The organism is Deinococcus arboris (genome assembly GCF_009755355.1).
GTDB lineage: Bacteria > Deinococcota > Deinococci > Deinococcales > Deinococcaceae > Deinococcus > Deinococcus betulae.
Genome location: NZ_WQLB01000032.1, coordinates 1 through 55,069, shown reverse-complemented (window position 1 = coordinate 55,069; position 55,069 = coordinate 1). Strand labels below are relative to the sequence as shown.

At 66.6% G+C, this 55,069-nt stretch carries 53 protein-coding genes; 25 read left to right on the top strand and 28 right to left on the bottom strand.

Translation table 11 applies throughout. The features are described from left to right. Positions 1–292 precede the first annotated feature (292 nt). Entirely contained in the window at positions 293–2,146 is a 1,854-nt protein-coding gene (gene uvrC / locus GO986_RS18375) for an excinuclease ABC subunit UvrC (RefSeq protein ID WP_369409461.1), read from the bottom strand. Between the two features lie 73 nt (positions 2,147–2,219). Here uvrC and GO986_RS18370 point away from each other — a divergent pair, with 73 nt between their 5' ends. Continuing rightward, complete coding sequence (locus GO986_RS18370; RefSeq protein WP_157460756.1) at positions 2,220–2,798, top strand: histidine phosphatase family protein; 579 nt, start codon at positions 2,220–2,222, stop codon at positions 2,796–2,798. Between the two features lie 117 nt (positions 2,799–2,915). Here the strand turns inward: GO986_RS18370 and GO986_RS18365 are convergent, their stop codons facing one another. The 6 genes from GO986_RS18365 to GO986_RS18340 are packed head-to-tail and all read right to left on the bottom strand — an operon-like array spanning position 2,916 to position 8,531. Beyond that, complete coding sequence (locus GO986_RS18365) at positions 2,916–4,127, bottom strand: Gfo/Idh/MocA family protein (protein ID WP_157460755.1); 1,212 nt, start codon at positions 4,125–4,127, stop codon at positions 2,916–2,918. A gap of 28 nt (positions 4,128–4,155) precedes the next feature. Continuing rightward, positions 4,156–5,184 carry a dipeptide epimerase gene (locus tag GO986_RS18360; RefSeq protein WP_369409460.1) on the bottom strand — a complete coding sequence of 343 codons (1,029 nt, stop codon included), beginning with the start codon at positions 5,182–5,184 and terminating at the stop codon, positions 4,156–4,158. Next, positions 5,172–6,050, bottom strand: a complete 879-nt coding sequence (locus GO986_RS18355; protein ID WP_369409459.1) for a C40 family peptidase — start codon at positions 6,048–6,050, stop codon at positions 5,172–5,174. Before GO986_RS18355 ends, GO986_RS18360 begins: the two co-directional genes overlap by 13 nt. 35 nt (positions 6,051–6,085) lie before the next feature. Further along, a complete protein-coding gene (locus GO986_RS18350; RefSeq protein WP_232337884.1) occupies positions 6,086–7,039 on the bottom strand; it encodes a dipeptidase in 954 nt (317 codons plus the stop codon). Positions 7,040–7,058: 19 nt separating this feature from the next. Next, positions 7,059–7,748, bottom strand: coding sequence for an HAD family hydrolase (locus GO986_RS18345; RefSeq protein ID WP_157460753.1), 690 nt, complete (start codon positions 7,746–7,748; stop codon positions 7,059–7,061). Positions 7,749–7,802: 54 nt separating this feature from the next. Then, positions 7,803–8,531 carry a GNAT family N-acetyltransferase gene (locus GO986_RS18340; protein ID WP_157460752.1) on the bottom strand — a complete coding sequence of 243 codons (729 nt, stop codon included), beginning with the start codon at positions 8,529–8,531 and terminating at the stop codon, positions 7,803–7,805. Between the two features lie 220 nt (positions 8,532–8,751). Here GO986_RS18340 and GO986_RS18335 point away from each other — a divergent pair, with 220 nt between their 5' ends. Next, positions 8,752–9,897, top strand: coding sequence for an aminotransferase class V-fold PLP-dependent enzyme (locus GO986_RS18335; protein WP_157460751.1), 1,146 nt, complete (start codon positions 8,752–8,754; stop codon positions 9,895–9,897). A 210-nt stretch (positions 9,898–10,107) separates the two neighbouring features. Next, complete coding sequence (locus GO986_RS18330) at positions 10,108–10,896, top strand: SDR family NAD(P)-dependent oxidoreductase (protein WP_157460750.1); 789 nt, start codon at positions 10,108–10,110, stop codon at positions 10,894–10,896. 67 nt (positions 10,897–10,963) lie between these two features. On the opposite strand, the gene GO986_RS18325 is transcribed toward GO986_RS18330, so the two are convergent. Continuing rightward, entirely contained in the window at positions 10,964–11,668 is a 705-nt protein-coding gene (locus GO986_RS18325; protein ID WP_157460749.1) for a metallophosphoesterase family protein, read from the bottom strand. Positions 11,669–11,743: 75 nt separating this feature from the next. On the opposite strand from GO986_RS18325, the gene lnt reads away from it, so the two are divergent. Both lnt and GO986_RS18315 read left to right on the top strand, forming a co-directional pair. Continuing rightward, positions 11,744–13,225 carry an apolipoprotein N-acyltransferase gene (lnt, locus tag GO986_RS18320; RefSeq protein ID WP_369409458.1) on the top strand — a complete coding sequence of 494 codons (1,482 nt, stop codon included), beginning with the start codon at positions 11,744–11,746 and terminating at the stop codon, positions 13,223–13,225. 226 nt (positions 13,226–13,451) lie between these two features. Next, the gene (locus GO986_RS18315; protein ID WP_157460747.1) at positions 13,452–14,417 is read left to right on the top strand and encodes a tyrosine-type recombinase/integrase; all 966 of its coding nucleotides are present in this window, start codon (positions 13,452–13,454) and stop codon (positions 14,415–14,417) included. Between the two features lie 114 nt (positions 14,418–14,531). On the opposite strand, the gene GO986_RS18310 is transcribed toward GO986_RS18315, so the two are convergent. Next, complete coding sequence (locus tag GO986_RS18310) at positions 14,532–15,476, bottom strand: diacylglycerol/lipid kinase family protein (protein WP_157460746.1); 945 nt, start codon at positions 15,474–15,476, stop codon at positions 14,532–14,534. 35 nt (positions 15,477–15,511) lie between these two features. On the opposite strand from GO986_RS18310, the gene GO986_RS18305 reads away from it, so the two are divergent. The 4 genes from GO986_RS18305 to aspS all read left to right on the top strand — a co-directional run bounded on the left by GO986_RS18305 (position 15,512) and on the right by aspS (position 19,945). After that, positions 15,512–15,877 (top strand): IPT/TIG domain-containing protein, encoded by a 366-nt coding sequence (locus tag GO986_RS18305; RefSeq protein WP_157460745.1) that lies wholly within the window; start codon positions 15,512–15,514, stop codon positions 15,875–15,877. Positions 15,878–15,953: 76 nt separating this feature from the next. After that, positions 15,954–16,823, top strand: a complete 870-nt coding sequence (locus tag GO986_RS18300) for a metallophosphoesterase (RefSeq protein WP_157460744.1) — start codon at positions 15,954–15,956, stop codon at positions 16,821–16,823. Positions 16,824–16,868: 45 nt separating this feature from the next. Further along, on the top strand, positions 16,869–18,221 hold the full coding sequence (gene hisS, locus GO986_RS18295; RefSeq protein ID WP_157460743.1) for a histidine--tRNA ligase: 1,353 nt from the start codon (positions 16,869–16,871) through the stop codon (positions 18,219–18,221). Beyond that, positions 18,218–19,945 carry an aspartate--tRNA ligase gene (gene aspS, locus GO986_RS18290; protein WP_157460742.1) on the top strand — a complete coding sequence of 576 codons (1,728 nt, stop codon included), beginning with the start codon at positions 18,218–18,220 and terminating at the stop codon, positions 19,943–19,945. The genes hisS and aspS overlap by 4 nt, the downstream gene beginning before the upstream one ends. 120 nt (positions 19,946–20,065) lie before the next feature. Here the strand turns inward: aspS and GO986_RS18285 are convergent, their stop codons facing one another. The 8 genes from GO986_RS18285 to fsa form a co-directional block, all read right to left on the bottom strand. After that, entirely contained in the window at positions 20,066–20,812 is a 747-nt protein-coding gene (locus GO986_RS18285) for an alpha/beta fold hydrolase (RefSeq protein WP_157460741.1), read from the bottom strand. Beyond that, positions 20,809–21,552 carry an alpha/beta fold hydrolase gene (locus tag GO986_RS18280; RefSeq protein WP_157460740.1) on the bottom strand — a complete coding sequence of 248 codons (744 nt, stop codon included), beginning with the start codon at positions 21,550–21,552 and terminating at the stop codon, positions 20,809–20,811. The genes GO986_RS18285 and GO986_RS18280 overlap by 4 nt, the downstream gene beginning before the upstream one ends. A gap of 130 nt (positions 21,553–21,682) precedes the next feature. Further along, the gene (gene pdxT / locus GO986_RS18275; RefSeq protein WP_369409457.1) at positions 21,683–22,288 is read right to left on the bottom strand and encodes a pyridoxal 5'-phosphate synthase glutaminase subunit PdxT; all 606 of its coding nucleotides are present in this window, start codon (positions 22,286–22,288) and stop codon (positions 21,683–21,685) included. 2 nt (positions 22,289–22,290) lie between these two features. Further along, a complete protein-coding gene (gene pdxS / locus GO986_RS18270; RefSeq protein WP_157460738.1) occupies positions 22,291–23,181 on the bottom strand; it encodes a pyridoxal 5'-phosphate synthase lyase subunit PdxS in 891 nt (296 codons plus the stop codon). A 61-nt stretch (positions 23,182–23,242) separates the two neighbouring features. Continuing rightward, positions 23,243–23,656 (bottom strand): response regulator, encoded by a 414-nt coding sequence (locus tag GO986_RS18265; protein WP_157460737.1) that lies wholly within the window; start codon positions 23,654–23,656, stop codon positions 23,243–23,245. Further along, positions 23,653–24,978 (bottom strand): peptidoglycan DD-metalloendopeptidase family protein, encoded by a 1,326-nt coding sequence (locus tag GO986_RS18260; RefSeq protein WP_369409456.1) that lies wholly within the window; start codon positions 24,976–24,978, stop codon positions 23,653–23,655. Before GO986_RS18260 ends, GO986_RS18265 begins: the two co-directional genes overlap by 4 nt. A 51-nt stretch (positions 24,979–25,029) precedes the next feature. Beyond that, the gene (rho, locus tag GO986_RS18255; protein WP_369409455.1) at positions 25,030–26,307 is read right to left on the bottom strand and encodes a transcription termination factor Rho; all 1,278 of its coding nucleotides are present in this window, start codon (positions 26,305–26,307) and stop codon (positions 25,030–25,032) included. After that, positions 26,304–27,044: a fructose-6-phosphate aldolase gene (fsa, locus tag GO986_RS18250; RefSeq protein ID WP_157460735.1), complete on the bottom strand. Its 741-nt coding sequence runs from the start codon at positions 27,042–27,044 to the stop codon at positions 26,304–26,306. Before fsa ends, rho begins: the two co-directional genes overlap by 4 nt. Before the next feature lie 572 nt (positions 27,045–27,616). Here fsa and ileS point away from each other — a divergent pair. Next, positions 27,617–31,012: an isoleucine--tRNA ligase gene (gene ileS, locus GO986_RS18245; protein WP_157460734.1), complete on the top strand. Its 3,396-nt coding sequence runs from the start codon at positions 27,617–27,619 to the stop codon at positions 31,010–31,012. A 175-nt stretch (positions 31,013–31,187) separates the two neighbouring features. Here the strand turns inward: ileS and GO986_RS18240 are convergent, their stop codons facing one another. Continuing rightward, positions 31,188–32,030 (bottom strand): DegV family protein, encoded by an 843-nt coding sequence (locus GO986_RS18240; protein WP_157460733.1) that lies wholly within the window; start codon positions 32,028–32,030, stop codon positions 31,188–31,190. A gap of 250 nt (positions 32,031–32,280) precedes the next feature. Between GO986_RS18240 and bshA the strand changes: the two genes are divergently transcribed. Beyond that, the gene (bshA, locus tag GO986_RS18235) at positions 32,281–33,408 is read left to right on the top strand and encodes an N-acetyl-alpha-D-glucosaminyl L-malate synthase BshA (protein WP_157460732.1); all 1,128 of its coding nucleotides are present in this window, start codon (positions 32,281–32,283) and stop codon (positions 33,406–33,408) included. Between the two features lie 180 nt (positions 33,409–33,588). Here the strand turns inward: bshA and GO986_RS18230 are convergent, their stop codons facing one another. Beyond that, on the bottom strand, positions 33,589–34,155 hold the full coding sequence (locus GO986_RS18230; RefSeq protein ID WP_157460731.1) for a hypothetical protein: 567 nt from the start codon (positions 34,153–34,155) through the stop codon (positions 33,589–33,591). 323 nt (positions 34,156–34,478) lie between these two features. Then, positions 34,479–34,829 carry a MerR family transcriptional regulator gene (locus tag GO986_RS18225; protein ID WP_157460730.1) on the bottom strand — a complete coding sequence of 117 codons (351 nt, stop codon included), beginning with the start codon at positions 34,827–34,829 and terminating at the stop codon, positions 34,479–34,481. 107 nt (positions 34,830–34,936) lie between these two features. Between GO986_RS18225 and GO986_RS18220 the strand changes: the two genes are divergently transcribed. Then, entirely contained in the window at positions 34,937–36,007 is a 1,071-nt protein-coding gene (locus GO986_RS18220; RefSeq protein WP_157460729.1) for an alkene reductase, read from the top strand. A 19-nt stretch (positions 36,008–36,026) separates the two neighbouring features. Here the strand turns inward: GO986_RS18220 and GO986_RS18215 are convergent, their stop codons facing one another. The 3 genes from GO986_RS18215 to sucC form a co-directional block, all read right to left on the bottom strand. Next, on the bottom strand, positions 36,027–36,485 hold the full coding sequence (locus tag GO986_RS18215; protein WP_157460728.1) for a hypothetical protein: 459 nt from the start codon (positions 36,483–36,485) through the stop codon (positions 36,027–36,029). A 440-nt stretch (positions 36,486–36,925) separates the two neighbouring features. Further along, entirely contained in the window at positions 36,926–37,831 is a 906-nt protein-coding gene (gene sucD, locus GO986_RS18210) for a succinate--CoA ligase subunit alpha (RefSeq protein WP_157460727.1), read from the bottom strand. Beyond that, positions 37,831–38,979, bottom strand: coding sequence for an ADP-forming succinate--CoA ligase subunit beta (gene sucC / locus GO986_RS18205; RefSeq protein ID WP_369409454.1), 1,149 nt, complete (start codon positions 38,977–38,979; stop codon positions 37,831–37,833). The genes sucD and sucC overlap by 1 nt, the downstream gene beginning before the upstream one ends. Positions 38,980–39,138: 159 nt before the next feature. Between sucC and GO986_RS18200 the strand changes: the two genes are divergently transcribed. The 4 genes from GO986_RS18200 to GO986_RS18185 all read left to right on the top strand — a co-directional run bounded on the left by GO986_RS18200 (position 39,139) and on the right by GO986_RS18185 (position 42,700). After that, a complete protein-coding gene (locus GO986_RS18200; protein WP_157460726.1) occupies positions 39,139–40,197 on the top strand; it encodes a M24 family metallopeptidase in 1,059 nt (352 codons plus the stop codon). Then, positions 40,194–40,727, top strand: coding sequence for a septal ring lytic transglycosylase RlpA family protein (locus tag GO986_RS23285; protein WP_304523465.1), 534 nt, complete (start codon positions 40,194–40,196; stop codon positions 40,725–40,727). The genes GO986_RS18200 and GO986_RS23285 overlap by 4 nt, the downstream gene beginning before the upstream one ends. Positions 40,728–40,913: 186 nt before the next feature. Beyond that, positions 40,914–41,381 (top strand): type III secretion system chaperone family protein, encoded by a 468-nt coding sequence (locus GO986_RS18190; RefSeq protein ID WP_157460725.1) that lies wholly within the window; start codon positions 40,914–40,916, stop codon positions 41,379–41,381. Between the two features lie 182 nt (positions 41,382–41,563). Beyond that, complete coding sequence (locus GO986_RS18185; protein WP_157460724.1) at positions 41,564–42,700, top strand: acyl-CoA dehydrogenase family protein; 1,137 nt, start codon at positions 41,564–41,566, stop codon at positions 42,698–42,700. A gap of 161 nt (positions 42,701–42,861) precedes the next feature. Here GO986_RS18185 and GO986_RS18180 read toward each other — a convergent pair whose 3' ends face one another. Continuing rightward, on the bottom strand, positions 42,862–43,374 hold the full coding sequence (locus GO986_RS18180; protein ID WP_157460723.1) for a hypothetical protein: 513 nt from the start codon (positions 43,372–43,374) through the stop codon (positions 42,862–42,864). A 100-nt stretch (positions 43,375–43,474) separates the two neighbouring features. Between GO986_RS18180 and GO986_RS18175 the strand changes: the two genes are divergently transcribed. The 3 genes from GO986_RS18175 to argC all read left to right on the top strand — a co-directional run bounded on the left by GO986_RS18175 (position 43,475) and on the right by argC (position 47,391). After that, positions 43,475–43,822, top strand: a complete 348-nt coding sequence (locus GO986_RS18175) for a hypothetical protein (RefSeq protein WP_157460722.1) — start codon at positions 43,475–43,477, stop codon at positions 43,820–43,822. A 99-nt stretch (positions 43,823–43,921) separates the two neighbouring features. Next, on the top strand, positions 43,922–46,219 hold the full coding sequence (secD, locus tag GO986_RS18170; RefSeq protein ID WP_369409453.1) for a protein translocase subunit SecD: 2,298 nt from the start codon (positions 43,922–43,924) through the stop codon (positions 46,217–46,219). A 122-nt stretch (positions 46,220–46,341) separates the two neighbouring features. Further along, complete coding sequence (gene argC, locus GO986_RS18165; protein ID WP_157460721.1) at positions 46,342–47,391, top strand: N-acetyl-gamma-glutamyl-phosphate reductase; 1,050 nt, start codon at positions 46,342–46,344, stop codon at positions 47,389–47,391. 53 nt (positions 47,392–47,444) lie between these two features. Here the strand turns inward: argC and GO986_RS18160 are convergent, their stop codons facing one another. Further along, the gene (locus tag GO986_RS18160; RefSeq protein ID WP_198170806.1) at positions 47,445–48,287 is read right to left on the bottom strand and encodes an MBL fold metallo-hydrolase; all 843 of its coding nucleotides are present in this window, start codon (positions 48,285–48,287) and stop codon (positions 47,445–47,447) included. 120 nt (positions 48,288–48,407) lie between these two features. After that, a complete protein-coding gene (locus tag GO986_RS18155; RefSeq protein WP_157460720.1) occupies positions 48,408–48,833 on the bottom strand; it encodes a maleylpyruvate isomerase N-terminal domain-containing protein in 426 nt (141 codons plus the stop codon). Positions 48,834–49,016: 183 nt separating this feature from the next. Between GO986_RS18155 and GO986_RS18150 the strand changes: the two genes are divergently transcribed. Beyond that, positions 49,017–49,490: a response regulator gene (locus tag GO986_RS18150; protein WP_157460719.1), complete on the top strand. Its 474-nt coding sequence runs from the start codon at positions 49,017–49,019 to the stop codon at positions 49,488–49,490. 18 nt (positions 49,491–49,508) lie between these two features. On the opposite strand, the gene GO986_RS18145 is transcribed toward GO986_RS18150, so the two are convergent. Continuing rightward, complete coding sequence (locus GO986_RS18145; protein WP_232337881.1) at positions 49,509–50,696, bottom strand: hypothetical protein; 1,188 nt, start codon at positions 50,694–50,696, stop codon at positions 49,509–49,511. Further along, positions 50,648–51,460 (bottom strand): TrmH family RNA methyltransferase, encoded by an 813-nt coding sequence (locus GO986_RS18140; RefSeq protein WP_157460718.1) that lies wholly within the window; start codon positions 51,458–51,460, stop codon positions 50,648–50,650. Before GO986_RS18140 ends, GO986_RS18145 begins: the two co-directional genes overlap by 49 nt. Positions 51,461–51,597: 137 nt before the next feature. Between GO986_RS18140 and GO986_RS18135 the strand changes: the two genes are divergently transcribed. The 5 genes from GO986_RS18135 to GO986_RS18115 all read left to right on the top strand — a co-directional run bounded on the left by GO986_RS18135 (position 51,598) and on the right by GO986_RS18115 (position 55,037). After that, the gene (locus tag GO986_RS18135; RefSeq protein WP_157460717.1) at positions 51,598–51,915 is read left to right on the top strand and encodes a hypothetical protein; all 318 of its coding nucleotides are present in this window, start codon (positions 51,598–51,600) and stop codon (positions 51,913–51,915) included. Positions 51,916–51,949: 34 nt separating this feature from the next. Then, positions 51,950–52,330, top strand: a complete 381-nt coding sequence (locus GO986_RS18130; protein WP_157460716.1) for a YchJ family protein — start codon at positions 51,950–51,952, stop codon at positions 52,328–52,330. A gap of 39 nt (positions 52,331–52,369) precedes the next feature. After that, positions 52,370–53,296: a prohibitin family protein gene (locus tag GO986_RS18125; protein WP_157460715.1), complete on the top strand. Its 927-nt coding sequence runs from the start codon at positions 52,370–52,372 to the stop codon at positions 53,294–53,296. A 4-nt stretch (positions 53,297–53,300) separates the two neighbouring features. Continuing rightward, the gene (locus GO986_RS18120) at positions 53,301–53,831 is read left to right on the top strand and encodes a hypothetical protein (protein WP_157460714.1); all 531 of its coding nucleotides are present in this window, start codon (positions 53,301–53,303) and stop codon (positions 53,829–53,831) included. A gap of 321 nt (positions 53,832–54,152) precedes the next feature. Next, entirely contained in the window at positions 54,153–55,037 is an 885-nt protein-coding gene (locus GO986_RS18115) for an NAD(P)-dependent oxidoreductase (RefSeq protein ID WP_157460713.1), read from the top strand. The last annotated feature ends 32 nt before the right edge of the window (positions 55,038–55,069 follow it).

Sequence of the window (55,069 nt, the reverse complement as noted above, 5' to 3'; positions counted from 1 at the left end):
ATGCTAGTGGAATGTGGATCAGTCAACGGACCGCCTGTGCCTCACCGGTGCATAGATGGGAAAAAGGCATCGGTAAGCGCCGACCTCTCAGCGCAGACAGTCGTTTTGAGGCTTTACCTTGCCCGTTCACTTGCCGCCAGCAGTGCCAGGAAAAGCTCAGGATGGGGTGCGGGCGCCTCTGCTGGCTCTGGGCGTCTACGGTGGGCATTCAGGCCGTAAAGCCTCTGAAAGCCCCGGTCAGCCGACCCCGAGGTCTGCGACACCACCCGCAGCGCTGCGCGGTCACCCCGCCTCAGCGGGTGATGGGCGCCTGGTTGGCTTCCCGCTCGGCCAGGAAGGTCTTGACACTCTGCGCGGCCCGCGTGGTCATACCCGGCACCGCCGCAATCTGCTCAATGGGCGCACTGGCCAGGTCTTCGAGGCTGGTGAAGTGTTCCAGCAAGGCGTCGCGGCGCTTTTGCCCGATGCCCGGCAGGTCGTCAAAGACGCTGCGCAGCATGTCCTGGCCCCGCAACTTGCGGTGGTAGGTCACGGCGTAGTTGTGGACCTCGTCGCGCACGCTAATCAGAACGCGCAGCGCCGGGTGGGTGTGCGGCAGCAGTAGTTCGCGGTCCACGCCGATTTCGGTGCCGGTCTCCAGCCACCACTGCGCCCCAAACCGGCTGGGCAGAATCAGGCGTTCCTCGCGCTTGGCCAGCCCCACCACCGGCACCTGCACATTGGCTTCTTTCAGCGCGTCCAGGGCGGCATTCACCTGTCCACGTCCGCCGTCAATGAGCAGCAGGTCCGGCAGCGGCAGCTTGTCCGACAGACTGCCGGTGAAGCGCCGCGTAATCGTCTGGCGCATGCTGGTGTAATCGTCGGGGTGATCCAGGCCCTTGACCTTGAAGCGGCGGTGGTCGCCCCGGCGCGCCCGGCCACCCTCAAAAACCACCATGCCTGACACGATGTTGGTGCCGAACAGGTTGGAGTTGTCGTAGCCCTCGATGCGCCAGGGCCGGTCCGGCAGCGCCAGCACCTCGCGCAGCGCGTCCAGCCCCGGATGGTCGCCCCGGCGTTCCAGCAGCGCCAGTTCGGATTCCAGGCCCGTGTGCGCGTTGCGCTGCGCCATCTCGACGAGGTCCACCTTATCGCCGCGCTTGGGGGTCCGCATCTCGATTTTGCGCCCGGCCTTTTCCGACAGAAACTCGCTCCAGACCGGGGCGTCCTCAAAGTCGGCGGGCAGCAGAATCAGGCCCGGTACATGGGTCGCCTGGGTGTAGTAGTCCTGCACGAAAGCTTCGACAATCTCGCCCAGCGGCGCGTCCTCGGTGCCGGCCAGAAACCGCTTGTCACGCCCCACCACGCGCCCGCCGCGCATGCGGAAGAGCTGTACCATCGCGTACTCGCCGGCCTGCGCCGCGCCCAGAAAATCCAGGTCGGTCTCGTCGCTCACAAAGGCGTGCTGCTCGGTGCCAAACAGCTTCTCGACGGCCTGCACCCGGTCACGCACGCGTGCGGCCTGCTCGAAATCCTGGCCCTGCGCGGCCAGTTTCATGTCGTTTTTCAGGCGGGCGATTACGGGCGCCGCGCGGCCTTCCAGCAGGGACTTCACGTCCTCCACTGCCCGCGTGTAAGCGGCGGGCTCGGCGCGGTCCACGCACGGCCCCAGGCAGCGCCCCATGTGAAAGTTGAGGCACGGGCGGGCCTTCTTTTGCAGCGGTAAGCCACTGTTCTTGCGCAGCGGAAACATGGTGTCAATCAAGTTCTTAACCCGCCGCACCGCCGAAGAATCCGGGTACGGCCCGTAGTAGCTGCCCCCGTCTTTCAGCACCCGGCGCGTGACGACCAGCATGGGAAAAGTCTCGTTGGTGAGCTTCAGGAACGGATAGTGCTTGTCGTCTTTCAGTGTGACGTTGTAATGCGGCCGGTGCTGCTTGATGAGGTTGGCTTCCAGCACCAGCGCCTCGACCTCATTGCGGGCGGTAATGAACTCCAGGGTGTCGGCCAGCGCGGTAAATTTGCCGCTTTTGCCGCCTGCTTTAAAGTGCTGCCCCACCCTTGACCGGATGTTCTTGGCCTTGCCGATATAAATCGGCGTGCCCCCTTTGCGGAAGATGTACACGCCGGGCGTGATGGGCAGCACAGGCAGGTCGTCAAGATGCACGGTCCCAGGATAGGGGAGGGGCGGCGCGGACTCCGTGAGCAAGGGCGCGCTCTGGGCCTCTACACTGCCCCCGATGAACTTGTGGCTCATACGGCACGGCCAGACGGCGGGCAACGTGGCAGGCATTCTGCGCGGCGCGGCCAGTGCAGGCGATGAACTCAGTGATGTGGGGCACGCCCAGGCCGCCGCGCTGGCCCCGTTGCTGGCGGCCCGGTCCCCCCGGCCCCAGGCGGTCTATGCCAGCACCTACCGCCGCGCCCAGCAAACAGCCGAACCGCTGGCCCGCGCCCTGGGCACTCCGGTTCAGGTGCTGCCTGGGATTCAGGAGGTGGACTGTGGTGACTGGGCCGGTCAGCCGTATTCGGCTCTGAAGACACACGCGGCGGCCCTGCGCCTGCCTTCTGGCGGCCTGGGTTTTGAGGGTGGCGAGACCTTCAGGCAGATTGCGGATCGCTTTGTCTGGGCCGTAAATGGCCTCCCGCCTGGCCAGGACGCGGCGCTGGTGTCGCACGGCGGCATTCTGCGGATTGGCCTGGCTGCATTGTTGGAGCAGGACATTGAAGCGGTCTGGCAGTGTGGCGAATGGGTCCTGGGGAATGCTGAAGTTGTGCAACTGAAGCGCGAAAAGAATGTCTGGAAAGTCAGAAATTAGAAAATGAAACCGAAAAATCACGATCTAGGCTGATCGTGAATCTATTCACTAGCTTGTTTAACTATAACTATCACACACTTCTCTCCAAATAAGTTCTAGCCATAAGAGACATCCTCCTCACCCACCAGCCAACTCCACCACCGTCCCGAGCTGCCGCGCCCGCTCAGCCGCAAACGCCAGACGGTGAGAATCCAGCGACTGCGCCAGCGGCGTTGGGGGAGAGGCCTCACCGCGCAAACACGCCAGCCAGGCCCGTACCAGGCCGTCGTCGCCGCCGCCGTGGGTGCCGGCGGTGTCCACCACCCAGCGCCGACTGGTGCCGGTGCGGAAGTCGTGCACCTCCAGTTCGCCCCAGTCCATGTGGCCGCGCAGTTCGCCGTGCGTGCCCAGCAGTTTGAGGGTGCGGGTGTTGTTGTGGGTAAACGCGCTGACCGTCAGCTGCGCGGTCACGCCGTTCCCGAACACCACCGTGACCGCCTGATGGTCCGGCTGGTTGTTGTGCCCCAGATACACGCACTGGCCGTAAGGCCCGCTGCGCAGGGCGTCCTCCAGCGTCTGGCCCCCAGCTGTCAGCACCGTGACGGGCCAGCGGGTCGGGTCGCGGTCCCGGTAAATGGCGCGGGCATCGGACGGACACCCCAGCACCGGGCACTCCACACAGCGCGCCGCCGCACCGGCCGGCGCCTGCTCTGGCCGGAAATGGTGCAGGGCGCCCTCGCTGCTGACCCGGTGCGGCGCCGCCCCGGCAAAGGCCCGCAGCAGGTCGAGGTCGTGACTGCTCTTGGCCAGCAGAAACGGCGCGGCGGGCGGCGAAAGACGCCAGTTGCCCCGCACGTAGGAATGCGCGTAGTGCCAGTGGGCCACGTTCTCGGCGTGGACAATCCCCACCAGTTGCCCCAGCTGGCCTGAGGCCAGGACCGCCTGCACCGCCTGAAAAAACGGCGTGGCACGCAGCACATGGCAGACGGTGACGCGCCCGGTCGAGGCCGCTTCGGCCTCAAGCAGCCGGTCGAGGTCCGCCTCGTGCAGACACACCGGCTTTTCCAGCAGCACGTCGTAGCCCAGGGCCAGTGCCTGAAGGCAGGGCGCCACATGGGCGTCATCCGGCGTGGCCACCACCACCGCGTCGGCCACCCGGCCCAGCGCAAAAAAGGCGTCCCAGTGGGCAAACTGCTGTTCCGGTGGAACACCGTGCCGCGCGGCCACCTCGGCACGCCGGGCCGGGCGCGGCTCGACCAGATGGGTGATGCTCGCCCCCTGCGCCGCCAGCAGCGCGCCGTACACATCGGCCCCCCGGTTGCCGCAGCCGATGAGGGCGACGCGCGTCATGCGGGCGCCCCCACCCGCGCCCTCAGGCTCACCGCCGCTCCACGCCCCAGCCCTGGCCCTGGGGCCGGGCCAGCTGGCCCGCCTGCCAGTCCAGACCCACGAACGGGTCGTCGGCCAGCAGCAGGGCGCCGTCCAGGTCGGCCCAGTCGCAGGCACCGGCCAGCGCCGCCGCCGCCGCAATCCCCAGGCTGCTTTCGATCATGCAGCCCATCATGACGCTCAGCCCACCCTCGCGCGCCAGCCGCAGCGCCCGCAGCGCCTGAAGGGGGCCCCCCAGCTTGGCCAGCTTGAGGTTGACCCCATCAAAGGCGCGGGCCAGCGCCAGCACGTCGCCCACATGGTGCAGGCTCTCGTCGGCCACGATGGGCACCCCCGACACCGCCCGCAGGGCTGCGTGGCCGTCCAGGTCGCCGGCGGCCAGCGGCTGCTCGACCAACTCGGCGCGCGCGGCGGCCAGCACGTCCAGCATCCGCCGCGCCTGGGCCCGGGTCCAGGCGGCGTTGGCATCCACCCGCAGGGCCACCGCCGGCGCTTCTTCCCGCAGGGCCTCCACAATGGCCTCGTCGTGGTCGGTGCCCAGCTTGACCTTGAGGACCCCGTGCCCGCGCGCGGCCGCCTCACGGGCCTGGCGTCGCATGTCGTCCAGCGCAGCGATGCTGACCGTATAGCTGCTTTCGGGCAGGGGCGACGGGCTCAGGCCCAGCAGTTGCCAGGCGGGCAGGCCCACCGACCGCGCGCACCAGTCCACCGCCGCCATTTCCAGGGCACACCGGGCGCTGGGATGCCCCTGCGGCATCAGGGCTTTGAGGCGGATGTGGAGGCCGTCCCAGTCCCAGGGGTCGGTCAGTGCCTCTGCCAGAAGGGGCAGGGTCGCCTCGACCGTGTCCCGCGTCTCGCCGTAAAAGGCATTCGGGGCCGCCTCGCCCTGGCCAGTGACGCCCCCCTGCGTGAACGTGACAAAGGTGCGCGGGTACACGCTGTGGGTCCAGCGGGCAATCCCGAACGGCTGCGCGGTGTGCAGCTCGTGGGTCTCCCAGCTCAGGCTCACGCCGGCCACCGCCCGAAACCCTGCAGACTCTCCTGCAGCCGCGCGCCGTACTCGCCCTCGCCCAGCGTCTCCACCGTTACGCGCATATGGGTGGCGTTGGCATGCACCAGGCGCTGCCCGTCCAGCATGACGCCCACATGCCCCGGAAAAAAGGCCAGGTCGCCGCGCTGCGCCGCGTCCACCGGGGTCAGCGCCGCCCGCTGCTGATCGGCGTCGCGCGGGAGGGGCCGCCCAAAGGCGCCGTAGACCAGCTGCGTCAGCCCTGAGCAGTCCAGGCCCCAGGCGCTGCGCCCCCCCCAGACATACGGGGTGTCCAGCAGCCGCAGGGCCAGCGCGGCGGGATCGGCGTCGGGCAAGGGTGCAAAGGCCACCTCCTGCACCCAGGCGGCCTCGCCGCCCGGCAGCAGGACCGGCACCCAGCGGCGGCGGTCTTCCTCGACCACCTCGCCGGGGCCGCGCCCCACCTGCGCGCCGTAGGCCAACTCGGCCACCGGCCGGCGGCGCATGCTGGGACCCGCGTAGGCGTGTGCCCGCAGCGCAGTGACGGTCCAGTCCTCCGGGCCGGCGGGGTGGTGACGCAGCGTCTCGGCCGGCGTCCAGCCCAGGTAGCCGTCATGGAGGGTGCGCACCCGCGCCCAGCCCTCGCGGTTTTCCCACAGGAGGCTCAGGGCTTCACCGGGCAGCGCCTCGGTCACCTGCTCGGCGTCGGCCTCGGGGGCCGCCCGCAGGCTGACGCGGGCCGCCTGCGCCCACATGGGCCGGCTGCCCAGATACCGCCAGCCCTCGCCGGGCAACTGGCCCCGCAGGCTGGCTTCTGCCACGCGGTTGTCGAGGTCGAAGGCATGCAGCCGTGGGTCGAGGACGAGGTCACTCACGCGCCCCAGCCTAGCCCACGCGGGGGCCGCCGCCCTTACAGGCGCGTGGTCAGCCAGTGCGCCCAGTGGCCGCCCGCCACCCCCGCCCGGACCTCGGGCGGCAGGGCACGGAGCAGCTGCGGCACATCGCGGTAGCGTTCCAGGCCTGCCGGCGTCTTCTCAGCGCCAAAGCCGCCGTCCAGATCGGTGCCCAGGCCCACATGCGCCCAGCCCACCAGACGGGCGTAATGCTGGGCGTGGGCGGCCAGGTCGCCCGGCGGCACCCGGTCCAGGCTGCCCAACGGCAGTGGCCGCAAGAAACGGTTGAGGCACACCAGCCCAATCACGCCGCCGCTCTGGGCCACCGCGCGGGCCATGTCGTCACTCAGCTGCCGGTTGCCCGGCACCAGCGCGCGGGCATTGGCGTGGGTGGCCACCAGCGCCGGCCCCAGTTCAGCAGCCTCCCAGAACGAAGCGTCGTCCAGGTGCGACACGTCCAGGGTCAGGCCCAGCGCGGCCATGCCCTGCACCAGTTCACGCCCGGCCGGGGTCAGGGGTCCGGGGGCGTCGGTGCCGCCGGCAAAGCGGGTGCGCCCCCAGGCCGGCCCAATCAGGCGCACGCCAGCCTGGTGCCAGAACGGCAGGTCGTCGGCGTCCCGCACGGGGTCCGCCCCCTCCATTAGCAGGACCACACCCAGCGGGGCAGCGGCGTCGGCCAGGTGGGCGGCCACCGCCGCCCGACTGGTGAGCAGCCGCAGGTGCCCGGCGTCCTGCCAGCGGCGGTACTGGTCGAGCTGGCTCAGGGCCTGGGCCCGCGCGCCGGCGTGGTCGGTGTAGCCGTGTGGACTGTCCGGCGTGCGCGGCAAGGCAAACAGGGTGCCCAGACACACGCGCACCCCGGCCGCCCGCAGTTCGGGGAACGACACCGTGGCCCGCTGCCCCAGCACCGGGTCGCGGGCCCGCAGGGCGTCCAGTTCCAGGGTCAGGTCACGGCCATCCGCCGCATTCATGGCGAGGTCCAGGTGCCCGTCAATCAGCACCGGCCACCGCCTCAGGCACCAGCGCCAGCACCGCGCGCAAGTCATGCAGGGCGCCTGGGGCCTGACCCGTCAGGTCAATCTGGGCCCCCTGCATCCCCAGGGCGCGCGCGGCCTCAACATTGTCCAGTTTGTCGTCCACGAACAGCACCTGCTCGGGGGGCAGCCCCAGGGCGCCGGCGGCGTGCAGGTAGACCCCGGCGTCCGGCTTATGCACGCCGACCACGCAGCTGGCCACCGCCACGTCCACCAGGTCGGCCAGGCCCACCGCCTGCAGGGTGCGGTCAATGCTGGGCAGCGTGTTACTCAGGACCCCCACCTTGAGGCCGCGCGCGCGCAGCTCGGTCAGCACCTCGCGGGCGTGGGGCACCGGCTTCATGTAGGCCTCGTAGGGGTAGGCCGTCATGAGCTGGGCGGCAGCCTCGGCCGGCAGACCCAGGCGGCCAGTCAGTTCGGTGCCGTACTCGGCCCAGAAAGCGGCCTCGTCCTCATCGGTACGCAGGTGCCACCACGTCAGGGCGCGCGCCGCCCACTGGTCCCGCAGCGCGCTCAGCGCCGCGCCCGTCTCCAGGCCGAACGTCTGGGCCAGCCACGCGGCCGCCTCGCGGTAGACCCCGGGGTCGGTGTAGGCGATGGTGTCGTCCCGGTCAAACAACACCGCGCGCAGGCTGGGAAGAGTCATGCCCGCCATGCTATACGCCGCGTGGGCCAGGCAGGGGCCAAAGAGGAGGCGACGCTAGGTGGCACCCTCCCAGGCCAGCACCTCCAGCCCAGCCACGGTTTCAAAGCCCAGGGCCGTGTACAGCGGCCGCCCCATCTCGGACGACAGCAGGACGCACCGCCTGATCCCCTGCGAGGCCGCCGCCCCAATGAGGGCCTGCACGACGGCGCGCCCCAGCCCCTGACGGCGAAACTCAGGCCGCGTGACCACGTTGTCGAGCACGACATCCTCTCCCCAGATCACTGCGCGGCCATACGCCGCCGGGCGACCCTCCACCTGAAGCCAGACATAGATCCGCGTCGGGTCCTGCAGATGGCCCACAGGCGCAAAGTCCCGGCCCAGGGCCTGATTGACCTCCAGGGCCTCGGCTTCGGTCCTGACCTGCTTGACGGGATAAGCGGGCGGCGTCCCAAAGGCCTGGGCCGTGACGGGCACCTGCATCAGGAATTCGTGCGTGGGGGCGCCGAAGCCCTGTTCCCGCAGTGCGGAGGTCTGGTCTGTGGTCCACCCAAACCCGCTCACCCAGAGTGGCGGGGCCAAACCCACCAGCTGGTCAAGAACCAGTGCAGGTGCGGCGCCATACACGAAGGCTTCGTGCTGCCGCAGCCCCGGCGCGCCGCCCGACGAGAGCAGCGCCCAGCCGGCGGCGACCGTCAGGCGGCTGCGCTCATTGCCCAGCAGGTGGAGATAGGCCGGGAGGAAAGTGTCTTCCAGTAAAAGAGCAATTCGGGGGTCAGGGGTCATGGTTCCTTGGCGCGGGGGTGAGCGAGGTCAGGTGGATGAGCACCAGCATACGGCGCCCTCCCCACGCGGCGAAGTATTGGGTGAGTCCTCCTGCCCGCCTTCCCGCAATTCAGAAGCCTATTTGGTCATGTCGCGCAATTTTAAACTCTCTAGTTTGCCCTAAACCTCTCCGCTCGCAATCCTGTTGCCAAACTTTCCCAGAATCCGTTAGCCTGAAGCCATGTCCGACCCGCAGCCCGACCACACCCTGCTGACGCCCGGCCCCACCCCCATCCATCCGGCGGCCCTGCGCGCCCTGACGCGCCCCATGCTGGGCCACATGGACCCCGAGGTGTTCGCGCTGAACAGCGAGATTCAGGCCGGGCTGCGGACGATGTACGGCGCGGCCGAAGGCACCTTTACCGCGCTGCTGGCCGGCACCGGCAGCCTGGGCATGGAAGCGGGGTTTGCCAATCTGGTCGAACCGGGCGACGAGGTGCTGGTGTGTACCAACGGGTCCTTTGGGGCGCGCATGGCCGAGATGGCCGGCCGCTACGGCGCGCAGGTGCGTCTGGTCACGGCGCCGCTGGGCCAGCCGATTGACCCGGCCGACGTGGCCGCGCAACTGGACGGCGTGAAGATGGTCGCGGTGGTTCACGGCGAGACGAGTACCGGCGTGCTGAACCCGGTGCCGCAGATTGCAGAACTGATGCGGGGCAGCGGCGCCCTGCTGACGGTGGACGCGGTGACCACCGCCGGCATGGAACCGTTTGACATGGCGGGGTGGGGTGTGGACTACGCCTATACCGGCGCGCAGAAATGCCTCTCGGCGCCGCCCGGTCTGGCGCCGGTGGCCATCAGTGAACGGGCCTTTGCCCGCTTTCACGCCCGCCGCACGCCCACGCCGCTGTGGTACTGCGACTTTGAAGGCCTGCGCGACTACTGGGACCGCCACAGCTATCACCACACCGTGCCGGTCAACCTGCACTACGCCCTGCATGCCGCCCTACATGCGGCCCTGGACGAAGGCCTGCTGACCCGTCAGGCCCGCGCCGCCCAGATTGGCCAGGCGGTGCAGGCCGCCCTGGCACCGCTGGGCTTTACGCCATTTGTCGTCAATCCAGCGCACCGCTTGCCCACCGTGCTGGCCCTGCGGCTGCCGACCGGCTTTGATGACGCGGGGGTCCGGGCCGCGCTGCGCACGCGGCACATCAGCGTGACCGGCGGCCTGGGCCCCACTGCCGGCCAGATCTGGCGTCTGGGCCTGATGGGCGAGACCGCCCGCCCAGCGCCCTACCTGACCTTGCTGGGCGCCCTGGAGGAGCTGCTGGGCGAGCGGGGTCTGACGACGCGCTTTCTCGATGCCCTGGAACCTGCGCTGGCCTGAAGTCAGGCAGGAGACTGAGGGGACAGAGGCAGCCTAGATATGGTCGCCTCTGTCCCCTCTCTTGGCTGCGTAGCTCTCTCTATACAACGTCCTCTGGACGGGCGTTTGAACGAATCTTGCGTCCAGGCAACGAATCTTGCGTCCAGGCGGCGAAGTGGTCTGCCCGATTGCGTACCGTTCTGTCTTCTGCACTCTGTTACCCTTCAGCGCATGACCCAGAACGGTGTTGCGGCTCGGCCCCTCGCTCTCGTGACTGGTGCGTCCGCCGGGATTGGCTGGGCCTTCGCGCACCGCCTCGCCGATCAGGGCTACGACCTGATCGTGGTGGGACGCCGGGCGGAGCGGCTGGCAGAGCTGGCCGCCGAACTGCCCGGTGCCCAGGTGCGCCCGGTCGTGGCCGACCTCGGCACCGATGCGGGCATTGCGGCGGTGGCCGACCTCTGCGCCAGTGAACCGCTCTCGCTGCTGGTCAACAATGCGGGCGTGGCCCATTACATGCCGCTGACCCAGCTGCCGGCTGACAAGGCAGCGGAACTGCTGCACGTCAAGGTCATCGCCCCGACGATGCTGTCCCGCGCGGTCGTCCCTGGAATGGTGTCGCGCGGTACAGGCACCATCATCAACGTGGCGGGCATGCTCGGGTTTGGTGCCGCTGCACCTCCTCAGGGCCGCGTGACCTACGTGGCCACCCTCGCCCACCTGATCGCGCTGTCGCAGGCCATGCACCAGGAACTCAGTCCGCAGGGGCTTCAGGTGCAGGTGCTGTGCCCCGGCGTGGTGGCCACCGAATTCCATACCCGGCAGGGCTTTGACCTCAGCGCCATTCCGAGGATGTCGGCAGACGACGTCGTCACCGCCAGCCTCAAGGGGCTGGCCCTGGGTGAAGTGATTTGCGCGCCTGGGGTGGAAGACGCCGAACTCCTCAAGACCGTGGAGCAGGCCGAGCTGGCTGCGTTTCACGGCCAGTCGCCGGAACTGGCGCAGCGTTACCGGAACTAGGGGCAGAGTTTGACAGCGGCGCCCTTCAATTTGTTGGGCGCCGCTGGCTCTTTGGTGCGCCTTTCTCTCAGCCCATGCGCCCGGTGCGAATTACGTCGGCGATGACCGGCGGCAGGTTCCAGGCCATGATGTCAAAGGCGCTGGAGGCGAAGTCATAGGTCACCTTGTGCAGCGAGACCTTGGGCTTGCGGCCCACACAGTCCACGATGGCCACGTCGGCGCCGGGTTCGTGGTTCAGGGTCAGGCCCACACTGCCGGGGTCCACAAAGGTAGTGTCGCCCAGCACCCGCACAAACGGCACATGCGAGCCGCCCACCACAATCACCCGCGCGCCCAGCGAATCGGCCAGGGCCTCAAGTTCGCGCTCAGGGGCCATCAGGTCCAGGCGCTGATCGGGGGCGTGGGGGCTTCCGTGAAAAAAGCGCACGCGACCAATGGGGGTGGTGATGCGCCCGCCCGGCGGCAGGCGGCGCAGGAAGTCCATCTGCTCGGGGGTCAGAATCTTTTTCGTCCAGGTCAGGACCTGGTCGGCCACCCCTTTGCGGTCGCTGCGGTCGCCGAGGTCAATCGCCACGCGCATGTCGCTGGACCCCAGGGCCGTGACCCAGCCCTCGCGCCGCACGAAGTCAATCACGGGGCCAGGGCTGGCGCCGTAGCCCACCAGATCGCCCACCACGATGACCTGGTTGACGATATTCTCGTTCAAAAAGCGCTTGACCGCCGTCAGCGCATGAATATTGCCATGAATGTCACTGAGGAAAGCCACTCGCAAAGTACCCCCATCCTAGAGCATCTGCGCGCGTCTGTGCCGCCGCGCCCCCCCCAGAGTCCCCCTATCATGGCAGCGATGCCCCTTCCCGCCCTCGCCTTTTTGCTGGGTCTGGGTCTGGCCGCCTGTGGCCTGCCCCTGCCCTGGAGCGCCCTGAGCACGCTGCCCCTAGCCGCCATTCTGCTGTTTGTCGCCCGAGCCGAGACGCCGCGGCAGGCTGCGGGCCGCCTCTTCTGGGCCGGCTTCGGGTACTTTGCGCTGCACTTGTGGTGGCTGGGTGCTTTCGTGGCTGACCTGTTTGGCCTGGCGCCGCTGGGCCTCTTGGCTGGGCTCCTGTTTGCGCTTGAGGGGGCCTTTTTAGCGGTGATGGCCTTCCTGGCGACCTCACTGACCCGCTCTACTCCCGGGCGCGTGTGGACCCTGGCGGGCGGCTGGGTGCTGCTGGAATGGCTGCGTTTTCTGGGCCCGCTGGCATTTCCCTGGCCGACGCTGGGCTACACGCTGCTGCCTACGCCCGCCATTCAGATTGCTGACCTGGGCGGGGTGCTGCTGGGCAGTGTGCTGGTGAGCTTTACAGCGGCGGCCCTGGCTCATGCCTGGCTGGGCTGGCAGCAGGGGAGAGCGCCGCTGCGCCCAGCCATGCTCGCCGCGGTGGGCTGGGCATTGGCGTTGGGCTATGGCCTAACCCGGATGCCAGGAGAAGGGCCAGAGCAGCCTATGCGGGTCATGCGGGTCACGTTCGACGCTTTTGGGCGTGCCAGTGGCAGCCTATCTCCTGAAGAACAGTTCCGGGTGCAGCGCAAGGCCAGTCTTGAGCGCCCCGCTGGCAGCGTGGTGGTCTGGAGTGAAGGCGCCGTCCAGCAGCACAATGCCCGCCCAGGTGAGCAGGTGCCTACTTTTCCTGGCCCTGGCCTCAGTGGCGTGGGCGGCGATGACTGGCAGGCCGGTGGCGTGGGGCCGCTTCAATATAACCGCGTCGTGAGCCTGAGCACTGAAGGGCAAATACAGACCCTGAGCGACAAGGCCCGCCCCGTCCCTTTCGGTGAAACCCGACCTTTTGACGCGGTGCTGTCACCTGTGTACAACCTGCTGGGCCGCGTCCTCGGTTTTGAGCTTGCCAATGTGTCTGGCGCGCAGGCCCTGACGCCCCTAGCATTGAACGACGTGCAGTACGGCGCCTACATCTGTTACGACAGCGTGTTTCCCTGGGTGTCGCGCACGCTGGCCAACAAGGGCGCAGAACTTCTGGTTAACCCCAGCAATGATGGCTGGTACAAGGGCTGGGGCGTGCAGCAGCATTTCAACATGGGCCGGGTGCGTGCCATCGAGACCCGGCGCTGGCTGGTGCGCAGCGTCAACAATGGTGTGGCCGGCAGCGTGGATGATCTGGGCCGCCCGGTGCAGACAGTGCAAAGTGGTGACACAGTGCAGGTGCTTGATGTCCGGCCCAAACGCCTGAGCGGCACCACGCTGTATATGCGCCTGGGCGACTGGCCGGCGCTGCTGCTGGCGCTGGGTATGGTTGTTTACGGCTGGCGGCAGCGGGGGCGAATTTGGTAGCGACATGGGTGGCATAGCTGAGAGCACTGATGAGCTGAAGGCTGAAGCTTGTCACTTCCACCTATACAAGCCCTAACCACGTGTGGCGCCAGCCACTGCGCCCGTTGCCCGCAGAGCTGGTTGTCATCCGCCGATGAATGGCTTGTTGAGGCTGACATTGATGCTCAGAACGAAACAATGCCACAAACTTCGCCTCCGTTGATAAGGCATGTTATCATCGCTGCCTATGACCGAGAGTCTCACGCTGTATGCCGGTGACCGCTTGGCCCAGGCGCGGGCGCTGGCCGGGCTCAGTGACGAGGCGCTGCGGGTTCGGGCCATAACCGCCGCCCGCGACAAATCGTTTGAAGACCTGTGGGCCTTGACGCTGGCGTACCTCAGCAGCGAGACCAGCGCCGGCGTCAAGCTCAGTCCGCACACGCTGCGCGCCTACCGCAAAGGCCTGGAGGTTCTCCTAGAACACGCAGCCGCCAACGCCTGGAACCTGCTGCACCCAGGCCGCCGTGAGCCGGCATTGTATGTGGCGGCGCTCAGCGCGTCGGGTCTCAAACCGGCCACAGTGCTGGCGCGGGTGGCGGCGGCGGGTGCCCTGTACCGGGCCCTGCGCTGGGCCGGTGCCACCGACGCCGACCCTTTTGCCGATGTCAAGCGCCCCAAAGACCGCACGCGCGGCGTGGTCAAGAATCCGCCCTACCGCGAGGAATTTGTGCAGGCGCTGCTGCTGGAGGCGGACCCACACGAGGCGGCACTGCTCCTCCTGCTGGCCCACGCCGGATTACGGATTGCCGAGGCGCTGGCCGTCACCTGGGCCGATGTCAATCTGCCGGGTCGCCGCCTGCTGGTGGCGCACGGCAAGGGCGACAAGGCGCGGATGGTTCCTCTCAGCGCGCGTCTGCGTGAGGCCCTGGGCGTCCTGCAAGCGCAGCCCCACCAGGCCAGCGACTTTGTGCTGCCGCTGCGCGCTTACTCCAGCGCCTACGAGCGGTTGCAAAAGCTGGCCCTAAAATGCGGCCGCGAACACGAATTCCGGGGGTTTCATGCTGGGCGCAAATACGCGGGCACCCAGCTCTATGCTGCGGTCAAGGATTTCACGCGCGTCGCGGGCTTTCTGGGTCATGAGCAGGTAGATACAACGCGGCGCTATGTGGAGTTGCCAGAAGACGACTTGAATGACGCAGTGGAACATTTTTGACCAGGGGCTCAACCCCTCACGGGCGCTTCCTCACCCCTTCCTGGCCCTTCTGTGAGCCTGCCTTTTTCCGACTGTCCAGGCGCGGGATTTGAATCCTTTTTAAATGACCTAGGGTCAGGTTTCCAAATCTCCCCGCTGGGCGGCGGTCAGAAAGCGAATGGCGCCGGGCAGTATGCGCGCCTGAAACGGTGTGGTCTCCACATGCAGCTCGCCGTCGTACTGCAGCGGAAACGGGTCGGCAGCGTCCACCTGAATCTCACGGGCTTCCAGGGTCTCCAGATTGCCGCTGAACATCGGGTCACCGAGATTCAGCTTGGCCCGCACCGAATCAATCAGGTTGGGAATCAGGCGCATGATGTTTCCCGCCTTCATCAGGATGACGGTAAAGCGGCCGTCGCTGGGGCTGATGTCGCTGGTGATGGGCAGGCGGTAGTTGGCCATGCCAAAGTTAGCGACCATCACGCCGATGCCCTCAAACTCGCGCGGCTCGCCATCAATGACCAGGTTGAAAGTGGTCTTCTTGGGATTCAGCTGCCGCATGGCACTCATGACGTAGGCCAGGGCGCCAAAGCGCTCTTTGAGTTCCTCGCTGTCCCGGATCATGCTCGCGTCGGCGCCGGCACCGGCCAGCATGCAAAAGCCGCTCTTTTCGCCCTTGACCTCGACCTCGCCCATGTCCAGGCGCAGGCTGTGGCCTGCCCGCACCACCTCCACCAGGGCGGCAGCGTCCTGCGGCAGGGCGAGGTTCTGGGCGATCAGGTTGGCGGTGCCGGCGGGAAACGCCAGCAGCGGCACATTGCGGTTCCGCGCCGCGTAGGCCGCGCTGCTGACGGTGCCGTCGCCGCCGGCCGCCACCAGCACCGAGAAGGACTCCAGGTCCTCCAGGTGCGCGGCCATCGGGGTACCCTGGCGCAACTCGCGCTCGGTCACTTCGGCGCCCTCGGCGCGCAGCAGCGAGAGAAACAGGGGCAACTGGCTGTCTCCGCTGCCACTCTTGGGGTTGAAGACCACCAGAAGGCGCCGGCCGCGCAGTGAAGAATCAGGCGTAGGGGCGGTCATCGGTTGTATTAGACTGCGGGCACGGAGGCTCAAACATGCTGCGTTTCTTGGTTGCTTCTTTAGTGTTTACCGCCACGCTCTCGGCGTGTGCGCCCGCTCAGCAGGAACAGAGGGTCACGGTCACGCCCATGCTCATCAAGGTGTCGGAGGCGGCGGCCCGGGGCGGCACGGTGACTGTTCAGGGCCGCTACCTGGGCGGCCCCAGCACCGGCCGCGTGCGCCTGGGCGCCGACGAGCGTGGGCAGGGCGGCTACCTCTTCCCGGCGTCAGCCGTGCAGTCGTGGACCGACAGCCAGATCGTTCTGACCATTCCCGCCGACGCCCCGGTGGGCGGCAGCTGGCTGTTCGTGGAGGTGGCGGGCCGCCAGTCCACGGGTCTGCCCTACAGCGTTCGGCAGTAACCCCGTTTCGTTCCGGCGTGGCCCCACCTCCCTGGCTGGGGCCACGCCGGCTGTCGGCCCCGCTAAGCTCGTGGGCATGTGGATCACGCGCGCGCTGGGCGCTCTGGGCTGGGGTGTGCTGACCTTCGGCACGGTGTCGGTGCTGAACTCGTATCAATTTGTGGTGAGCCGTCAGCGGGCGGCCCTGCCTGGGCTGACCCGCCCGGTCCGCATCGCGCACCTGAGCGACCTGCATTACGGCGTCTTTATGCGGCGCGGGCTGGTGCGGCGTTGGGTCTCGGCCACGCTGGCGGCCCAACCCGACCTGATTGTGGTCACCGGGGATTTTCTGGACAGTGGGGTGGGGCGTCGCCGCCACCGGGGCCTGCTGGAAGAACTCTCGCGGCTCCATGCACCACTGGGGGTCTACGGCGTGTGGGGCAACCACGACTGGACCAGTCTGAACACGGGCGCGGCGCGCGTGACCTTTGCCGAGCAGCTGCGCGTGGCCGGGGTGCGGCTCATCAACAACGCCGGCGTGCAGCTTCGGGACGACCTCTACCTGGCCGGGGTGGATGACTGGTGGTTCGGCATCCAGGACCTGGAGGTCGCGCTGCGGGGGCGCGTAAGCGGGGCCACCGTGCTGCTGGCCCACAATCCCGACTACCTGTCGCAGGTGCCGCCCAGCGTCGGCCTGACCCTGAGCGGCCACACCCACGGAGGGCAGGTGCGCCTGCCGCTGGTCGGGCCGCTCAAGCGGCACTCCACCCTGCTGAACGTGCTGCGCGGCTGGGTGCGCGGCGCCCGCATCGTGCAGTCGCCGGCCGAGGGGCACCCCACGGCGTCCCCAGGCGGTGAGGCGCTGGGCTTTGTCTCACAGGGCCTGGGCGTGACGGGGGTGCCGATGCGCTGGGCCTGTCCCGCCGAGATTGTGGTGTTTGACCTGGAACCGGCAGAGGCGCGGTGACCAGGGACGCCCTTTTGCCCTCCAGGCGCTATGCTCCGCTCTGTTATGGCGATTAAGCGCCCCAAGGGCACCGAAGATCACCTGCCAGCCGGCAGCCCGAAACTGACGCTCGATGTTTCGGCGCAGGCCCACGCTTGGTTGGTGCAGACGGCGCGCACGGTGCTGGAGCGCGCCGGTGCGCAGCGCATTGAGACCCCGCTCTTTGAAGACGCCGAGCTGGTCAAGCGCGGCGTGGGCGGCTCCACCGACATCGTGCGCAAGGAAATGTTCACCGTGTACTACTTCGGGGACCACGGCGGGTACATCCTGCGCCCGGAAGGCACTGCCGGTATTGTGCGCGCCTATCTGCAAAATGGCCTTAAGCAATTGCCCAGTCCCCTCAAGCTCTGGACCCACGGCCCCATGTTCCGTGCCGAGCGGCAGCAGCGCGGCCGCCTGCGCCAGTTTCATCAGGTGGACTATGAAGTGCTGGGCAGCACAGACGCCCTCGTGGACGCCGAGGCGATTGCCCTGATGGTGGAGGTCGTGCAGGCGCTGGGCCTGACCGGTGTGCGGGTGAAGTTGGGCAGTATCGGCGACCCCGAAGACCGCGAAGCCTACAACGCCTACCTGCGGGAACTGTTCACACCGCACCTGGACGCCCTCTCAGACGATTCCAAAGACCGCCTGACCCGCAATCCCATGCGGATTCTGGATTCCAAGAGCGAGGACGATCAGGCACTTCTTACTCAGCTCGGGGTGAGGCCCATGCTGGACTTCCTGGGTCCAGAGGCCAGGGCGCACTTTGAAGCGGTACAGCGCCACCTTGACGCCTGGGACGTGGCGTACGACCTTGACCCCAGCATCGTGCGTGGCCTGGATTATTACCGGCGCACCGCCTGGGAACTGCACCACGAGGGCGTCGGTGCCAAGTCGGCGCTGGGCGGCGGCGGGCGCTACGACGGGCTGGCGCAGGAACTGGGCAGCAAAGAGGCCGTGCCGGGCATCGGCTGGGCGTTTGGCGTCGAGCGCCTGCTGCTGGCGCTGGAGGCCGAAGGCCGCCCCCTCCCGGCGCTGGATGGCCCCCTCCTGTATGTGGCCGCCCTGGACGAGGCCAACGTGGGTTACGCCGCCACCGTGGCGCTGGGCGCCCGCCGGGTGGGCCGCGCCGAATTTGCGTACCGCGCCCTCAAGCCGGGGACGGCCTTCCGCGACGCGGAGCGCCGGGGCGCGCGCCTGGTCGCGCTGATCGGCTCGGACGAGGTGGCGCAGGACACCCTGAGCGTCAAGAATCTGGCCACCGGCATGCAGACGAGCGTGCACACCCGCGACCTTCACACTTTCTTGCTGGGCCAACTGAGCCAGACCCCGCCGGCCCGCAGTGGCCTGGAGCCCGCCGCACAGGAGCAACCCGAATGAAACGCACCGCCATGATTGGCCACCTGAATGACACGCACGCCGAGACGACCGTCACCTTACAGGGCTGGGTGGGCCGCCGCCGCGACCTGGGTGGCCTGATCTTCCTTGAATTGCGTGACCGCAGCGGCACCGTGCAGGTGCAGGTCGAGCCAGGTTCTCCGGCTTTCGCCGAGGCCGACCGCCTGCGCGCCGAGTACGTCGCCGAAATTGAGGGCCGCTTTGGCCTGCGCCCCGAGAGCCAGCGCAAGGGTGGTCTGGGCGACTACGAGGTGCTGGCTGCCCGCGTCAAGGTGCTCAACACTGCCAAGACGCCGCCCTTCGAACTGGACAAGGGCGACAGCGTGGCCGAGGACATTCGCCTCAAGTACCGTTACCTGGACCTGCGCCGCCCGGAGATGCAGCGTGGGCTGCTGCTGCGCTCGAAGGCCGTGGCGGCCGTGACTGCGTTTCTGGACGCGCAGGGCTTCGTCCAGGTCGAGACGCCGATGCTCACCAAGTCCACCCCTGAAGGCGCGCGCGACTTTCTGGTGCCCAGCCGCCAGAATCCCGGCGAGTTCTACGCCCTGCCGCAGAGCCCGCAGCTGTTCAAACAGATGCTGATGATTGCGGGCTATGACCGCTATTACCAGCTGGCCCGCTGCTTCCGCGACGAGGACCTGCGTGCCGACCGCCAGCCGGATTTCACGCAGCTGGACATGGAAATGTCATTTGTCGAGCAGGACGATGTGCTGGCCACCCAGGAGGAGTTGCTGGCCCACGTCTTCCGCCAGACCCTGGGCGCGGAGTTGCCCCTCCCCTTTCCCCGCCTGCCCTACATGGACGCCATGAACCGCTTCGGCTCGGACAAGCCCGACCAGCGCTTCGGCCTGGAATTCGTGGACGTGACGGACCTGTTCCAGGGCGGGAACTTTGCCGCCTTTGCCTCGGCCCAGACGGTGAAGGTGCTGGCCGCCCCCGAACTGACCCGCAAGCAGATTGACGAACTGGAACGGGTGGCCAAGCAAAATGGCGCCAGAGGCCTGGCCTGGCTGCGCCGCGAGGGCGAGGGCTTTACCGGCGGCATCAGCAAGTTTGTGGGCGATCAGGCCGCCGAACTGCTGGCCCGCACCGGGGTGGGCCCGGGGGGCACGCTGCTGTTTGCGGCGGGCGACTGGAAGAAGGCGGTCTCGGCGCTGGGCGCGGTGCGGCTGGCCCTGCGGGACCTGTTTGATTTGGCAGCGGCCGGCCCCCAGTTTCACGTCGCCTGGGTCACAGACTTTCCTCAACTGGAATTTGATGAGGACAGCGGCACCTGGACCTACATGCACCACCCCTTCACCGCCCCGCACCCGGACGACCTCGCGCTGTTCGGCACCGAGCGGCAGGGCGAGATTCGCGCCCAGGCTTATGACCTGGTGCTAAACGGCTTTGAGATTGGCGGCGGCAGTATCCGTATTCACGACCCGGCGGTGCAGGCGCAGATGTTTGCCGCTATCGGCTTCAGCGCCGAGCAGGCGAGCGAGAAATTCGGCTTTTTCATGGATGCGCTCGAATACGGCACGCCCCCGCACGGCGGCATCGCCTGGGGCTTTGACCGCCTGATCATGGTCATGAGCGGCGCGGCCAGCATCCGCGAGGTGATCGCCTTCCCGAAGAACAACCGGGGCGTGGACCTGATGGCCCTGGCGCCCTCCCCTGTCGAAGTGGCCCAACTGGCCGACCTGGGGTTGCAGCTAATGGAATAAATTTAATCAGTGAGGAGGAGGCTGTGCTTGCCTCCTCCTGAATTTTTTTGTGGTGTGACGATTTGGCTACTCAAGTAAGTGAATCTATTCACGATCATTCTGGATCGTGAAATTGGAGTTTCATTGTCCCAGTTGTTCCAAGAAATCAAGCGTATACCTTGCTACTGCTCTGGGGTGGGTGTCTGTCAGGGCGTGGGTGCCACCCGGAATCTGCCGCACCACCGCATCAGGAATATCGGCCTGAATGCGGGTCACGGTCCACGACTGCACCACATGGTCAGCCAGACCGTCCAGCAGCAGGGTCGGAACCTCAATTCGGCCCAGCAGCGGACCCGTCATATGCACTTCCTGATCGCGGGCCAGCAGGAGCATGCGCCTAAGACCGCAGTGGGTATAGGCCCGCAGGCCGGGCAACAGCAACCCCAGACGCTCACTGGGCAAGTCCAGCAGCAGACGCAGCAGCTGTACCCGCACACTGGGATTCTCCGGAATCCCTGTAGGCGCGCAGGCGATCAGGGCTGTCGGGCATGAGGCGTAGCGGGCGGCCAGGTCAAACATCACTTCCCCACCCAGCGAATGGCCAAAAATCGACACCCCCTCCAACCCAGCCTGACGCAGCCAGGCGGCCAGATGGTCAGTCAGGTGTTCAATACAGACTGGATAGTCGTGGCGGCCCTCGCTGTACCCGTGGCCAGGTGGGTCATACACGAACACAGTTCTGGTGCGGCCCAGTTCGCGCGCCACGCGGGCATACATCCATGAGGCACAGCCCAGGCCCGGCACGATCACCAGTGGCGGACCGCTGCCCCGCCGCCAGGCATGGGTACGCAGGCCATTGACGGTCAGGAAGGTGGCCCGCGCCGTCAAGCGCGCGCCTCGGCCTGCCGGTCCAGAAAGGCACGCAGGAGCCCGTTAAAGGCCCTGGGGGCGTCCACCATGACCACATGCCCGGCGCGCGGAATGACTTCGAACTGCGAGCCCGGCAACGCCTCGTGCAGCAACTGGCCCAGCGCCAGGGGCACCAGCACGTCGCGCTCGCCCCAGATAATCAGGGTGCGCGCCCGGATGCCCGGCAGGCTGTCCTGAACAGAGTCTTTGAGCAGGTCCACGGCGTTGCGCCAGAGGTTCAGCGGCCCGGCCAGCGCCGCGTCCCGCAAGATGGTGGGTAGAAAACGGCGGTCTCCCACCAGCGCCGCGCGGGGCAGGTGCAGCGCCGCGCGGTAGGCATTGGCACGCAGCAGGCCGCTGGCACACACCAGCACCAGTCCGGTGACCCGTTCGGCGCAGCGTGAGGCGACATGCATGCTGATGTGCCCCCCCATCGAATGGCCGACGAGCGTCACGTCCTCTAAGCCCGCGTCTTCTATCCACTCGGCAATCAGGGTGGCCGCTGCCCGCACGCCCAGAGCCCGCTGGCGCCACGCCCGGCCGTACCCACTGAGTTCCAAGGTGTACACGCAGTGGTCCTTGTGAAGATCGGCCACGTTGAACCGCCACCACCGCCGCGAGCCACTGAGCCCGTGAATAAAAATCACGCTGCGGTGTCCGGTGCCGGTTTGCTCGACGTGCAGGGTCGCGCCGCCACGCTGAAAAATGGTCGCCGCCATCGGTGCAGCATAGGGGAAGGGGAAGCACCGGCGTCCTTATAGAGTCTGAATATCGTGAATCTATTGTCTAACTGCCAATGTAGTTTTGCCTGGAAAGACTAGAATTCTCTCTCCAGACAAAGTTGTTTCATCAGCTGGCGACAGGCTCTCGCAACTCATTGACAAACAGTTCGTGCAGGCGTAGGTCACCGGTCAGCTCGGGGTGGAAGGCCGTCGCGAGGATGGTGCCCTGGCGCACCGCCACCGTCTGCCCTTCGTAGGAGCACAGCCGTTCGACCCCCTCCCCTGTCCGGGCGAATGCTGGCGCACGGATAAACACAGCCGGCAGCGGGGCATCCAGGCCACTCACCCGCACCTCAGTCGTGAAGGAATCAATCTGCCGGCCAAAGGCATTGCGCTGCACTGTCACGTCCAGCAGGGCCAGGCTGTCCTGATGACCAAATTGCGGCGGCGCACCCTGAACTTCGCGGGCCAGCAGAATGGCGCCCGCGCAGGTGCCCCACAGGTGGCCACCAGCCGCATGAAAGTCACGCACCGGCCCCCACAGGCGGTATTCGGTCATCAGGCGGGCCATAGTGGTGCTTTCACCGCCCGGCAGAATCAGGCCGCGCAGACCCGCCAGGTCACCTGGCAGTCGCACCTCGGTCACCTGGGCGCCCAGGGCTTCCAGGCGCTGACGGTGTTCGCGGTACGCACCCTGGAGGGCCAGCACGCCAATGCGGGGGCCAGCGGACACGCTTACCAGCCTCGGGCGGCGAGGCGCTCGGCAGGAATCAGGTCGTCAATGTTGATGCCGGTCATGGGGGCGCCCAGGTCTTCGCTGATTTCGGCCAGCACGTCGGGATTCTGGTAGTGGGTCACTGCCTTCACGATGGCCTGCGCGCGGCGCTCGGGGTTGTCGCTCTTGAAGATGCCGCTGCCCACGAACACGCCGTCTAGCCCCAGCACCATCATCAGGGCGGCGTCGGCGGGGGTGGCCACGCCGCCGGCCGCGAAGTTCACGACGGGCAGCTTGCCGTGCTGGTGGACATACTTCACCAGTTCGTAGGGCGCCTGAAGGTCGCGGGCGGCGGTCATCAGTTCCTCGGCGGGGCGGGCCTGAATGGTGCGGATATCGCCCAGCACGGTGCGGGCGTGGCGCACGGCTTCAATGACATTGCCGGTGCCGGCCTCGCCCTTGGTGCGGATCATGCTGGCGCCCTCGCCCACGCGGCGCAGGGCCTCGCCCAGGTTCTTGGCGCCGCAGACAAACGGCACCTTGAACTCACTTTTCAAGATGTGGTACTGGTCGTCGGCGGGGGTCAGCACCTCGGACTCGTCAATAAAGTCCACACCCAGCGCCTGCAGAATCTGCGCTTCGACGATGTGCCCAATGCGGACCTTGGCCATCACGGGAATGCTGACCGCCCCGATGATTTCTTTGATCATCTTGGGGTCGCTCATGCGGGCCACGCCGCCGTCCACGCGGATGTCCGCCGGCACGCGCTCCAGGGCCATGACGGCGGTGGCGCCAGCGGCCTCGGCAATCCGGGCCTGGTCAGCCGTGACCACGTCCATAATGACGCCGCCCTTGAACATCTCGGCAAAGCCCTGCTTCAGGGCGGGGGTTCCAGTCTGCACGTCGCTCATGGAGGCACGATAAAGAAAAACTGACCCCACGAGTAGGGTCAATTGGGTAGAGCCTATGGGGTCAGAATTCAGTTGTCCTGCCCAGTGGGCCAGCGGCGTGGGCCCGCCGGATAGCCTCCACCAGTTGCGAGGGCCGGAACGGTTTCAGAAGGTAGTGGTCGAGCAACCGGGGGTTCAGGGTTGGCGGCGGGGTCGGATGGGCTAGTCCTGATAAGAAGACCACGGGGGGCAAGGCAGAGCCCAGGTGCCGGGCCATGCGCTCGACCGTCTCGAAGCCGTCCCAGGGGGTCATCAGCACGTCCAGCACCAGCACGTCAAAGGTCGCGCCGCTGAGACGCTCCAGGGCCGCCGGGCCACTGGGGGCTGTAGTCACCCGGAAGCCCTGCAGGCTGAGGGTCAGGTCCAGCAGTTCCAGAATCTGCTCCTCGTCGTCCACGACAAGCAGATGCAGGGCCGCTGGCGCGGGGTCGGTCATGGCAGCAGGGCCAGGGGGTCCACGGTCTGACCCGAGAGGCGCACCTCGAAGTGCAGGTGCGGCCCGGTGCAGATGCCGGTGCAGCCGATATAGCCCAGCAGTTGCCCCTGGGTGACCTGCTGCCCGGCCACCACCGCCGCGCGGCTCATGTGCCCGTAGATCAGCAGGCTGCTGCCGGCGGTGGTGTAGACGTTCAGGCCGTAGTCGCCGTAGCCGCTTTCCGTCACGGTGCCGTCGGCGGCGGCGTAGATGGGCGTGCCGTAGGGGGCGGCCAGGTCAATGCCGCCGTGAAACACCTGACGGTGAAACTCAATGTCGCGTTCGGCGTAGCGGCTGGTCAGGCGGTAGCTGCGCATGGGCCAGGCCAGGGTGCGGCTGCCGGTGCCGGCCATCTGGGCGCTGGCCTGAGGCGTAACGGCCTGCGCACTCGCAGCGGCGCGCGCCCGGGCCTGGGCGGCGGCCTGCGCGGCCTCGTACTGCGCCTGGCGTTCGTAGGCCTGAATGCGGGCCTGACGCTCAGGGCTGTTTTTCCAGGCCAGGTACTGCTCGTACCTTTCCTGGGCCTCGTAGCGGGCTTCCAGGCGGGCGCGTTCACGGCCCTTTTTCCAGGTTAGAAAGCGTTCGTACTGGGCCTGGCGCTGGGCCAGGAGGGCGGCTCGGCGCTCGGCCTCGCGCCGCTGGGCCAGGGCCTCGGCAAAGCCTTCGGCGCGGATGCCGGGCAGCAGCAGGGTGTCACCGACCCGAAGCTCGGTGGGGAGCACGTCGTTGGCCTGGGCGGTGGCCACCAGGTCGGCGCCGTACCCGGCGATCAGCGACAGAGCGCTCTGGCCCGGCTTGATACGCACGAGCAGGCCGCGTGGCCCCGTCGGGATATTCAGGGCCGTGCCGGGAATCAGGCGGTCCAGGCTGGTACGGTCCAAGTTGACGCCCAGCAGGTCCACCAGGGGCAGGCCAAAACGCGCCGCCACACCAGCCAGCGTGTCGCCGGGCCTCACACGGTAGGTTTCGACCGAGGCCGGCTTGGCCGGCGCACGCTGCGCGGTGACTGGAGCCAGGGCCAAGTCCCACACCCGCACGCCGGGAGCGCCCCCCAGGGCGGTCAGGCGGCCGCGGGCGACGCCGTAGCGCCGCGCGAGTTGCGCGGCCGAGGTGCGGCCGTCGGTGACCAGTTGCACCCGGCGCTCGCCAGTGTCGCGCGTCAGCACCACGTCGGGCGCGTGTGCCAAAGGCGGCGGGGCCAGCAGGTGGGCCAGCGGCGAAATAGTCTGGGCAGAAACAGGGGCGGCGAGCAGGAGGCTGCACAGGGTGGCCAGTCGCGTCACGCCGCGGGAGCGGATAAGAGACAAGGGTGAACTCCGAAAAGAGAAGGGCGCTTAGCCGCCGGCCAGCGCCTGAAGAAACTCAACGTTATTGCGGGTTTTGCCCATGCGCGACAGCAGCATTTCCATGGCGTCGGCCGGGTCCATGTCGCTGATGACCTTGCGCAGCAGCCACATCTTCTTGAGCACTTCCGGCTGCAAGAGCAGTTCCTCGCGGCGCGTGCCGGATTTCAGGATGTCCAGGGCCGGGAAGATGCGGCGCTCTTCCAGGCGGCGTGACAGCACCAGTTCGGCGTTGCCCGTGCCCTTGAATTCCTCGAAGATCACGTCGTCCATGCGGCTGCCAGTTTCTACCAGCGCCGTGGCCAGAATCGTTAGGCTGCCGCCCTCGCGGATGTTGCGCGCCGCGCCCAGAAAACGCTTGGGCCAGTGGAGCGCGTTGCTGTCCAGACCGCCCGAGAGGGTACGGCCCGTCGGCGGGGTCACGAGGTTGTTGGCGCGGGCCAGACGGGTAATAGAGTCCAGCAGGATCACCACGTGGCCGCCTTCTTCCACGATGCGCCGGGCACGCTCATGTACGAATTCGGCCACCCGGACATGGTGCTGCGGCGGCTCGTCAAAGGTGCTGGCAATCACCTGGGCGCCCTGCACACTTTCGCGGAAGTCGGTGACTTCTTCAGGACGCTCGTCCACCAGCAGCACCATCACCGTCACGTCGGGATAGTTCTTGACGATGGAGTTGGCGATCTTCTTGAGCAGCGTGGTTTTCCCGGCTTTGGGCGGCGCCACGATCAGCGCGCGCTGCCCGCGCCCGATGGGGACCAGCAGGTCGACCACGCGCAGGCTCATGCCGCCTTCCATGCTCGGGTCTTCCATAACCAGCTGGGCTTCGGGGAAGGTGGGGGTCAGGTCATCGAAGCGGGGGCGGCGGCGGGCCGTTTCAGGGTCAAGGCCGTTGACGGCTTCAACCTGCACCAGCGAGCCAAAGCGCTCGTTCTCGCGCGGCTGCCGGGCGCGGCCGATGATCTCGTCGCCGGTGCGCAGGTGGTACTGCTTGATCAGGCCGGCCGTGACGAGCACGGTGCGGCTCTGCGGGTCCAGCAAGTCGGCCTGCAAGAAGCCGTAGCCGTCGGCGCTGATGTCCAGGTAGCCGCGCGCCAGGAGCTGCCCCTCGGCGTCGGCCTGACGCTCCATGATGGCAAAGGCCAGGGTGTCTTTTTTCAGCTTGCGGTAGTTCTCGATGCCGTAGCTGGCGGCAATCAGGTGCAGTTCCGGCAGAATCTTCTGCTGGAGTTCGTGAAAGGGCAGGCTCTGCCGGGTGGGGTCGGTCACTGCTGCTGGCTCCCTGGCGTGGCCGCTCCGGTCTCGGTCGCGCCTCCCGCCTGCGGGTTGGTGCCCGCTTCGCTGGCGGGCGTCTCGGGGCTGGCCCCCGAGCGTTTCGCCCAGTCTTTCATGAAGCCGTCCAGGCCGGCCTGGGTGAGCGGGTGCTTGACCATCTGGGTAAAGACCTTGTACGGAATGGTCGCCACGTCGGCGCCGGCCAGGGCGGCCTGCACCACATGCTGCGGGTGACGGATGCTGGCGGCCAGCACCTTGGTGTCAATGCCGCCCAGCACGTAGGCCTCTTTGATCTGACGAATCAGTTCGATGCCGTCAGCGCCGGTGTCGTCCACGCGCCCGGCGAAGGGACTGATGTAGGTGGCGCCCGCGCGGGCCGCCAGCAGCGCCTGCGGCACGCTGAAGCACAGGGTCACGTTGGTGCGGATGCCCTCACTCGTCAGGGTTTTGCAGGCCTGGAGGCCGGCAGGCGTCAGGGGCAGCTTGACCACGACGTGCTCGTTCCAGGCGGCGACTTCGCGGCCTTCTTTGATCATGCCGGCGGCGTCCAGGGCCGTGACTTCGGCGCTGATGGCGCCCCCCACCAGGGCGGCGATTTCCTGCACCACTTCACGGAAATCGCGGCCCGAGGCGACGATGAGGCTGGGGTTGGTGGTGACGCCCGCCAGGACGCCCCATTCGTTGATTTCGCGGATTTCATCCGTGATGGCCGTATCGATAAAGAATTCCATAACCGTTCTCCCTAGAGGCGATTGTATACATTCGCCGCCTCAAAACACATGCGCGAGGTGAGAAAAAGTAGACGCGGGCACCAGGGACGTGTGCGTGGAGCATACCCCACGGGCGACGGGCGCGCGGTTCAGATTGACCGCCGGCCCCTGGCGGGCCTACCATACAGGCTCACCCCGCGCGGGTGAGACAACGCAGGGCGACCGCGAGGACAGTAGGAGCCGCTGGGCAGCGCAAAAGCGAGTCAGGGACGGTGAAAGCCTGACCAGCCAGCCGCGACTTCCGAAGATCACCTCCCGCGCCGGTGGAAGAAAGGCCTCCTTCAGACGTGGCTGACTAGACCCACCCGGACACCCCCCGGCAGAGGGTCGCAACGAGGCCAGGCGACTGGCGAAGTTGGGTGGTACCACGCAACGTCTGTTTCAGGCGGCGCGTCCCAGCACACACGCTGAGACGTGCCGCTTGTTCGTTTGGAGGTGAAAGGCCGTGACCATCCAACCCAGCATCCGGATGCGGGTGACCCCCGCTCTCCTCTGCCCTGCGCCCCCCTCCATTTCCCTGACCCGGAGCCCCTATGACCACCTTTAAACCTGTCCTAAACAACCCCAACTTCCCGGCGCTGGAGCAGGACATCCTGACGTTCTGGCGCGAAGGGCGCATCTTTGAGCGCTCCTTGGAGCAGACCAAGGGCGGGCCCACTTTTACGTTCTATGAGGGCCCGCCCACGGCCAACGGGCAGCCGGGCATTCACCATGTGCAGGCCCGCTCCTTTAAGGACCTGTTTCCGCGCTTCCGCACCATGCAGGGCTACCATGTGCCGCGCAAGGCCGGCTGGGACACCCACGGCCTGCCGGTGGAACTGGGCGTGGAGAAGAAGCTGGGCCTGAACTCCAAACGCGAAGTCGAGGCCTACGGCATTGACCGCTTTAACGCCGAATGCCGCGCCAGCGTCTTTGAATACGAGGCGGAATGGCGCAAATTTACCGAGCGCATGGGCTACTGGGTGGACCTGGACGACGCCTACCTGACGTTGCATAAGGACTACATCGAGAGTGTGTGGTGGAGCGTCAAGGAACTGGACAACAAAGGCCTGCTGTACCGGGGCTTCCGTGTGGCGCCTTACTGCCCGAAAGACGGCACCACCCTCAGCAATGCGGAGGTCAGCGAGGGGTACAAAGACATTCAGGACCCCAGCGTGTACGTGCCGTTTGCGCTGAGAGACCCCGGCGCCCTGGGCCTGCCGGACGGCGCGGCGTTCCTGGTCTGGACGACCACGCCGTGGACCCTGCCCTACAACGTGGGCGTGGCTCTGCACCCGGACTTCGAGTATGTGGCAGCGAAAGACAAGGAGGGGCGAGTGCTGGTCCTGGCCGCCAGCCTGAAACATGAAGTGCTGGGTGAAGACGCCGAGGTCGTGAAAACGTTCAAAGGTACCGAGCTAGAACGTGTAAGTTACATCGCACCTTTTGAAGCGCTATGGCGTCAATATTCTACAGCGGTAACACTTGCCACTTCCCTCTCGTGGGCTGATTCAAAAAAATGGGTTGATGAATATCAAACTTCAGATGTTGTTGGCTCTGAACATCGAAAACTGGTTGAATCAGATTTTGGAACAACTGAAGCGTTGATTGATTTCGTCAATAGTTTTAATGGCGGTGCAGATTACTTTGCAGATCAAAGCCTGCTAGGCTGGCAAGACGCTCTGAAAATATCAACCAGTGGTTCCATCTGGTTTGCTGGTCTCGACACCTATGTCAGTGACAGTGACGGCACCGGCATCGTGCACACGGCGCCGGCTTTCGGCGAGGACGACATGCGTCTGGCGCGGAACTACGGCTTTCCGGTCATCGTGGGCGTGGACGGCGAGGGCAAGCACCGCTTTGGGCCGTGGGCCGGCGTGTTCTTCCGGGACGCGAACACCGAGATCGTGCGCGACCTGCGCGCGCGCGGCCTGATGTGGAAGGAAAAGAACTTCCTGCACGCTTATCCGCACTGCTGGCGCTGTGGCACCCCGCTGATGTACTACGCCACCGAGAGCTGGTACCTGAACAACACCCGCCTCAAGGCGCGGCTGATCGAGCTGAATCAGACCATCGACTGGCACCCGCCACACATCAAGAACGGGCGCTACGGCGGGTGGCTGGATAACCTAATCGACTGGAACGTATCGCGCAGCCGCTACTGGGGCACGCCGCTGCCGGTGTGGGAGGCCGAGGACGGTGAATACCGCGTGGTGGGCAGTTACGCCGAACTCGCCGAACTGAGCGGGCGCCCGGAGCTGACCGGCCCCGACTTCGACCCCCACCGCCCCTTCGTGGACGACATCAGTTTCGAGCAAGGCGGCAAGACGTTCCGGCGCGCGCCCTACGTGATGGACGTCTGGTACGACTCGGGCTCCATGCCGTTCGCGCAGCACCATTACCCCTTCGAGAACAAGGAGCGGTTCGAGGCGGGCGGCTTTCCAGCCGACTTCATCGCGGAGGCCATCGACCAGACCCGCGGCTGGTTTAACTCGCTGCACCAGATTGGCACCATGGTCTTTGACTCGGTGGCGTACAAGTCCGTGATCTGCTCCGGCCACATCCTGGACGAGAAGGGCGCCAAGATGAGCAAGAGCAAGGGCAATGTCGTGAACCCCTGGGACGTCTTCGAGCAGTACGGCGCCGACGCCGCCCGCTGGTACATGTATGTGTCTGCGCCGCCTGAACTGAGCCGCCGCTTCGGCATGAATCTGGTCGGCGAGGCGTTCCGCAGCTACTTCCTGACCCTCTGGAATACATATTCGTTTTTCGTGCTGTACGCGAACCTGGATAAGCCCGACCTGAAGGCCGCTGCGCCGCTACCAGAGCGCCCCGAGGTGGACCGCTGGCTGGTGGCCAAGGTGCAGGCGCTGATTGCGGCCGTCACTGACCGTCTGGAGAACTACGACCCCACGGGGGCCAGCCGGGCGCTGCAGGACTTCGTGGTCGAGGACCTGAGCAACTGGTACGTGCGGCGCAACCGCCGCCGCTTCTGGGGTGAGGGCGGCCAGGTGGACCACAACGCCTACGCCACGCTGCACTTCGCACTGGTGACGGTGACACAACTGACGGCGCCGTTTACGCCCTTCCTGGCCGAGACGCTGTACGGCAACCTCGTGCGCTCGCTGGTGCTGGACGCGCCCGAGAGTGTGCACCTGACCGAGTGGCCCAAGGTCGACGAGACGCTGAGTGCGCCGGTGCTGGTCGGCGAGATGGACGCGGTGCTGCGGGTGGTCAGTCTGGGCCGCGCGGTGCGGGGCCAAACTGGTCTGCGTCAGCGCCAGCCGCTGCCCAAGGTGATGCTGCGCGCCCGCACGGCCGAGCAAACCCAGGCGCTGGGCCGCTTTGCCGAGCAGATCAAGGAAGAGTTGAATGTCAAAGAGGTCGAGCTGATTGACCAGTACGCCGAATTGGTGAGCTACCAGCTGCGCCCTAATCTGCCGCTGCTGGGCAAGAAGTTTGGCAAGGCCGTTCCGCAGGTGCGCGCGGCCCTGCAAGCGGCCGACGCCAGCGACATCGCCCGCTTTGTGCGCGACGGCCAGCAATTCGAGGTGATCGCCCCAACCGGCGAGCGCTTTGAGCTGGGGCCGGACGAGGTGCTGGTGGACGCCAAGTCGCCCGAAGGCTTCGCCGCGCAGGAAGAAGCGGGGTATCTGGTGGCGTTCGACACCACGCTGACGCGCGAACTGGAACTGGAAGGTCTGGCCCGCGACCTGGTGCGGGGCGTTCAGGACGCGCGCAAGAAGGCCGGCTTTGAGGTGCAGGACCGGATTGCGCTGCACTTGGACTTGACGGGCACGGCCCGTGAGGCCGCCGAGGCCTGGCAGGAATACCTGATGAGTGAAACGCTGGCCGAAACGCTGGTGTTTGGCGTGGCTGACGGTTTTGCCGCCGAAGTCGAAGGCGGCACAGCGTATCTGGAGAAGCTGGAGGTGGTGAGCCACAACTAAGGGTTGCAGGGAGAGGGGCGCCCAGACAATTTGTTGGGCGCCCCTCTCCGTTTTTTTAGAAGCCTATGACCACAAACAATTCAAGCCGACTGGGCTCGGAAAGCGTTAAAGCTTATACAGCAGTGAAAAGCCGTCTGCCAGGTCTTCTCCACTCACCACTTTCTCCATCCCATCTTCAGGTCAGCGGGACGGCCGAGAAGCCGAAGGTGCCGGGGCCGACGTGGGCGCCAATCACCGGGCCCATCAGCTGCACGCGGCCCTTTTGCACGTTCAGGCCGCTGGCCATCATGGCGCTGCGCAGGGCGTTGATGCGCGCCGTATCGCGGCCAGCGTGCATTACGGTGGCGCTGACGGGCGTGTCGCCGAAGCGGGCCTTGAGGCTGGCCAGCATGTCGCCCGCTGCCTGGTCAACCTTGGCGCGGCGGGCGGCCTTTAGCCGGCCGTCGTCAAACTCCAGGATGGGCCGCACCCCCAGCATGTTGCCGAAAAACGCCTGGGCGCGGCTGATGCGCCCGCCCCGGCGCAGGTATTCCAGCGAGGCCACACTCATCTCGGCGTACAGCGACTCGCCCGCCGCCTGGGCAGCGGCGGCAGCCGTTTTCAGGTCGGCCCCTTCCTGCGCTTTGGCGCTGGCGGCCATCGCCATGTCGGCCAGGGGGGCGCCGGCCACCTTGCTATCCACTACCAGCACGCGCCCGCCCTCGCCCAGGCTGGCAGCGGCCTGCTGGGCGTGTTTAAACGTTTCAGACAGGTGGCCAGACAGGTGCAGGCTCAGCACCGAATCGTGCGTTTTCAGGAGGTCGCGGTACACGTCGGCAAAGGTGGCGGCGGGCACGGGCGTGGTGGTGGCCGCGCCCCCTGCGCGCATGTGGTCGTAGACCGCATCGGGATCAATCTCAACCCAGTCCAACAGGGTGCGCCCCTCCATCGTGATATGCAGCGGCACGATCTGAATGCCAAGTTGCCGAGCATTGTCTGGGTGCAAATCGCAGGTAGAGTCGGTGACGACGGCAATCATGAGCCCAGTTTTAAGGTCTGCTGAGGCCCGGCGTTGTGAGGTATCCCGCCTTTGGCTCTGGGTGCCCCTATTTGCCCCCCGCGTCTAAATACTGGCGCCCAGCGCTGTCAGAATCCTGTGAGAGTCCACTGCCCTGTACGCCTCAGGCACTGCCGGATGGGATGGCCGGCAACCATTCCCCAGACGGGCGGCGACTATACTCCGCACTCATGAATGCGTCAGCTTCTCTTCTCTCGGCTGCGGGTGGGCCATGAAAATCGCGGTGCTCTGTCATGCCAGCGCGGGCGGTTCGGGGGTCGTTGCCACCGAACTGGGCGTGCAGGTAGCGCGCGCCGGCCATGAGGTCCATTTTGTCGGCTCGGCGCAGCCCTTTCGCCTGGCTGGCCACGGCAGCATGCGTGGGCCTTACTTTCATCAGGTCAGCGGCTACGCTTACGCGCTGTTCGATCAGCCGTACCCTGAACTGGCGGCGGCCAATACCCTGACCGAGGTGATTCAGGAACACGGCGTGGAACTCTCGCACGCCCACTACGCCATTCCGCATGCCACGGCGGCCATTCACGCGCGCGCCATGACCGGCAAGACGCGCGTGATGACCACCCTCCACGGCACCGACGTGACACTGGTGGGCCTGGAGCCCGCGTTTCGCCACACCACCCGCCACGCCATCGAACGCAGCGACCATGTGACGGCCGTCTCGGCTTATCTGGCGCAGCACACCCAGGAAGTCTTCGGGGTCGAGCGCGAGATCGAGGTGATTCATAACTTCGTGGACAGCGAACGCTTTGTGCGCGTGACGGACCCAGCCGTGCGCGCCCGCTTTGCCCACCCGGATGAGGCGCTGCTGGTGCACGTCAGCAATTTCCGCCCGGTCAAACGCGCGGCCGACGTGGTGCAGGTGTTTGCCCGCGTGGCCAGCGAGATTCCGGCGCGGCTGCTGATGATTGGCGACGGCCCCGAGCGCCCGCGAGCTTTCGAGTTGGCCCAGCAGCTGGGCGTGATTGGCCGCACCCACTTTCTGGGGTCGTTCCCGGATGTCGAGACGGTGCTGGGGATCAGCGACCTTTTTTTGCTGCCCAGTCAACAGGAAAGTTTCGGTCTGGCCGCGCTGGAGGCCATGAGCTGCGAGGTGCCGGTGGTGGCCGCCCGCGCCGGCGGCATTCCCGAGGTGGTCGAGGAAGGCGTGACCGGCTTTCTGGCCGATGTAGGTGATGTGGACCGGATGGCCGACGCGGCGCTGCGGGTGCTCCGCAACCGTGACCTCTACGTTCAGATGGGGGCAGCAGGCCGCGAGGCTGCCATTAGCCGGTTTCACCCGCGCCTGATTGTGCCTCAGTACCTGCGGGCCTACGAACGCACTGTCGAATTGGTGTGCTGAAGAGGGGGCGCTTGCCGTAGGAGGAGGCGCCTTCTTCCCTTCAGATGCTATGGACTATGTCTATAAGTGAATAGATTCACGATTTTACGCTTTTGCACTTTTTTTGTTTCCTCATCCGGTAAATAAAAGTGTGCATGTCAAAGGCTGGCGGGAGAGTCTCGCCAGCCTCCTCTTCCAGTATCAGCGCGCCAGACGAACCGAAACCACCGTACTGTCCGCAAACGGCTGCACTTTGACGGCCCGGCCTACATCCACAATAAAGGCGTTCCAGCCGCGTTTGAAGCTGGCCTCATAGCCTTTGTTGGCCTTGACGGTCACGTCAGTATTGACCCAGGCCACAAACAGGCCTCCGCCGTTCAGGGTGGGCAGCACGTCGCGCAGGGCCTCGTTTTCGTCGCGGCGGCCGTTGTTGTTCAGATCGCGGTAGGTAAAGAACTTCAGCTCGGCCACCTGCGCCTGGCCGCTGACCTGAATGGGGTCAATCACACCGGGCCAGTTCACGTTCTGCGGCGTCAGGGTCACCTGGGCGCGGGCGGTCGGGGCGGCGACGGGCAGTTCCAGGGTAAAGCGGCCCCCCTCGACTGGCACCGACGAGACTTCCTGCACCGCCTGGCCGTAAGGATTGACCACCACGGCGGCCACCCGCGTGTCAGCGGTAACGGCGCCCTCCACAGTGCCCCGGATGGTCAGGGCAGACGCCTGGGCAGCCAGGAGGGCAAACAGAACAGCGAATGCACGGGGCTTCATACCCGCAGTCTACGCGCAGGGCTGACGCCCATGTGACCGCAAGTAACGATTGACTTGAGCGATGACACATGCAGAAGAGGGGCTCAGACCGTGTTGTTTGCAGTAAGGATTCAAGCGATAGGAGCAGGAACAAGAGGGACTGGGCGTGGCGTGAAGTCTGCCAAATCCCGCGAGGTTCAGACGCGAGAAGCATCTAGCTCTTCCCCGCTCAACGCACCTTTCGCTTCTTGCGGAGTCACAGGGCCTGGCGAACCTCCACAAGCTGTTGCTGACACGAAGGCGACCCGAACAAACCGGTGCCCTTCTGCAGAAGCAAAGCTCTCTTAAGTGGCTTGCCCGGCTGTGGCCATGACAGCGTCTAACCGGTCTCTCGTTTCGGTCAGGGCGGCAATCTGGGTGCTGATGCGGTCGCGTTCAGCGTGCAGGCGGCCCAGCAACAGTGGGGTGTAGGTTTCGACCGGCGCCTCCAGGCAGGGCAGCAGGTCTTTCAGGGTGCGGCTTGACAGCCCCGCCGCGTACAGCTGCTGAATGAGGCGCACGCGCGCCACCGCTGGGCCCGCGTAGAGGCGCTGGCCGCTGTCGCTGCGACTGCTGTAGAGCAGCCCCTGTTCTTCGTAGTAGCGCAAAGAGCGCACGCTGACGCCCGACTGCTGGGCCAGGTCTCCTATTCGCATAAGCCCCAGCCTAGCACTTGCCTCTGACGTCAATGTCAGGGTTTAGGCTGGCGGCGGCCGAGGGGAAGAGGTGGCAGAGCGTCCCTTGACCTCGGCCCGGAGGACGTATGACCACACTGTTTGACCGCACGCAGCTCGGTGAGCTTATCCTGCCCAACCGCCTTGTGATGGCCCCGATGACCCGCGCCCGTGCGTCTGCTGGTGGCCTGGCCAACGGCGCCATGGCGACCTACTATGCCCAGCGGGCCACCGCTGGCCTGATCGTGTCTGAAGGCGTGCAGCCCAGCTTGCAGGGCCAGTCGAACCCCGGCACGCCAGGCCTGCACACCGACGAACAGGTGACCGCCTGGCGCGAGGTGACGGGCGCAGTCCATGCCAACGGCGGGCGCATCTTTGCCCAGCTGATGCACGCCGGGCGGGTGGGCCACCCAGAGGTGGCCGGCCTGACGCCGGTGGCGCCGTCGGCCGTGAGACTGGACGCCCAGCTGTACACCGGCCCGAAAGGGCTCCTGCCAGCGCCCGTGCCGCGCGCCCTGAGTACCGCCGAGGTGCGTGACGAGGTGGAGGTCTTTGCCAATGCGGCCCGCCGCGCCGTGCAGGCCGGTTTTAATGGCATTGAGCTGCACGGCGCACACGGCTACTTTATTCAGCAGTTCCTGTCATCGAACGTAAATCAGCGCACCGACGCCTACGGAGGCTCGGTGGCGGGGCGCATTCGCTTTGCTGTCGAGGTTGCCGAGGCCACGGCGGCTGCCATCGGGCCGGAGCGGGTGGGGCTGCGGTTGTCGCCTGGCGCGGGCATCTGGGGCGTACAGGAAGAGGACGTGCTGGCGCTGTACACCGCCCTGCTGCGCGAACTGGCGCCGCTGGGCCTGGCGTATGTGCATCTGGGTCTGACGACCGATGAGGACAACTTGATGAGCCTGCGCCGGACGTGGCCAGGCACACTCATCATCAATCCAGCCCACCCGCAAGACACGCAGCCTGCCAGTCTGGCGGTGGGTGAGGCGTGGCTCCGCAGGGGTGCGGACCTCATCAGCTATGGCCGGGCGTTTATCGCCAACCCTGATCTGGTGGAGCGGCTGCGCCAGGGGCTCCCGCTGGCTGAAGCTGAACAGGACGCCTATTACCAGGGCGACCGGCGTGGCTACCTGACCTATTCAAGCTATCAGCACTGAGCCGGACGGCAACGGGTCATCAGGTCTCCTCTGGCAGACGCATGGCCCGGTAGGTGTAGCCCCCTGGGGTGCCGCCGGGCTGCCGGAAGTGCCAGCGCCCCTCGTAGGCGGTGCGGTCTGCGTTGAAAGTGGAGTAACTGAAGTCCTCAGAGCCTTTCTCGCCGTACCAGTACCAGAACCCGGCCTCCTCAACCTGATAGGTGTAGGTGTAGTTGCTGCCATCTGTGCCCATCAGGCGGGAGCGCAGGGTCTGGGTGTCGGGGTCAAACCCCGTGTATGCCACCCCCTTCTGATGACCGCCGCCCTGGTGCAGATCAAAGGTCTGAATCAGAAAAAAGCCCCCTTCCATCCAGGCGTAGGTGACGGTGCCAGAGACCTCCGGCCCAGAAATCTGCCAGGTGCCGACCAGGGGCAGCAACTGCCGCAGGGCTGGGTGTGGGCTCTGTGGCAGCGGCTGCCCGTTGTTGTTCTCCGCCATAGAGCAGTTTAACCGGCCCACGTGTGAGACGGATTCCAATTGAATCGAGCAGCATGCCGGGTGGCATCCGAGTGGACTTGGAAAGCTGCGCGGCAGACTTGAAAAGCTCCGCAGGAGAGCGAGAAGGCACAGATGCAGATGTCGCGATATGGAAGCGCAGACGGTGCCTGTCTCTGCTGCGCTGCAATTCAGCGGCATCCGCATAACAGTCGTTCTGCCCTCCGCCCGGCAGCCAAACGCAAAAGGCGGCCATCCCGTTTGGAATGACCGCCGACTGGGCGCGACCCTTGGCGCAGATCGCCTGGTTTCTGAACAACCCCGACACCTACAGAGTGACCTGCGCCATCCCCGAGGCTTGTCAAGCTCCTGCGTGGCGGCGCCGTCTGACCTACCGCTTCACTCAAGTAGAGCCGTTGCCAACGGGGCTATCAGAGGTGACCTTACTTGTTCAGGGCCTGCTTGACCAGCTCGATAATCTCGGGCATGGTGTCGGCCACCGGGACATTGGCGGCGCCGAAGGCGGCCAGCTTGCTTTCGGGGGTGCCCACATTGCCCATGATGATGGCGCCGGCGTGGCCCATGCGTTTGCCCGCAGGCGCACTGCGGCCCGAGATGAAGGCCACGACGGGCTTTTTCATGTTGGCGGCAATGTACTCAGCGGCGGCTTCTTCATCAGCGCCCCCGATTTCACCGATGACCACCACGGCGTCGGTGCCTTCATCGGCTTCAAACAGGGGCAGCACGTCGGCAAAGGTCGTGCCGATCACCGGGTCGCCGCCGATACCCACCGTGGTGCTGGTGCCCATGCCGGCGTCGTTCAGCAGCTTGGCGGCTTCGTAGGTCAGCGTGCCCGAGCGGCTGATCAGACCGATACGGCCCGGCTTGGCGTAGATCTTGTTGGGCATGATGCCAATCTTGGCTTCGCCGTTGGTGACCAGACCGGGGCAGTTGCCGCCGATCAGGCGAATGCCCTCGCCGCCGGCCGCGCGGTTCTCGGCGTCCAGGGCCTTGACTTCCTGCACGGCGCGCATCATGTCCACCGTGGGCACGCCCTCGGTAATCAGGACAATCAGGGGCATGCCAGCGTGGGCGGCTTCCAGCACCGCGTCGGCCGCGCCCGCCGGGGGCACGAAGATAATGGAGACGTTCGCGCCGTGCTTCTCCTTGGCCTCGGCCACGGAGTTGTAGATCGGCCAGCCTTCAAAATCGGTGCCGCCCTTGCCGGGAGTCACGCCTGCGACGACCTGGGTGCCGAACTCTTTCATGGCGCGGCTGTGTGAGGCGCCTTCGCGGCCCGTCATGCCCTGCACGATGACTTTGCTGTCTTTATTGACGAGGATGCCCATTACTTGTTCGCCTCCTGGGCGGCCTCGTCGGCGGCCTCAAACATGGTGGGGTACATCTGAATCAGGGGGCTGTTGACTTCTGCGAGCAGCGCCTTGGCTTCGTCTTCCGCCGTGCCCGCGATGCGCATGCGCACAGGCTTGGTCAGGATGCCCTCGCTCAGCGCCTGAATGACGCCCTTGGCCACTTCGTCGGCGCGGGTGATGCCGCCGAAGATGTTGATGAAGATGGCCTTGACATCGGTGTCTTTGCTGACCAGCTTGACCGCGTTGTAGACGACCTCGGCCTTGGCGCCGCCGCCGATATCGAGGAAGTTGGCGGGCTTGGCACCGGCACGGTTGACCACGTCCAGCGAGGTCATCACGATGCCTGCGCCGTTACCCAGCACGCCCACGTTGCCGTCGTCCAGCTTGACGTAGGCAAAGCCGTACTTGCTGGCCTCAATTTCCAGGGGGTGCTCGGCTTCCAGTTCGCGCCAGTCGGCCAGGTCCTTGTGACGGTACATGGCGTTGTCGTCAATCTCGAACTTGGTGTCCAGGGCCAGCGGCGTGCCGCTCTCGTCCACGAACAGCGGGTTGATTTCGACCAGCACGGCGTCGCGCTTCAGGGCGGCTTCGCTCATCTTGACCATCATGTCGGCAATCTTGTTCAGGTTGCCCTTGAACCCGGCCTTGATGGCGACTTCGCGCGCCTCGTAGGGGCGCAGGCCCGTCACGGGGTCCACGCGGTGCTTGATGATCTTCTCGGGGGTGGCTTCGGCCACTTCCTCGATTTCCATGCCGCCCTCGGCGGAAGCCATCAGGGTGTAGCTCTGGACGTTGCGGTCCACGATCATGCCGACGTAGTACTCGGTGCCGGCGTCAATGTCCACGGCCTTGGTGACCAGCACCTTGTTCACGGTCAGGCCCTTGATGTCCATGCCGAGAATCTTTTCGCCGTTTTCATAGGCCTTGTCTTCGGTGGGGCTGAACTTCACGCCGCCGGCCTTACCGCGTCCGCCCACATGCACCTGTGCCTTGACGACCACGGGCTGCCCGTAGTCGCGCGCGATCTGGCGCACCTCGTCGGGGGTGCGGGCGACTTTGCCTTCCTGAACGTTCACGCCGAACTGGCGCAGAATTTCCTTACCCTGATACTCGTGAAGTTTCACGGCTGTTCCCTCCTTGGGGGAGTGGGGAGCCTGCGGTGAGGCCCTGACTTCGTTTGTCCCAAGAGATGAGTATAAGCGCAGTGGCTCATGCCGCCGCACGCCTGTCCCCAGACCGGGGACAAATGAGGCGGCTGGCCGGGCCGTGTTACCGTGCCCGTCATGACTCAACTTGAACAGTTGCGTGCGGGGCTGTCGCGGGCGGGCCTGGACGGCGCGTGGCTGAGCAGTCCGGCCAACATCCGGCTGCTCAGCGGCTTTAGCAGCGGCGCCGACGCCAAGCTGCTGGTCACGCCGGGAGGCGTCACGCTGTACACCGACGCGCGCTACGAGGTGCAGGCCGGGGAGGAAACGCGCCTGCCCTCCTTTATTGCGCGCCCGCCCGCCACCCTGGAGCACGCCGCCGCACAGGTGGACGGGCTGCGCCTGGGGTTCGAGGCCGACCACCTGACCGTGGCGGCGCTGGACGAACTTCGTACCTACTGGCCCGGCACAACCCTGGAGCCGCTGGGCACCCTGCTGCGCGACATCCGCACGGTCAAGGACGCGGCGGAAATCGAGGCCATCCGGGACGCGCAGGTGCTGGCCGACCAGGTGTTTGCTGAAGTGCGCCCCCTGATTCGGGCCGGGGTGCGCGAACTGGACATCGCCCTGGAGATCGAACTGCGCCTGCGCCGAGCGGGCGCCGCGAGTGCTTTTGACATCATCGTGGCGAGCGGGCCGCGCGGGGCCATGCCGCACGGCGTCGCGTCCGAACGGGTGATTGAGGACGGCGACCTGGTGACGGTGGACATGGGCGCGCGGCTGCGCGGGTACAACAGCGACATGACGCGCACGGTGGCCGTCGGCGAGCCGGGCGAGGATCTGCGCCGCGTCTACCGCGCAGTGCTGGAAGCCGAGGAGGCCGCCGTGCAGGCGGTGCGGCCGGGCGTGCGCGCCGCTGACCTCGACACTCTGGCGCGCGACATCCTGACCGGGCACGGCCTGGGCGAGGCGTTCGCGCATTCCCTGGGCCACGGCATCGGCCTGGAGGTCCACGAGGCGCCGGGCCTGCGCAGCCTGCACCAACCCAGCCCGGACGTGCTGCAAGCCGGCATGGTCATCACCATTGAGCCGGGGGCGTATCTGCCGGGTGTGGGCGGCGTGCGCATTGAAGACCTCGTGCTGGTCACCGAGGACGGGTATGAAGTCCTCAGCCACAGCGAGAAGGAGCGCCTTTGAGCAGGCCAGGGCTGCTGCTGCTCTGCGCGCTGCTGGGCACGGCCCAGGCGGCGCCGCACCGGGTCCAGGCCGGCGAGACGTGGTGGAGCCTCTCGCGCCAGGCGGGGGTCAGCGTGGCCGAGTTACAGCGCGTCAATGGCGGCGACCGCCTGCTGCGGGCGGGTGAGGTGGTGCAGTTGCCGGGCAGCAGCGCGGCCGATATTCCGGCGCGGCCGGTACTGCGAGCCAGTGTGGCCCCCGCCAGCCCGAGCCCAGCCAGCGTATTTCAGCGCGGCCAGGCGGTGTACTACGGGGGAAGGCGCGACGCCCGCACCGTGATGACGGCCGCCCACCTGACCCTGCCGTTTGGCACCTGGGTGCGCGTGACGCACACCCGCACCGGGCGCAGCGTGGACGTGCTAATTAACGACCGGGGGCCCTTTGGCAACAGCGCGCGCGTCATTGACCTCTCGGACGAGGCGGCGGCCGCGCTGGGGATGGTCAGCGAGGGCGTGGCGCCCGTGACCCTGACGGTCCTGCGCCGCCCCTGATCCAGATTGCCTGCACCTCCGAATGTGTTCCTTCTTCCTGCCTGTCAGGCTGAACCAAGGAGCACGTTCGGATTCGGCTGGGGCCTCATAAGGCCAGCCCCAGGGGTGCAGGGTGATAGAATCGTTCGGGTTTCAACCACACACAGACATGCTGATGTGCTTCACCCACCGAGGAGGATGGTTTCAATGACGATGGAAACGGCGCTGCTGACCCTGGACACCCTGGCCAAGTACCTGAAGGACAAGGAAGTCCAGCTGGACATGGAAGAGAACAACGGTCAGCGCTTTATTCGCATGGGCTGGCGCTTCGAGATGGGCGACGCGGCCGTGCTGGTCAGCGTCAACGACGGCCCCAACAACACCAGCCGCCTGGAAGTCACCTGCGTGACCCAGAAGCAGTACGGTGACCGCCGCGAGGAAGTCGTGTACATGCTCAACGACCGCAACCGCGAGCGCGCCTTCGCCCGCAGCATCGATGCCGACGGCAACGTCTGGCTGGAGTACGTGGGCTTCTACCCCACCCTGGCCGAGATGCCCCAGGAAACCTTCGACACGCTGTTTGGCGGCGTGCTGATGCACTTCCAGGACGACTATGCGGCGCTGGAAGGCTTTGTGCCCCAGGGCGGCATGCAAGTTCAGCAGCCCCAGGCGTAAAGGGGAGGCGGGTTCAGGCCCGCTTCTTTTTAATAGAGGTAAGTGATTTGTTTCACGATAATTCTAGCGCGTGAAATTTTTGTCTCACAATTGTTTTTGCTGCCGGTCCTCTCCCTGATAAGATTAGACCCAGTCTAAACCTGTGGCGCCGACCAGGGCGCACGCACCAAAAGGAGCTTTGCATGGATTTCACCCTGTCCGACGAGCAACGTCAGTTGCAGCAGCTGGCGCGCGACTTTGCGCGCAAAGAGATTATGCCGATTGCCGCCGAATACGACCAGAAGGAAGAATTGCCCTGGCAGGTCGTGCAAAAGGCGTTTGAGGTGGGCCTGCTCAACCCGTCTATTCCTGAGCACGCGGGCGGCCTGGGGCTGGGCATGTTTGACGAGTGCCTGATTGGTGAGGAACTCGCCTACGGCTGCATGGGCATCTACACCGTCCTGATGGCCAGCGAACTGGGCATTGCCCCGATTCTGATTGGCGGCACCGAGGAACAGCAGCAGCGGTTCCTGACGCCTCTAACCGAGAAAGCCGGGCTGGCCGCCTTCGCACTGAGCGAACCGAACAACGGGTCGGACGCCGCCGCCATGGGCACCACGGCCGTGCTGGACGGCGACGAGTGGGTCATCAACGGCACCAAGATGTGGATTTCCAACGGTGGCCTGGCCGAGATCACGGTGGTCTTTGCCACCACCGACAAGGGGGGCGGACACCGGGCCACGGTGGCGCTGGTGGTGCCCAAGGACGCGCCGGGCTTTACCTGGAACAAGATCAAGCACAAGATGGGCCAGCGCGCCAGCCTGACCAGCGAACTGGTGTTCGAGAACGTCCGGGTGCCGCGTGACAACCAGCTGGGCGGCCTGGGCGACGGCTTCAAGATTGCCATGAAGACGCTGGACAAGACGCGCATTCCGGTCGCCGCCGGGTCCGTGGGCATTGCCCGCCGGGCTCTGGACGAGAGCGTCAAGTACGCCAAGGAGCGCGAGGCGTTTGGGAAGCCCATTACCAGCTTTCAGGCGATTCAGTTCAAGCTGGCCGAGATGGCCATTGGCATCGAAACCGGCCGCCTGATGTACCAGAAAGCGGCGTGGCTGGTGGACCAGGGGCAGCCGCACGGCTTCGAGAGTGCCATTGCCAAGGCCTACTGCAGCGAGATGGCCTTTGACGCCGCCAACGAGGGCATTCAGGTGCATGGGGGCTACGGCTATGTGGGCGAGTACCCGGTCGAGAAGCTGCTGCGCGACGTGAAGCTGAACCAGATTTACGAGGGCACCAACGAGATTCAGCGCGTGGTCATCAGCCGCACCCTCCTCAAGTAACCAAGCCGTCAACAGGGAACCGCCCAGAGATGTGGCGGTTCCCTTGTTGTGGTGCGCTCATACGGATTTCGCGATATGGAAGCGCAGACGGTGCCTGTCCGGCTGTGCTGCAATGAAGCGGAATCCGCATCTGTTCCTGCTCGATTCAATCGGAATCTGTATCAGGTGCCGCTGGCGGCCGATTCGTCAGCCGGTGCGGCCTGGCCCTCCGGCGCTTCGCCGCGCGGGCCGCCGGGGCCACGGTGGTTGTGGTCACCGCGCATGCCGGGGCCGCCAAGCCCACCGAAGCCGTGTCCACCAAGCGAGAAGGGACTGGTCTGGAGGCGCCCTTTGATCTCGGCGGCGCGGTCACTGGGAAGGTCGCCCGCTTTCACGGCCTGGTCCAGGGTGGCGCCGCCAGCGGTCACGGCAGCGGCCTTGAGTTTGGCGGCGGTGGTGCCCAGCTGCGCCGCCAGCTTTTGCAGGAACACGTCGGCGTAGTTGGTGTCCGTGTTCTGGGGAGCGGCGCCCTGGGGGCGGGGAGCAGGCTGGGGCTGGGCGCCGGGTGTGCGCGGCCCCGACTGGGCCGGTTGGGTCCGCTGGGCCGTCTGGGCCGAGCTGGCCGTTTGCTGGGCCAGGACGAGACCGAGGGTCAGGGGCAGGGCGGCCAGGGCAATGAGGGGCAGTCTTTTCATGGGTACGCTCCTAGGTGGCGTGCGAGTGCTTCACCACGCGCGCAGTGTGGGGCCAGGGTGTTAAGTCGCGGCTAAAGCCGGTGCGCTAGACTGCACCGCTTTGCGAGACCGGGCGTGGTGGTCAGGGGCGTGGCAGCGTGGGCTGACCGCGTGGCCTGGCCTGGTGACACTGGTGTCGCTGCTGGCCGTGCTGCTGGGCACTGCCCCCAGCCTGCCCAGCCCCGGCCCCGAGACCGCCGCTGCCGGGCGCCTGACGCCGGCCCTGCCCGAACTGCGCCCGCCCGCCGCCCCAGCGTCTCCTGTACCTTTGGTGCCGGGGACACCGCCCGAACCCATCTGGCTGCCGCGCCTCCACCACGGCGCTGTGGCGGTTCAGCCCAGGTGGACCGAGCCGACGCCCCGCCCTTCCCTGAGTCTGCTGGGGCGGCGGCAAACCGACGGCGGCTGAGAGCAGGCCGCTCAGCCGCCCGGTCGGGCAACGCGGCCCTCTAGACGGCCCGCCGCCTACCTTGACCCCTCGCCCCCTTTCTTTCCACGGAGCTTTTCTGTGACCTACGGCAACCGCAACAACAACAAAAATGGCCGGCGCACGCCCCCCCGGCGCAGCGCCCCCACCGCCAGCAAACCGAACCTCTGGACAGGCCTCCTGCTGCTGCTCACGCTACTGGCCAGCCTGGCCTACATCTGGCGTCCCTGGGAACACCGCGACGCGCCCTGGACGCTGTGGAACGACAAGTTCCAGTTCATGACCCTGGGCCTGGACCTCAAGGGCGGCCTGCGCATCGAGCTGGCCCCCGAAAGCGGCACCGCCTCCCGCGCCGAACTTGACCGCGTCAAAACGGTGATCGAGAACCGCATCAATGCGCTGGGCGTGGCCGAGCCCACCGTGACCATCGCGGGCGGCAAGCGCGTGGTCGTGGAGATTCCCGGCGCTACCCCTGCCGTGCAGGACCGGGCGCGCAACATCATCAAGCAGACGGCGCGGCTGGAATTCCGTGTCGTGCAGGACGGGGCGCAGCCGGACCCCACCCTCCAGCAGAGCAACCCGCGCACCGGAGGCTACACCCTGGCGCAGCTGGGGCCAGTGCAGGCCACCGGGGAAGTCATTCAGGACGCCCAGGCCGGCACCGACCCCCAGAGCGGGCGCTGGGTCGTGACCTTCCAGAACACCGACAAGGGCGCCCAGACGTTCGGTGACTTTACCGGCAAGAACGTGGGCAAACTAATGGCCGTGGTGCTGGACGACCAGATTCAGTCGGTGGCCACCATTCAGGTCCGCCTGTTCCGCGACGTGCAGATCACTGGCAACTTCAGCCCCGAGGAAGCCAACCAGCTGGCCCTGGTGCTGAAGAGCGGCGCGCTGCCGATCAAGATCAAGACCGAGGCCGAGCGCTCGATTGGGCCGACCCTGGGCGCCGACGCCATTCGCAGCGGCGCCATTGCCGCGCTGGTGGGTATTGCCCTGGTGTTCGTGATGCTGTTCGCCTATTACGGCTTCTGGTTTGGCCTGGTGGGCGCACTGGGCCTGCTGTTTTCCAGCGTGGTGATTCTGGGCCTGCTGGCGGGCTTCGGTGCCACGCTGACCCTACCAGGGATCGCCGGTCTGGTGCTGACCATCGGCGCGGCCGTGGACGGCAACGTGATTTCCTTCGAGCGCATCAAGGAGGAACTGTTCCGGGGCAAGGGCATCAAGAATTCCATCCGGGCCGGGTACGACCACTCGACGGCCGCCATTCTGGACGTGAACGCCTCGCACCTGCTGTCGGCCCTGGCGCTGTACAACTACTCCACGGGGGCCGTCAAAGGCTTTGCGGTGACGCTGATTATCGGCGTGGTGGCGTCCACCTTCTCGAACCTGGTGTTCGCCAAGTGGTTTATCCAGTGGCTCTCGGAGCGCCGCCCCACCATGAGCGCGCCGCAGTGGATCAAAGACACGCGCATCGACTTCATCAGGCCGGCGACGATTATTACGACCCTCAGCGTGCTGCTGGCGATTGCCGGGGGCGCGGTGCTGGCGGTTAAGGGCCTGAACTTCGGGGTGGATTTTACCAGCGGCACGACCATTGCCATCAAGACCAGCGCCGAGACCAGCACCGAACAGGTGCGCACCGCTGCTGCGGGCGCGGGTGTGGACAAGGTCACGCCGCAAAGCACCGTTATTCAGCGCACCGTCACGCCCGGCCTGACCGGGGCGTCCTACACCATCAAGGTGCCCGAACTGACGCGCGACGAGATCAACCGTGTGGCGGCGGCCATCGAGAAGCTGCCCCAGGGTTCCAAGCAGTCCGACGAAACGGTCGGCCCCGCCGTCGGCCAGGAGCTGACCCAGAAGACCCTGTACGCGGTTCTCCTGGGCATGGGCCTGATTCTGATTTATGTGGGCTTCCGCTTTGACTTCATCATGGGGATGGGCAGCATTCTGGCGGTGCTGCACGACGTGGCCATTGTGATGGGCCTGTACTCGCTGCTGGGGCTGGAATTCTCGATTGCCAGCGTGGCGGCGCTGCTCACCCTGATCGGCTACTCGCTCAACGACTCGATTATCGTGTCGGACCGCATCCGCGAGAACATCAAGGAGATGCGCGGCAAGTCCTACCGCGACATCGTGAACACCTCTATCAACCAGACGCTGTCACGCACCATCATGACCTCGGTCAGCACCATGCTGCCCCTCCTGAGCCTGCTGATTTTCGGCGGCCCCGTGCTGCGGGACTTCAGCCTGGTGCTGCTGGTCGGGATTCTGATCGGGACCTACTCGAGTATCTATATCGTGGCGCCGCTGGTGGTCTACTTCGAGGAGTGGAACCGCCGCCGCCGGGCCGGGGGCCAGGCCGCCAAGGTCTGACCGGAACCCGCTTCCCCGCACCCCTGCCTGACCGGTAGGGGTGTTTGCGTTTGGCAATAAATTGAGCCACGTTATTTGCAAATGAATAAGAGGCGGCCCGCTGTGCGCTATGCTGCCTGCCGATGAGTCTGCACGAACAGAAGAGGGTCGCCATTGTCGGCGGCAGTGGGTACGCGGGCGGCGAATTCCTGCGCCTGGCGCTGGGGCATCCGCACCTGAACGTCACCCAGGTGACGAGTGAGCGCCATGCGGGCACGCCGGTCAGCCTGGTTCACCCCAACTTGCGTGGCCGCACCACCCTCAAATTTCGCAAAGCCGCTGAACTGGATGAGGCCGACATCATCGTGCTGGCGCTGCCGCATGGTCACGCCGCCAAAAGGATTGGAGAATTTGAGGGCAAGGCCAGGGTGATCGTGGACCTCTCGGCCGATTTCCGGCTGAAAGACCCCGAGGTGTATCAGGCGACCTACGGCGAGGCGCACCCCACACCCGACGCCCTGGGGAACTGGGTGTACGGCAACCCGGAACTGCACCGCGAGGACCTGCGGGGCGCCGCCCGCATCGCCTGCGCCGGCTGCTTTGCCACCAGCGTGATTCTGGCGCTGTACCCACTGCTGAAGCTGGGGGTGCTGCTGCCCAAGGACATCATTGCCACCGGTCTGGTGGGATCCAGCGCGGCCGGCGCCAGTGCCACCGACGGCAGCCACCACCCGGAGCGGGCCGGGTCCCTGCGGGTCTACAAGCCGGTGGGCCACCGCCACACGGCCGAGGCGCAGCAGGAACTGCCGGGGCATTTTCCACTGCACCTGACGGCCATTTCCACCCCGCGCGTGCGCGGCATCCTGACCACGGCGCACGCCTGGATTCCTGACGGCTACAGCGACCGCGATGTCTGGAGTGCCTACCGCGAGGTCTACAGCCAGGAACCCTTTATCCGCATCGTCAAGGTCGCCAAGGGCATTCACCGCTACCCCGACCCCATGCTGCTGGACGGCACCAACTACTGCGACCTGGGCTTCGAGATGGACCTCGACACCGGCCGCGTGGTGCTGATGAGCGCCATCGACAACCTGGTCAAGGGCACGGCGGGCCACGCCATTCAGAGCCTGAACATTGCCTTTGACTGGCCCGAGACGGCGGGGCTGGAGTTCGCGGGCCTGCATCCGGCGTAAGCAGATGGGAGGGTGGAGGAACTTACCCGCTCCTCCACCCGGCACCCCACGGCCTACAGGCCTTTGAGCACAAAGCCGCCTTTCGGGTTGGCCTGCAACTGCGCAAAGGCCACGTCGGGGTCGTGCGGCGTGCAGATCACTGCGCCTTCCTCGAACCACTGACCCAGGTACTGCTTGCGGGTCTCTAGTGTGGTTACCGGATAGAGGTCGTAACCCATGATGTACGCGGTGGGGGCGTGCGCCAGGGTGGCAATCAAGTCCGCCACATACACCAGGGTCTGCCCGCCAGCCCGCAGCACCACGCCCTGCTGGCCCAGGTTGTGGCCCGGCAGGGGCAGCACGCTCAGGCCGGGGCGCAGCTCGTGTTCACCGTCCACCACGTCAAAGAGGCCCGCGTCAGCTATGGGCTCGATGTAGGCCGCCAGATAACTGGCGCGGTTGCGTTCGTGGGTGTGGCGGGCGTCGTGCAGTTCCTGGCGCTGCACCACGTAGCGGGCGTTCGGAAAGGTGGGGTCGCCCGTCAGGGTCACGTTGCGCCCGGCGTGGTCAAAGTGCAGGTGGGTGTTGATAACGAGGTGAATGTCCTCTGGGCGCAGGCCCAGGGCGTCCAGACCACGAAAGACCGTCTCGTCGCGTTCCAGGCCGTATATGGCTTCAAACTTCTCGCCGCCCTGGTCCCAGAAACCGGTCTCGACCAGAATGTTCTCGCCGTTTAGGCGAATCAGCAGGGGATTGGTGCGCAGCCGAATGCGGTTGAGGTCGTCGGCCGGGGCTACGCGCTCCCAGAGGGTCTTGGGGACGCTGCCGAACATGGCGCCGCCGTCCAATCGGAATTGCCCGTCGGTGAGGGAATGGACGGTCACGTCACCGATCTGCCGCTGCTGATGCCAAGTCATGGGCCGCAGGCTAACAGACGTTTGTTCTGGGTGCGGTCCGTCAAGAAGGAGCGCGAGACTGTTCTTCTCACAGGCCAGGTGAGAGGCCGGATGGCGACAGGCTAAGATTCAGCTGTCACTTTACGTCTGGTCCACTGCTGGCCAGGTGCCTTGCAGGCGGCGCAGCAGGGCCACCTGACCCCAGTGGTAGGCGCTGTGAACCGCCAGGTCAGTTAGCACGTCGCGGGCGCGGCTGGATGGGTCTCCGGCCAGCACCTGCGCTTCGGCCAGGCCAGCGTGGAGTTCGGCCAGCAGGGCACCAAATTCGGCTTCGGTGGGCGGGGTGTCGGGCCAGACCGCCAGGTTCTCGGGCCACGCCTGGGCGCGCCCGGACGCCAGGTCGAGGCTGGCGCGCTGGGTGATGCTGAGGTGACTCAGCACCTCGGCCAGGGTATAGGGAACGCCCGGTACTGGGCGGGTCGCTTCGGCAAAGGTCAGACCCGCTAGCAGATCGGCCGCCGATGCGAAAGCCGCGCCGCCCAGCAGTGAGAATTGCAGCACGTTCATGGGACCCAGGGTAACAGGCGGCCTGCTGCCAGGCGGCGCCAGCCTGACGCAGGTCTCAAGGGTGCCTCAAGGGCACGTCCTGAGACCCTAAAGCTCAGCCGGGGGCAGCGCTCAGGCGGGGCTGCCACACTACCGTTCAGAGGGGGGCAATCTTTGTTTCAGCTCACCCAGACAAGGATTCCCATGACGCATGCCGACCCCACCCGCTCCACTGCCATTCAGATTCTGCTGGTAGAAGACAGCGAACCCGATATCCTGCTGACCCAGGAAGCGTTTGCCGAGGCGGGCATCACCAATGAACTGCATGTCGCCCGCGACGGTGTCGAGGCGCTTGAAAGGCTGCGGACGCCCGGCAACATGCCCCGCCCCGACGTGATTCTGCTCGACATCAATATGCCCCGCATGAACGGCCTGGAAACGCTGAGGGAAATCAAGCGCGACCCCGCCCTGATGACCATTCCCGTCATCATGCTGACCACCAGTGAAGCCGAAGAAGACATCCTGCGCTCCTATGAAGCCTTTGCGGCCAGCTATGTGGTCAAGCCCGTGGAATTCAGCCGCTTTTACGCCGCTATTCAGGCGTTGGGGCGCTATATGGTCACGATTGTGCGGGTGCCGGGGCCACAGGGGCCGCTGGCCAAGCAGCGCTCGGCCTAGTGCCTGGGGAGAGGTCCCCTACTCGCTGACCAGCGCTTCAAGGAGCCGCAGGGCTTCTTCCAGGCGGTGGGCCTGCACGCGGGCGGCGGTGCGGACCTGACGCCATTCTAGGCGCACGCGGGCCAGACTGAGGGCGTCGCTGCCCAGCTGAGACAGCTGTAGGGCGCGGCGTTCCAGAGCTTCCACCTGAGCGGCCAGGTCCCGCAGCGCGGCCTGATGGGCGCGGGCGGCGCCCAGGGTGCCGTCCAGCTGAGCCTGGGCTTCCTGCTGCGCAGCGTGCAGCGCCCGCCCGGCCTGAACCACCTGGGGGGCGTTCTCGCTGGCGTCGCCGGCCTGCCACTGGGCGTAATTCAGGGCGTGGCGGGCGCGCAGCACATTTGGGTGCAGGGGCACCCCCAGCGAGAAGCGGGCTGTGTTCAGGTCCACGCTGAGCATGGTCAGAGGCGTATCGGCGTCGTTCAGGTCAATCAGAGGCGTGAAGGCTTCCAGAAAGGCGGCGGTCTGCCCGGCCATCAGGCGGGTATGGGCCAGTTGACCGGCCACGGGCTGCCCGGCCTGAGCCGCCTCTTCCAGCTCGGCCACGTTCAGGCCCAGCAGCTCACTCTGGGCGGCGGCGGCGGCCACCTGATCGGCCACCTCCAGGCGGGCGTGGTCGGCGCGCAGCTTGCTCAGCATTTCCTCGGTTTCCCAGCGCCGGACCTCGGCCTGCGTGGCCTGGCAGTCCCACTCAGCGGCGCGTTCCAGGGCGCGCAGATCAGGGTTCTGGCGAATGGCGGCCAGACTGCGCCCGGCAATCTCGGCGTGGGACCGGGCCAGCAGCAGCGGCAGGTCGTGGGCGCGGCGGCCCCACTTGACCGCCCTGGGGGCGGGCGCAATCGGGCCAGGCGTGGGCTGGGCCGGCACCGGCATGGTTTCGGCGAAGCGGGCCAGGTCCAGCGTGGTGCCTTCCAGCCATTTGTCGGCGCGGGCGTCGCCGTACTCATCACGCATCAGGGTGTAGACGTCCTGCAAGACGGCCACCACATCGCGGGGGCCCAGTGCCCTAAGCGCGGGCCAGCCCCGGCGCTGAATGGCGCCCTGCACGGCCTGCTCGGCTTCCCGCACGCCCAGTTCGACGCTCAGGCGGGCTTTGAGCCAGTCGCGGTAGGGGTCGGCGCTCATGACGCTGCCGGTCCGGTCGGCGCGGCGCGGCGCTGCCGGGCACATTCGTACAGCACCAGCGCGGCGGCGGTGGCCACGTTCAGGGAATCGGCGCCCCGCGCCCCGTGCATGGGAATCCCGATGGCCTGGTCAGCCGCGCGCCAGTGGGGGGGCAGGCCCTCGTGTTCGGTGCCCAGCAGCAGCGCCACCCGGCCGGTCAGGGGCGCGTCCCAGTAGCTGCGCGGGGCGTCAGGGGTGCAGGCGAAGGTCGTAAAGCCGCGTTCACGCAGCCACGCGAGCGCCTCGTCCTCGGGCAGCGCGGCCACCGGCAGGGTAAACACGCTGCCCTGAGAGGCCCGGATGACATTGGGGCCGTAGGGGTCAGCGCCGCGCCCCAGCACCAGCACACTCTGGGCGCCGGCGGCGTCGGCACTGCGCAGAATGGCGCCCACGTTGCCGGGTTTTTCCAGGCCGTGCAGCACCACCACCACGGCGTCGGGGCCGGGTTCAGGCAGCGTAGGTCGCGGCGCAGCCACCACCGCCAGCACGCCGTCGGGATGCTCGCGGCCACTGACCTTTTCAAAGGCGGCGCGGCTTAGCCCCGTCGCACCCGGCAGTGACGGGGCCAGGCCAGCGGCGTCGGGGCTGTACAGGGCCGGGCACAGGTAGACGGTTTCGGGTTGCAGGCCGGCCTGCAGGGCGCGGGACAGTTCGCGGGCACCCTCAATGAGCAGAACGCCGTCCCGCTCGCGTTCGCGGCGCTCGCGCAGGCGCACGAGCCGCTTGACCTGCGGATTTTGCAGGGAGGTGATGGCTTCCGGCACACTCATGACCTGTCATTATGCCGGGTGATGTTCTCCTCTGCCGGGCGCCCGTTATGAGCTTTGCTGTCTCTGTCCAGAGCGTTCGCCCGCCCCGGAAAGGGAACCCCCAGAACGCAGAACAGGCGTCCGGCTCAGAAACGCTGATGCATTTTGAGGCCCCCATCGCTTCTGACAGTCTTTTCGGGGACTTTTATGCCTCGGCCGCCGCTGACCTGGGGCTGCCGCTGCTTTCGGGGGCTTACGCCAGTGGGCTGAAGCTCAGCCGCCCAGCCGACCTGGCCCAGCTGCTCAGCGAGGTTGACGCCGTTGAAGCCGAGTGGCTGCGCCGTGACCTGCCGGGGCAGTGGCGAGACGAGCTGCATGATCCAGCCCGCTCGCAGCGGCTTCAGGAAGGAGCAGCCGACCTCCGGGCAGCGGTGTGCGTGGCCACCGAAGAAGGCGGCACCTTGATTCTGGGCTGATGCCGGCGGGGGGCAGATGCTCTAGGGTGGGCGCATGGCGCTGGCGTATCCCCCCTTCAAGTCATGCCCCTGTGGGTCGGGCCGCAGCTACGCGCACTGCTGCTCGCCGCTGCACGCGGGCGCCCCGGCCCCCAGCCCCGAGGCCCTGATGCGCTCTCGGTACTCGGCCTACGCGCTGGGCGACGCCGCGTATGTGCTGCGCACCTGGCACCCCGACACCCGGCCAGACACCCTGAACCTCCAGGGCGGCACCCGCTACGTGGGCCTGCGGGTCCACAGTGCCCAGGGAAACGAGGTGGACTTTACGGCGCAGCTGAAACTGGAAGGTGGCGAGCGCTACAGCTTCCGGGAACGCAGCCTCTTTCGGCAGGACGGCGAACAGTGGCTGTACCTGCGCGAAGTCGAGGAAGCGTAAGCCGGGAACCGCCCGCCAAGCCAGCGCGTAGCATGAGGCATGACGGACAGCCAGACCACCCGCAACACCACCAGGCCGCTTCAGGTGCGCCCGCCAGGCCGGCGGGCCGCGTGGGCCATCGGCGGGGTGGTGGCCGCCGCGCTGCTGCTAAGTCAGAGCCTCAAGGTCATTCCAGCCGGGTATGTGGGCGTGGTCTTCAGCGCCTTCAGCGGTGTGAAGTCGGGCGTACGGCAAGAAGGCATCCATTTGCTGATGCCGTTTGTGGACCGCGTGAACCTCTACGACGCCCGACTGCAGGAAGTGACGCTCGCCCACAACATCAACGACGGCGACGAGGGCGCCATCCGGGCGCGCAGCCAGGAGGGCCTGGACATCACGGCGGACGTGACCGTGCAGTTCCGGATTGACCGCGCCAAGGCCGCCATCCTGCACAAAGAACTGGGACGCAACTACCTGCAAACGGTCATTCGGCCCCAGGTGCGCAGCAAGGTGCGCGACGCCATCGGGCAGTTCAGCGCCGCCGACCTGATCAGCACGCAGCGGCAGGCGGTGGAGGCGAGCATCACTACAGCGCTGCGTCAGGTGTTCGAGCGCAATAACCTCGTGCTGGACAGCGTGCTGCTGCGCGAACTGCGGATTCCCGACAGCGTGGCCAAGGCCATCGAGCAAAAGCAGACGGCCGAGCAGCAGGTAGCCGTCGAAAAAAACCGTTTGCAACAGGCCAACATCAGCGCGCAGCGGGCGGTGGTGGAGGCCGAAGGCGCGGCCAAGGCTTCGGTGGCCAAGGCGCGCGGCGAGGCTGAGGCGCTGTCGCTGCGCGGCCGGGCGCTGCGCGAAAACCCGCAGCTGATTCAGCTGACAGTCGCCGAGAAGCTCTCGCCCGGCATCCAGACTGTCATGCTGCCCAGTGACGGCAACTTTCTGCTGGACGTGGCCAACCTGACCAAGCCCAAGACCGGCAACTGAACGCATGGTGGTCTTGCTGCTCATCGTTATTTTTGCAGGTGTGATCGGCATCGTGTATGTGGACAACACGACCAAACGGGGGCGCGCCCTCCCGCCAGAACGGCGTCCAGATGCGCTGCCCGCGCCGCCACCTGCTGTTCTCCCCGGACCCGAGACGCTGGCCTTGCGTCTGCCCGAGCCGGCGCGTGCCCGCGCGTGGGCGCTGCTGTGCGGTGTCAGAGACGCGCTGGCCGCTGGCGAGACTGACCCCCGCAGCCGCTACCTGCTGACGCAGACGCAGGAGCGCTACCTCCCCGACACCCTGCACGCCTACCTGGCCCTGACCCCGGAAGCCCAGGCCACGCTGCGCCAGCAGGGCCAGCCGGCTGAAGTGCTGCTGGCCGAGCAGCTGACCCTGCTGGAAGACGGCGTGCGCGAGGCCCTGCGCCGCGACCACGCGGCCGCCGACCGCCTGCTGACCCAGGGCCGCTTTCTGCGTGAGCGCTTTGGTGCAGGGGAACTGGTACTGGCAAAGGCGCCAGACCCTGAGAAGTAACTTCTGGTTTTAGGCACTGGAGAGAGGGCTGAGCAGTGGGCTTCCCTGTGACGGGTGACTTGCCGGGCACGTTCAAGCGAGTGGCGTACCCCACCTGACCCTCTCACGCCAACGGACGACAGCGCAGAGTTGCTTCAGGTGGTCGCCAACCCTATCGCTGGGAACAGCGACTACTTAGGCGGGCAGCGTCACAACGAGCCAACGAGCATGGCGTTAGTAGCGCGAGCACCGTCGGCAGCCCTTGCCAGGGATTTGGCCCCAGGCGGGTGCTGGTCCAGTTCACCCGGATGACACGCCCCCTCCATCCCTTAGCCTGCGGACATGATACGAACGGCTTTTCTGGGACTCGGCGCGATGGGCTTTCCGATGGCGGCGCACCTGGCGCAGCAGGCACAGGCACAGGGCGGACAGGCGCTGGTGTGGAACCGCACACCCGGCCGCGCCGAGGCCCACGCCGAGCAGCACGGCAGCTTGGCGGTTGCCCTGACCGACACCGCGCAGGCCGACCTGCTGCTGACCTGCCTGCCCACCAGCAGTGAGGTGGACGAGGTGATGCAGACCCTGCTGCCGCACCTGCGGCCCGGCACCGTCTGGGTGGACTGTACCAGTGGCCACCCAGACGCCGCGCGGCGCCAGCAGGAGACGCTGGCCGCGCGGGGCATTCCTTTTCTCGACGCCCCTGTCAGCGGCGGCACAGTGGGCGCACAGGCCGGCACTCTGACGGTCATGGTGGGCGGCGACGCGGCCACGCTGGCGCAGGTTCAGCCGGCTCTGGCCTTTGCCCGCAAGGTGGTGCATGTGGGGGGCACAGGGGCGGGGTTTGCCGTCAAGGCCGTGAACAACGCGCTGCTGGCCGTCAACCTGTGGGCGGCGGGTGAAGGGCTGGCGGTCCTGGGCCGCGCAGGCGTGCAGCTGGGCGCAGCCCTGGACGTGATTAACGCCAGCAGTGGCCGCAGCAACGCCACCGAGAACCTGATTGGGCAGCGGGTGCTGACCCGCGAGTTTCCCGCCACCTTTGCTCTGGGCCTGCTGGCCAAGGACGCGGGGATTGCCAGCGAACTTACGCAGGCAGTCGGAGGCAGCGCGCCCGTGCTCGCCCAGGTGGCGGCCCTGCTGCGCGGCGCGGCCCGAACGGTGGGCGCCGACGCTGACCATACAGCCGCCCTGAAAGCGATTGAGGCCATGAACGATCTGGAACTGCGCTGAAGGCAGAGGCAGGGAAAAGGGCGGCTCTCCCC

Coding starts and splice junctions, on each gene's coding strand:
- GO986_RS18370 (WP_157460756.1), top strand. CDS start 2,220: ATGAACTTGTGGCTCATACGGCACGGCCAGACGGCGGGCAACGTGGCA.
- GO986_RS18365 (WP_157460755.1), bottom strand. CDS start 4,127: ATGACGCGCGTCGCCCTCATCGGCTGCGGCAACCGGGGGGCCGATGTG.
- GO986_RS18350 (WP_232337884.1), bottom strand. CDS start 7,039: ATGAATGCGGCGGATGGCCGTGACCTGACCCTGGAACTGGACGCCCTG.
- GO986_RS18345 (WP_157460753.1), bottom strand. CDS start 7,748: ATGACTCTTCCCAGCCTGCGCGCGGTGTTGTTTGACCGGGACGACACC.
- GO986_RS18340 (WP_157460752.1), bottom strand. CDS start 8,531: ATGACCCCTGACCCCCGAATTGCTCTTTTACTGGAAGACACTTTCCTC.
- GO986_RS18335 (WP_157460751.1), top strand. CDS start 8,752: ATGTCCGACCCGCAGCCCGACCACACCCTGCTGACGCCCGGCCCCACC.
- GO986_RS18330 (WP_157460750.1), top strand. CDS start 10,108: ATGACCCAGAACGGTGTTGCGGCTCGGCCCCTCGCTCTCGTGACTGGT.
- lnt (WP_369409458.1), top strand. CDS start 11,744: ATGCCCCTTCCCGCCCTCGCCTTTTTGCTGGGTCTGGGTCTGGCCGCC.
- GO986_RS18315 (WP_157460747.1), top strand. CDS start 13,452: ATGACCGAGAGTCTCACGCTGTATGCCGGTGACCGCTTGGCCCAGGCG.
- GO986_RS18310 (WP_157460746.1), bottom strand. CDS start 15,476: ATGACCGCCCCTACGCCTGATTCTTCACTGCGCGGCCGGCGCCTTCTG.
- GO986_RS18305 (WP_157460745.1), top strand. CDS start 15,512: ATGCTGCGTTTCTTGGTTGCTTCTTTAGTGTTTACCGCCACGCTCTCG.
- GO986_RS18300 (WP_157460744.1), top strand. CDS start 15,954: ATGTGGATCACGCGCGCGCTGGGCGCTCTGGGCTGGGGTGTGCTGACC.
- hisS (WP_157460743.1), top strand. CDS start 16,869: ATGGCGATTAAGCGCCCCAAGGGCACCGAAGATCACCTGCCAGCCGGC.
- aspS (WP_157460742.1), top strand. CDS start 18,218: ATGAAACGCACCGCCATGATTGGCCACCTGAATGACACGCACGCCGAG.
- GO986_RS18280 (WP_157460740.1), bottom strand. CDS start 21,552: ATGGCGGCGACCATTTTTCAGCGTGGCGGCGCGACCCTGCACGTCGAG.
- pdxS (WP_157460738.1), bottom strand. CDS start 23,181: ATGAGCGACGTGCAGACTGGAACCCCCGCCCTGAAGCAGGGCTTTGCC.
- GO986_RS18265 (WP_157460737.1), bottom strand. CDS start 23,656: ATGACCGACCCCGCGCCAGCGGCCCTGCATCTGCTTGTCGTGGACGAC.
- fsa (WP_157460735.1), bottom strand. CDS start 27,044: ATGGAATTCTTTATCGATACGGCCATCACGGATGAAATCCGCGAAATC.
- ileS (WP_157460734.1), top strand. CDS start 27,617: ATGACCACCTTTAAACCTGTCCTAAACAACCCCAACTTCCCGGCGCTG.
- GO986_RS18240 (WP_157460733.1), bottom strand. CDS start 32,030: ATGATTGCCGTCGTCACCGACTCTACCTGCGATTTGCACCCAGACAAT.
- bshA (WP_157460732.1), top strand. CDS start 32,281: ATGAAAATCGCGGTGCTCTGTCATGCCAGCGCGGGCGGTTCGGGGGTC.
- GO986_RS18230 (WP_157460731.1), bottom strand. CDS start 34,155: ATGAAGCCCCGTGCATTCGCTGTTCTGTTTGCCCTCCTGGCTGCCCAG.
- GO986_RS18225 (WP_157460730.1), bottom strand. CDS start 34,829: ATGCGAATAGGAGACCTGGCCCAGCAGTCGGGCGTCAGCGTGCGCTCT.
- GO986_RS18220 (WP_157460729.1), top strand. CDS start 34,937: ATGACCACACTGTTTGACCGCACGCAGCTCGGTGAGCTTATCCTGCCC.
- GO986_RS18215 (WP_157460728.1), bottom strand. CDS start 36,485: ATGGCGGAGAACAACAACGGGCAGCCGCTGCCACAGAGCCCACACCCA.
- sucD (WP_157460727.1), bottom strand. CDS start 37,831: ATGGGCATCCTCGTCAATAAAGACAGCAAAGTCATCGTGCAGGGCATG.
- GO986_RS18200 (WP_157460726.1), top strand. CDS start 39,139: ATGACTCAACTTGAACAGTTGCGTGCGGGGCTGTCGCGGGCGGGCCTG.
- GO986_RS18190 (WP_157460725.1), top strand. CDS start 40,914: ATGACGATGGAAACGGCGCTGCTGACCCTGGACACCCTGGCCAAGTAC.
- GO986_RS18185 (WP_157460724.1), top strand. CDS start 41,564: ATGGATTTCACCCTGTCCGACGAGCAACGTCAGTTGCAGCAGCTGGCG.
- GO986_RS18180 (WP_157460723.1), bottom strand. CDS start 43,374: ATGAAAAGACTGCCCCTCATTGCCCTGGCCGCCCTGCCCCTGACCCTC.
- argC (WP_157460721.1), top strand. CDS start 46,342: ATGAGTCTGCACGAACAGAAGAGGGTCGCCATTGTCGGCGGCAGTGGG.
- GO986_RS18160 (WP_198170806.1), bottom strand. CDS start 48,287: ATGACTTGGCATCAGCAGCGGCAGATCGGTGACGTGACCGTCCATTCC.
- GO986_RS18155 (WP_157460720.1), bottom strand. CDS start 48,833: ATGAACGTGCTGCAATTCTCACTGCTGGGCGGCGCGGCTTTCGCATCG.
- GO986_RS18150 (WP_157460719.1), top strand. CDS start 49,017: ATGACGCATGCCGACCCCACCCGCTCCACTGCCATTCAGATTCTGCTG.
- GO986_RS18145 (WP_232337881.1), bottom strand. CDS start 50,696: ATGTGCCCGGCAGCGCCGCGCCGCGCCGACCGGACCGGCAGCGTCATG.
- GO986_RS18140 (WP_157460718.1), bottom strand. CDS start 51,460: ATGAGTGTGCCGGAAGCCATCACCTCCCTGCAAAATCCGCAGGTCAAG.
- GO986_RS18135 (WP_157460717.1), top strand. CDS start 51,598: ATGCATTTTGAGGCCCCCATCGCTTCTGACAGTCTTTTCGGGGACTTT.
- GO986_RS18130 (WP_157460716.1), top strand. CDS start 51,950: ATGGCGCTGGCGTATCCCCCCTTCAAGTCATGCCCCTGTGGGTCGGGC.
- GO986_RS18125 (WP_157460715.1), top strand. CDS start 52,370: ATGACGGACAGCCAGACCACCCGCAACACCACCAGGCCGCTTCAGGTG.
- GO986_RS18120 (WP_157460714.1), top strand. CDS start 53,301: ATGGTGGTCTTGCTGCTCATCGTTATTTTTGCAGGTGTGATCGGCATC.
- GO986_RS18115 (WP_157460713.1), top strand. CDS start 54,153: ATGATACGAACGGCTTTTCTGGGACTCGGCGCGATGGGCTTTCCGATG.